38 protein-coding genes are annotated in these 45,099 nt (G+C 35.8%); 17 read left to right on the forward strand and 21 right to left on the reverse strand.

What is annotated here, in order from left to right:
- Positions 1 to 277 precede the first annotated feature (277 nt).
- The 7 genes from F6K40_RS10565 (at position 278) to F6K40_RS10595 (ending at position 4,364) form a co-directional block, all read left to right on the forward strand.
- On the forward strand, positions 278 to 1,666 hold the full coding sequence (locus F6K40_RS10565; protein WP_293135187.1) for an AAA family ATPase: 1,389 nt from the start codon (positions 278 to 280) through the stop codon (positions 1,664 to 1,666).
- A gap of 2 nt (positions 1,667 to 1,668) precedes the next feature.
- Positions 1,669 to 2,610, forward strand: a complete 942-nt coding sequence (locus F6K40_RS10570; protein ID WP_293135190.1) for a DUF4435 domain-containing protein — start codon at positions 1,669 to 1,671, stop codon at positions 2,608 to 2,610.
- A gap of 19 nt (positions 2,611 to 2,629) precedes the next feature.
- Positions 2,630 to 2,782 carry a hypothetical protein gene (locus F6K40_RS10575; RefSeq protein WP_293135193.1) on the forward strand — a complete coding sequence of 51 codons (153 nt, stop codon included), beginning with the start codon at positions 2,630 to 2,632 and terminating at the stop codon, positions 2,780 to 2,782.
- 207 nt (positions 2,783 to 2,989) lie between these two features.
- The gene (locus F6K40_RS10580; protein ID WP_365670975.1) at positions 2,990 to 3,469 is read left to right on the forward strand and encodes a Uma2 family endonuclease; all 480 of its coding nucleotides are present in this window, start codon (positions 2,990 to 2,992) and stop codon (positions 3,467 to 3,469) included.
- 135 nt (positions 3,470 to 3,604) lie between these two features.
- Entirely contained in the window at positions 3,605 to 3,844 is a 240-nt protein-coding gene (locus tag F6K40_RS10585) for a Uma2 family endonuclease (RefSeq protein WP_293135196.1), read from the forward strand.
- Between the two features lie 5 nt (positions 3,845 to 3,849).
- Positions 3,850 to 4,104 carry a hypothetical protein gene (locus F6K40_RS10590; protein ID WP_293135199.1) on the forward strand — a complete coding sequence of 85 codons (255 nt, stop codon included), beginning with the start codon at positions 3,850 to 3,852 and terminating at the stop codon, positions 4,102 to 4,104.
- A gap of 5 nt (positions 4,105 to 4,109) precedes the next feature.
- Complete coding sequence (locus F6K40_RS10595; protein ID WP_293135202.1) at positions 4,110 to 4,364, forward strand: hypothetical protein; 255 nt, start codon at positions 4,110 to 4,112, stop codon at positions 4,362 to 4,364.
- A gap of 108 nt (positions 4,365 to 4,472) precedes the next feature.
- Here F6K40_RS10595 and F6K40_RS10600 read toward each other — a convergent pair whose 3' ends face one another.
- Positions 4,473 to 5,243 carry a circadian clock KaiB family protein gene (locus tag F6K40_RS10600; RefSeq protein ID WP_293135205.1) on the reverse strand — a complete coding sequence of 257 codons (771 nt, stop codon included), beginning with the start codon at positions 5,241 to 5,243 and terminating at the stop codon, positions 4,473 to 4,475.
- A gap of 267 nt (positions 5,244 to 5,510) precedes the next feature.
- On the opposite strand from F6K40_RS10600, the gene F6K40_RS40765 reads away from it, so the two are divergent.
- On the forward strand, positions 5,511 to 5,684 hold the full coding sequence (locus tag F6K40_RS40765) for a zinc ribbon domain-containing protein (protein WP_365670980.1): 174 nt from the start codon (positions 5,511 to 5,513) through the stop codon (positions 5,682 to 5,684).
- A 281-nt stretch (positions 5,685 to 5,965) separates the two neighbouring features.
- Here F6K40_RS40765 and F6K40_RS10605 read toward each other — a convergent pair whose 3' ends face one another.
- Both F6K40_RS10605 and F6K40_RS10610 read right to left on the reverse strand, forming a co-directional pair.
- Entirely contained in the window at positions 5,966 to 7,261 is a 1,296-nt protein-coding gene (locus tag F6K40_RS10605; RefSeq protein ID WP_293135208.1) for a type IV pilus twitching motility protein PilT, read from the reverse strand.
- A gap of 753 nt (positions 7,262 to 8,014) precedes the next feature.
- Positions 8,015 to 8,632, reverse strand: a complete 618-nt coding sequence (locus tag F6K40_RS10610) for a hypothetical protein (protein WP_293135210.1) — start codon at positions 8,630 to 8,632, stop codon at positions 8,015 to 8,017.
- A 118-nt stretch (positions 8,633 to 8,750) separates the two neighbouring features.
- Here F6K40_RS10610 and F6K40_RS10615 point away from each other — a divergent pair, with 118 nt between their 5' ends.
- On the forward strand, positions 8,751 to 9,719 hold the full coding sequence (locus F6K40_RS10615) for a coiled-coil domain-containing protein (protein ID WP_293135213.1): 969 nt from the start codon (positions 8,751 to 8,753) through the stop codon (positions 9,717 to 9,719).
- 78 nt (positions 9,720 to 9,797) lie between these two features.
- On the opposite strand, the gene F6K40_RS10620 is transcribed toward F6K40_RS10615, so the two are convergent.
- Together F6K40_RS10620 and F6K40_RS10625 are read right to left on the reverse strand one after the other, a co-directional pair.
- A complete protein-coding gene (locus F6K40_RS10620) occupies positions 9,798 to 10,727 on the reverse strand; it encodes a hypothetical protein (RefSeq protein ID WP_293135216.1) in 930 nt (309 codons plus the stop codon).
- Between the two features lie 248 nt (positions 10,728 to 10,975).
- Positions 10,976 to 11,983: a hypothetical protein gene (locus F6K40_RS10625; RefSeq protein ID WP_293135219.1), complete on the reverse strand. Its 1,008-nt coding sequence runs from the start codon at positions 11,981 to 11,983 to the stop codon at positions 10,976 to 10,978.
- A gap of 315 nt (positions 11,984 to 12,298) precedes the next feature.
- Between F6K40_RS10625 and F6K40_RS10630 the strand changes: the two genes are divergently transcribed.
- On the forward strand, positions 12,299 to 13,684 hold the full coding sequence (locus F6K40_RS10630) for a hypothetical protein (RefSeq protein ID WP_293135222.1): 1,386 nt from the start codon (positions 12,299 to 12,301) through the stop codon (positions 13,682 to 13,684).
- Between the two features lie 252 nt (positions 13,685 to 13,936).
- Here the strand turns inward: F6K40_RS10630 and F6K40_RS10635 are convergent, their stop codons facing one another.
- The 6 genes from F6K40_RS10635 to F6K40_RS10660 form a co-directional block, all read right to left on the reverse strand.
- Entirely contained in the window at positions 13,937 to 14,908 is a 972-nt protein-coding gene (locus tag F6K40_RS10635; protein ID WP_293135225.1) for a hypothetical protein, read from the reverse strand.
- Between the two features lie 430 nt (positions 14,909 to 15,338).
- On the reverse strand, positions 15,339 to 16,139 hold the full coding sequence (locus F6K40_RS10640) for an ABC transporter permease (protein ID WP_293135228.1): 801 nt from the start codon (positions 16,137 to 16,139) through the stop codon (positions 15,339 to 15,341).
- A gap of 1,390 nt (positions 16,140 to 17,529) precedes the next feature.
- A complete protein-coding gene (locus F6K40_RS10645) occupies positions 17,530 to 17,802 on the reverse strand; it encodes an IS200/IS605 family accessory protein TnpB-related protein (protein ID WP_293135231.1) in 273 nt (90 codons plus the stop codon).
- A complete protein-coding gene (locus F6K40_RS10650) occupies positions 17,768 to 18,130 on the reverse strand; it encodes a transposase (RefSeq protein ID WP_293135234.1) in 363 nt (120 codons plus the stop codon). The genes F6K40_RS10645 and F6K40_RS10650 overlap by 35 nt, the downstream gene beginning before the upstream one ends.
- A 22-nt stretch (positions 18,131 to 18,152) precedes the next feature.
- Positions 18,153 to 18,575, reverse strand: coding sequence for a hypothetical protein (locus F6K40_RS10655; protein ID WP_293135237.1), 423 nt, complete (start codon positions 18,573 to 18,575; stop codon positions 18,153 to 18,155).
- Between the two features lie 401 nt (positions 18,576 to 18,976).
- Positions 18,977 to 20,038: an ABC transporter ATP-binding protein gene (locus F6K40_RS10660; RefSeq protein ID WP_293135240.1), complete on the reverse strand. Its 1,062-nt coding sequence runs from the start codon at positions 20,036 to 20,038 to the stop codon at positions 18,977 to 18,979.
- A 749-nt stretch (positions 20,039 to 20,787) separates the two neighbouring features.
- On the opposite strand from F6K40_RS10660, the gene F6K40_RS10665 reads away from it, so the two are divergent.
- The 3 genes from F6K40_RS10665 to F6K40_RS10675 all read left to right on the forward strand — a co-directional run bounded on the left by F6K40_RS10665 (position 20,788) and on the right by F6K40_RS10675 (position 23,007).
- On the forward strand, positions 20,788 to 21,828 hold the full coding sequence (locus tag F6K40_RS10665; RefSeq protein WP_293135243.1) for a M48 family metallopeptidase: 1,041 nt from the start codon (positions 20,788 to 20,790) through the stop codon (positions 21,826 to 21,828).
- A 171-nt stretch (positions 21,829 to 21,999) separates the two neighbouring features.
- Entirely contained in the window at positions 22,000 to 22,335 is a 336-nt protein-coding gene (gene psb28 / locus F6K40_RS10670; RefSeq protein WP_293135246.1) for a photosystem II reaction center protein Psb28, read from the forward strand.
- Between the two features lie 162 nt (positions 22,336 to 22,497).
- Positions 22,498 to 23,007 (forward strand): MogA/MoaB family molybdenum cofactor biosynthesis protein, encoded by a 510-nt coding sequence (locus tag F6K40_RS10675; protein WP_293135249.1) that lies wholly within the window; start codon positions 22,498 to 22,500, stop codon positions 23,005 to 23,007.
- Between the two features lie 160 nt (positions 23,008 to 23,167).
- Here the strand turns inward: F6K40_RS10675 and ctpB are convergent, their stop codons facing one another.
- From ctpB to F6K40_RS10690, 3 genes are all read right to left on the reverse strand, one after another.
- Positions 23,168 to 24,490, reverse strand: a complete 1,323-nt coding sequence (gene ctpB, locus F6K40_RS10680; RefSeq protein ID WP_293135252.1) for a carboxyl-terminal processing protease CtpB — start codon at positions 24,488 to 24,490, stop codon at positions 23,168 to 23,170.
- Between the two features lie 477 nt (positions 24,491 to 24,967).
- Complete coding sequence (locus F6K40_RS10685) at positions 24,968 to 25,213, reverse strand: hypothetical protein (protein ID WP_293135255.1); 246 nt, start codon at positions 25,211 to 25,213, stop codon at positions 24,968 to 24,970.
- A gap of 153 nt (positions 25,214 to 25,366) precedes the next feature.
- Positions 25,367 to 25,825 (reverse strand): MAE_28990/MAE_18760 family HEPN-like nuclease, encoded by a 459-nt coding sequence (locus F6K40_RS10690; protein ID WP_293135258.1) that lies wholly within the window; start codon positions 25,823 to 25,825, stop codon positions 25,367 to 25,369.
- A 1,938-nt stretch (positions 25,826 to 27,763) separates the two neighbouring features.
- On the opposite strand from F6K40_RS10690, the gene F6K40_RS10695 reads away from it, so the two are divergent.
- Both F6K40_RS10695 and F6K40_RS10700 read left to right on the forward strand, forming a co-directional pair.
- Complete coding sequence (locus F6K40_RS10695) at positions 27,764 to 28,774, forward strand: CobW family GTP-binding protein (protein ID WP_293135335.1); 1,011 nt, start codon at positions 27,764 to 27,766, stop codon at positions 28,772 to 28,774.
- Between the two features lie 8 nt (positions 28,775 to 28,782).
- Positions 28,783 to 29,271, forward strand: coding sequence for a helix-turn-helix domain-containing protein (locus F6K40_RS10700; protein WP_293135261.1), 489 nt, complete (start codon positions 28,783 to 28,785; stop codon positions 29,269 to 29,271).
- 5 nt (positions 29,272 to 29,276) lie between these two features.
- Here the strand turns inward: F6K40_RS10700 and F6K40_RS10705 are convergent, their stop codons facing one another.
- From F6K40_RS10705 to F6K40_RS10715, 3 genes are all read right to left on the reverse strand, one after another.
- Positions 29,277 to 29,399 (reverse strand): hypothetical protein, encoded by a 123-nt coding sequence (locus tag F6K40_RS10705; protein WP_293135264.1) that lies wholly within the window; start codon positions 29,397 to 29,399, stop codon positions 29,277 to 29,279.
- Positions 29,400 to 29,487: 88 nt separating this feature from the next.
- On the reverse strand, positions 29,488 to 30,555 hold the full coding sequence (locus F6K40_RS10710) for an MAE_28990/MAE_18760 family HEPN-like nuclease (protein WP_293135267.1): 1,068 nt from the start codon (positions 30,553 to 30,555) through the stop codon (positions 29,488 to 29,490).
- A 6-nt stretch (positions 30,556 to 30,561) separates the two neighbouring features.
- Positions 30,562 to 31,737, reverse strand: a complete 1,176-nt coding sequence (locus tag F6K40_RS10715; protein ID WP_293135270.1) for a DUF262 domain-containing protein — start codon at positions 31,735 to 31,737, stop codon at positions 30,562 to 30,564.
- 338 nt (positions 31,738 to 32,075) lie between these two features.
- Between F6K40_RS10715 and F6K40_RS10720 the strand changes: the two genes are divergently transcribed.
- The gene (locus tag F6K40_RS10720) at positions 32,076 to 32,240 is read left to right on the forward strand and encodes a hypothetical protein (RefSeq protein ID WP_293135272.1); all 165 of its coding nucleotides are present in this window, start codon (positions 32,076 to 32,078) and stop codon (positions 32,238 to 32,240) included.
- Here the strand turns inward: F6K40_RS10720 and F6K40_RS10725 are convergent.
- Complete coding sequence (locus tag F6K40_RS10725; RefSeq protein ID WP_293135275.1) at positions 32,226 to 37,841, reverse strand: alpha-2-macroglobulin family protein; 5,616 nt, start codon at positions 37,839 to 37,841, stop codon at positions 32,226 to 32,228. The genes F6K40_RS10720 and F6K40_RS10725 overlap by 15 nt on opposite strands.
- 1,568 nt (positions 37,842 to 39,409) lie before the next feature.
- Here F6K40_RS10725 and F6K40_RS10730 point away from each other — a divergent pair.
- A complete protein-coding gene (locus F6K40_RS10730; RefSeq protein WP_293135278.1) occupies positions 39,410 to 40,123 on the forward strand; it encodes a response regulator transcription factor in 714 nt (237 codons plus the stop codon).
- A 769-nt stretch (positions 40,124 to 40,892) separates the two neighbouring features.
- On the opposite strand, the gene F6K40_RS10735 is transcribed toward F6K40_RS10730, so the two are convergent.
- The 3 genes from F6K40_RS10735 to F6K40_RS10745 all read right to left on the reverse strand — a co-directional run.
- Entirely contained in the window at positions 40,893 to 41,234 is a 342-nt protein-coding gene (locus tag F6K40_RS10735; RefSeq protein ID WP_293135281.1) for an NfeD family protein, read from the reverse strand.
- Positions 41,235 to 41,894: 660 nt separating this feature from the next.
- Entirely contained in the window at positions 41,895 to 42,035 is a 141-nt protein-coding gene (locus tag F6K40_RS10740) for a hypothetical protein (RefSeq protein WP_293135284.1), read from the reverse strand.
- 26 nt (positions 42,036 to 42,061) lie between these two features.
- The coding region (locus tag F6K40_RS10745) for a CHAT domain-containing protein (RefSeq protein WP_293135287.1) at positions 42,062 to 45,099 on the reverse strand (3,038 nt) is incomplete at its 5' end.

Here is a 45,099-nt window from a genome sequence, read left to right on the forward strand (position 1 = left end):
GTACAGTTGCTAACTTAACTTATTTTTTTCTTTAAAAAAGGGAGTCGGGAGTCGGGAAAAATAATTGATTATTTATGTACAAGAGGAAAAACTAACTCCGAGATTACTTTTTACTTTTACCTTTTGAATTTTGACTTTAATGTAGCTTAGTATCAGCTTGTCTAATTTTGAAGGCTGAAACAATTGTTGCTTTTTAAGTTATGATCAAATTTCAAGCTATGCAGAATAATTCAACTTTCTGTCATAGTACCTATTTAATCAATTGAGGAAAATAGATATGTCAGTATCAATTTCAGAATTTATAATTGAGGAGCTATGGGGTTATCAGACATTGAGAATTCCTATTAAGGATAATCGGTTTGTTTTAGTAGGAGAGAATGGAACAGGAAAAAGTACAGTTGCTAACTTAATTTATTTTTTTCTAACTTGTCAATGGCAAAAAATTAATGATTTTGATTTTAAAGCAATTGCTTTAGTTATTAATCGTGAAAAACTTTCTATACCTAAAGAAAACCTCAATAATGATCTAGGGACTTGGAAACAATACACACAATATGAAAAAATCAAGAATATTATTATGGAATATCCTAATTTTTCAGAAGACGATATTCCAAAATATCTAAAAGATGAGAATAAGTTAAAAAGTTTGAGCAATAAATTAAGTTCTTCAATTTCTTGGCGTCGAGTTCGTGATACTTTAATAAGGATGGAAAAAGAAAAACTTTATTCATCAAACACTATTTTAGAAAAGGTAGATAGTACCATTAAGAAAATCGTGAAAGCACAAATTCTATATCTACCAACTTATAGACGAATTGAGCAAGAATTTAAAGAAATTTTTCCAGAATTATACGAAAGAAAATTATCTAAGAGAAAGACACAAAAAGATTATGTTGAATTAGTAGAATTTGGTATGGAAGATGTCGAACAAACTATAAACGAAAAAATGAATAATTTAAAAGATAGTATCCGTAATCGGTTGGAAAATCTAACTGGAACATATCTAAGTGATGTAATTAGCAAAGTCTATAAACAAGTTAACATCGAGGAATTAAAAGACCTAGATAACGAAACTGTTGAATCAATTTTTAGTAGAATTGATGAAAAAATTCTTTCAGAAAAAGAGAAGGAAGAATTACGCAATATGCTTGAAAAAGTCAACAATGAAGGAAAAATAGAAGAAGACCAAAAAGTAATTGCTCATTTTCTCCTAAAATTACTGAAATGGCATAAAGAACAACAGGAACAAGAACAGGAAATTCGCAATTTTGTCAACGTTTGCAATCAATATCTAGTTAATAAAGAAATAAGATATGACAATATTAAACTGAGGATTGATATTATTTCAAACCGCCAAAAAATTCACTCTGATAAAAATAACCAAGAATCAGATAAGCAAAAAATTGAACTTAAAATGCTTTCCTCTGGAGAAAAGCAAATTGTTTCACTTTTTTCTCATCTATATTTATCCGATAAATCAGATTATTTTGTAATAATAGATGAACCAGAACTTTCCTTGTCCGTACCTTGGCAAAAACGTTTTTTACCAGATATTTTGAATAGTGAACGTTGCAAAGGTTTAATTGCAGTCACACACTCTCCATTTATTTTTGATAATGAACTCGATTCATATACCCATTCACTAAGCGAATTTATTGATAATTAATTATGAATTTTGCCGATCAATTAAGAGACGCTCGTAACCCAGGAGATGTTTATCTACAATTCATTAAAAACGATGGAAAAGATGAAAAAACAATTCATTCATTTTTTGAAGGAGATGAGGATATTTCCTTTTATAGTCATTTCATAGAACAGATACTTCCCAAAAATTACTCATCTCTTAAATATGTATGTAAAGGTAAACAAAAGGTTTATGAGTTGTATAAAAAAGTTATCGCTCATATATCTAATAAAACTAATAAAAGTAGAACTTTATTTTTTGTAGATAAAGACCTATCTGATTTTCTCAATGAAGATTTACCTAAATACGAAAATCTTTATGTCACTGATTACTATTCTATTGAAAATTTTCTAGTGATAGAAACTATGATTAGAAAAATCTGTGAAGACTTTTATCATATTACCGACACAACACAGATTTCTGAAATAAAAAGCCGATTTCAGCAAGAATTGAAAACCTTTTATCGCTATCTTTTGCCGATTATGTCATGGATAATTTATCTAAAAAAACAAGGCTATCAAGTTAATCTTAATAACTTGCAAATGGATAAGTTATTCCAATTAAACGATGATTTACAAATATGTAAAAAACAGCAAAAAAATTATCTTAAAATTTTAGAAAAACACTGTGGTGTAGATACACCTCAAAAATGTTGGATTCAAATCAAGAAAACTGTCGAGTATCTCAAACAATATGATGCTAAATCTTATATTAGAGGTAAATATGAATTATGGTTTTTTGTGACTTTTATTAACAAAATCAACATTATTAAAGATGTACATAATCAACAACTTTTCAAAAGTAAAACTCAGATTAATGAAGGCAATGCAATAGCAATTCTAGCTCCTCGTATTCCTTTTCCTCCATCACTGAAACTTTTTTTAAAGAAAAATTTTAAACAACTCAACTATAAAAGTAATTCTTGAAAAAGCTATATCTAAAATCATGCTATCCTTAGAGCAAATTAAATTAGATGATAATAATTGGGATAACTTAATCAACTCGTCTTTGCTAATTATTGAATATTGGTATGCAAAATATGAACCACAACTTACAGATAATAATTTTAATAATTATCAGACTTACAGCAATACATGAGGATTGTGAGGTACACTTAAAGGTTAATCTATATCCTTGCAGTTCAGCCTTCAATACTGTAACAACCTGGAAGGTTGTGTTACCAAAATTACTAATAGGTTTCCAGCTTTTAACAAAAAAAATTTTGTACCTCACGCGCCTCCGAAACTGCTGTAATTGAAATACCAAAAGCAACAGAAATTACCTTTTCCATAACACTTTAAAACTATGCAAATTAAACAACAAAAAAACTACACCCCCACCGAATACCTAAACCTTGAAACTAACTCACAACAACGACACGAATACATTAACGGTGAAATTATTCCCATAACTGGTGGAACTCCAAATCATAATCAAATTGCCCTTAACTTCAGCGCAGCTTTAAATTTTTCCCTTAAACGTCAACCCTATAGAGTATTTATTTCTGACCAACGACTTTGGATTCCAAAAAAACGCATCTATACTTATCCTGATGTTATGGTAACTCCAGCAAATTTACAACTACAACAAGGAAGAAAAGATACTATTACTAACCCCCTCATAATTGCTGAAGTTTTGTCAAATTCTACTAGAAATTATGACAAAGATCAAAAATTTGCAGCTTATCGAACTATTTCCACATTTCAAGAATATCTACTCATAGACCAATACACAATCCAAGTCGAACAATATTACAAAAATGCTCAAAAACAATGGATTTTTTAAGAATCTAATCAACCCCAAGAAACTATCTCTCTCAACTCAATTGATTTTCAAATAACCCTGACAGACATTTACGATAAAATCGAATTTGAAACAATAGAAAACAGCGATAATTAGAAATATTGAAACTTATTTCTGTTGGGTTTCATTCCTCAACCCAACCTACTAGCTATTCCTACATTTCAAGAATATCTACTCATAGACCAATACACAATCCAAGTCGAACAATATTACAAAACTGCTCAAAAACAATGGATTTTTTCAGAATATAATCAACTCGAAGAAACTATTTCTCTCAACTCAATTGATTTTCAAATAACCCTGACAGACATTTACGATAAAGTCGAATTTGAAACAATAGAAAACAGCGATAATTAGAAATATTGAAACTTATTTCTGTTGGGTTTCGTGACTCAACCCAACCTACTAGCTATTCCTACATTTCAAGAAAACCTACTCTTAAACAATACACAATCCAAGTCGAACAATATTACAAAACTGCTCAAAAACAATGGATTTTTTCAGAATATAATCAACCCGAAGAAACTATTTCTCTCAACTCAATTGATTTTCAAATAACCCTGACAGACATTTACGAGCAAGTCGAATTTGAAACAATAGAAAACAACGATAATTAGAAATATTGAAACTTATTTCTGTTGGGTTTCGTGACTCAACCCAACCTACTAGCTATTCCTACATTTCAAGAAAACCTACTCTTAAACAATACACAATCCAAGTCGAACAATATTACAAAACTGCTCAAAAACAGTCGATTTTCTCAGAATATAATCAACCCAAAGAAACTATCACTCTCAACTCAATTTATTTTCAAATAACTCTGACAGACATTTACAATAAAGTCGAATTTGAAACAATAGAAAACAGCAATAATTAAAAATATTGAAACTTATTTCTGTTGGGTTTCGTGACTCAACCCAACCTACTAGCTAAAATTGTGGGTAAGTTTGAGTATTAGGGGATTTGATATGAAATGGCAAAAAATCTAAAACTTAAAATTTGAATTAGTAGTTTCTAACAACTTGAGAATTTTTTCCACATCATCAAATTCCCCAACAACTCTACGGATAGGTAGAGGCCAAACTCTAATCAAAGTAGGAGTAGCAGTAACTAAATCTACTTCAGCTTGTTCGGGATGTTGAAAGATATCTATTACTTTTAAAGTATAAGGAAGAGAAAGATATTCTTCTAATATTTGGTGGAGATTTTGAAGAGTCCGCTCAGTAGTCAAACTTTTACCTGATACAAATAAACGGAGAACATAACCTTCAACTTCTGGTTGTGAATCAACAGTTGAAGTTGAGACTTCCTGTGGAATAGAATCTAAATTAAAATCTTGCTGTTCAAGACGCATAACGAGGTTATGATTTTCCCAGAGTTGCGGAAACTGGTCATAATAAGTAGAGATTACCATTGGATTACAAAATTCCTCTGACCATGGAGCAGGTTGCCAAATCATCTCACCAGTATGAAAAATGGCATTAAGTAATGCCTGATATCTTAATACTGGCAGATAAGCTTCGGCAAAAACTTCGATTTCCTGACTACGAGGGTTTAACCATTTATCAATAGTTGCAGTGTATCCCGGTATTAAGAAATGGGGTGGTTCAGATAATCCCAATATTGCTTGTAGCTCTATACATAGGTGTAGATGCCATCGATTTTTTTTGCTTGGATCTATGCAATAAATTAAATCTCCCCCAGGTGTAAACAAGGCAATACCTTTAAATAACTGGGGGAATTCTGGGGGAGTCATTTCAGTTATCAGTTATCAGTTATCAGTTATCAGTTATCAGTTATCAGTACCTCTGCCTGTTTGCTCCGCATGAGCAGGAAAGTCAGAGGCTTGAAATATTGAATATTGAACCTGTTTTTTTCATCCCCTAGCAAATTTAGTCAGACTTTGCCAAACCAAATTAGGAGATAATGGTCAGTTTTTACCAAATGGTCAATCAGTTAAGTCAGGATTGAATAAGTCTTTCCAGGATGCAGCATTCGGCCAGGAAAGTTCAAGTATTAGAGTATGTTGCCTGGAAGTTGGGCAAGAGAATTATCACGCGTCAACCCAAAAGGCACGTCTCAGTATTGTTGGGAATGCTTGAATAAAGTCTCTAAAAGCTTATCAGAGCGCTGGCATTCTTGTAATAATTGTGGTCAGCAGCTCGATAGGGATTATAACTCAGCCCTTCTGATCTAAAAAATAGGCGTTGCATAAATGCGGGATGATTTTAATAGTTTTGTGGAATGGGCATCTTGCCCGTTCCTGATATTTTTGGACAGGCAGGATGCCCGTCCTACTTAATATTCATCCCTTAATTCAGCAACGCCAAAAAATAGGATTGTTATCAACACAGGGGGAAGACATCACCTCACACGAAACAGCGGTCAGGGTTTCCCACGCGCTCAGAATCCCGCGTTGTCCATCCCCCCTAACCCCCCTTTAAAAGGGGGGAATAGAAGGGCAACGTCGGGAGTATGTCAAATTCTGCCGCGTAACATTTGAGCCATTTCGTTTGGGGAAGGTGACTGATTAATTGCTATCTCTTCAGTGATTCTACCTTCTTGATAAAGCTCATACAAAGACCTATTCATAGTAGTCATGCCTTCATAAGTATCCTTAATCATAATTTGGTTAATATCTTCATACTGATCTTTGAGAATATATTCCTTAACTACATCAGTATTAATCAAAATGTCATGGAAAGCAGCTCGTTTACCATCAGTAGTTTTACACAACAACTGAGCAATAATCGCTACTAGAATTTCCGAAAGAGCCAATTTAATTGCTGGTTGTTCTTCAGCAGAAAACATATCCAGAATACGAGTGATAGTTTTAACAGCACTGTTAGTGTGCAAAGTTCCCATCACCAAGTGTCCTGTAGATGCTGCTTTAATAGCAATTCCTACGGTTTCCTTATCCCGAATTTCTCCCACTAGCATAAGATCGGGGTCTTGACGGAGGGCACCTTTGAGAGCATTAAAGAATTTCAGGGTATGTCTACCTACCTCCCGGTGCTTGATCAAAGATTTCCGACTTTCATGGACAAATTCTACAGGGTCTTCAATAGTGATGATGTGATAAGGAAAAGTATCATTCATAAAATCAATCATTGCTGCCATAGTAGTAGACTTACCAGAACCTGTAGGTCCTGTCACCAAAAGTAATCCTTTATGGTAATGGCAAACTTTCTTAAAAACTTCTGGCAACCTGAGTTGCTCCATCTTGAGAATTTTCGCACCAATCAGTCGTAATACCATCGCCGGACCTGCCAGAGAATCAAACAAGCTAATCCGTATTCGCACAAAACCTAGGTCCGCCGCACCGTCAAAGTCTAGATTTTCCTGAAATGCCCGAATTTCCTCATCTTTGAGAATTTCCCGCAACCAACTCATAAAAGTACCTAAGTCGGTCTCTGGATACTCAATTGCTACGAGGTCACCACGCTTACGAAATCTTGGTATTTCATTTACACCCAAGTGAATATCTGAAATTCCTTCTTTTTCAGCCCGTCGGACAATTTCTGTCAATGGTACTTGTCCCTCTGCAAGTTCTGGGCCGGAAGAAACTGCTGGTTGGCTTGGTGCAGTTTCTGTGGGAGGAATAGTTTGTGGAGAAACTGGAGCTGAGGGTGGTGGAGGACTAGAAGGTTTTGGAGGAGCTGTTGGTTGTCTTCTTGCTGAAGGAGAGGGTGGAGCAGGAGGGCGAGGTGGTAAACCACGGCCTCCTGGTGGTGGTGGTGGAGTTGGGGGACGAGATGGTGGTGTTTGTGTCATAGTTACTAATAAATTGAGTCTAAAGTTTCGCCCATAAGTGGGCGACTTTCTAACAATAAACGGTTGTATATATATAGCTATATAGCTAGTGCCGCTACGCGGAATTCAAAATTTAAAATTCAAAATTCATGCATTATTGGTTAGTAAGGCTTTTAGGATTTTGTAATTGGTCAGTTATTTCTGCCATCCTGCACTAGCTATCTATTATATTCGGATCGTACTACTCAATCATATATTCTTCTTTGCAAGTTTATAAAATTGAAGTTGCAGGGCACAATATACCAGTATAATTAGCTTCAGCCATTAAGATTGGTGGATTTGTCGGTATATAGACATCTTCATAAAAGAGGGAACACAGGGGAATAATTGATTTGATTTTTGATTTTTGGAGAAGTCTAATAGTATTATTAGAGTATATATATAGAGAAATTTATAGCTCAAAAACAACTTGTTTGTTTTAACAACTACAGCTAAGAAAGAATTGGCTATTGACAATTACTAATGATGAATCTCAGACTAGGAAATGTTTTTCCAACTGTTCCCTGCTATATAATTAAATCGGTTGAAATTATGAGAGTGGCTGATATATGCTTAAACTTAAAATTTAGCTTTGATAATTATACCTTGACCAAAAGATTATAGCAGTACCTACTTTTCAGTAGGACTTAACTATGTGGAAAAAATATCAATAATATTATTTCGTTTTTTTATAGTAAAAAAGACTTATCTAAATCAAGGTTTTATAATTAAATTCTAATGATCTACTCCTTCCAAAATACCCACTAAAACTGCACCTAAATCTTTTATATCGTCTGGAATTTTAAATAAATTAATATCCTGTGTAATTTGTTTTTCGGCTTTATTTAATTTACCAAAACGCCACACATCTCCCATTGTTACTGCACCATAAAAAATCTTGTTTTCTTCGACTTCCGCTAATGCAATTAACTCTACAGCTAGCTGAGTAAAACCTCTAGTTAAATCGTCATTTTTGGCTTGAATAACTAATAAATTATTCTGAGAACGTAATAAATAATCCAAATTACCTTTTAACCAGTCGTTGACTTTCAAAGGATATTCAATTCTTAACTGACAATGGCAATAAAGAACAATTTCCAATAAAATTGGAGAGACTAAAATTTCTCGTCTAGCAGTTTCATTACTTAAACTAACAAAAGGTAAAATATTCTTTAGTTTATTCTGTATTTCTGATAAACATTCTAATGTCTTTGTTGTCTTTGGCAAAGATAAACGAGATTTAACTAATGAATAATTTAACTCTGCTAGGATTTCATCAGCTTCATAAGGTAACTCAAAATAAGACTGAAAAGTATAAGATTGACCTTCCTGTAATATTTTTATTTTAGGCATTGCGAGACTCCATTAATTCAGTTATCAGTTATCAGTAATTCCTGGAATAGGGAAACTATTAACCTTTTTATTATGATATACTGTTGCGAGGATTGACTCATAGAAATAATTAAATAGTATGGAACAATGTCCGATATGTGATACTAAATTTACTACAGGAAACGTTAATTATTGTTCTACTTGTGGTTGGGATTTAACTCCATATCCGATAGGTTTTCAATTACCAGAAGATTTTGCTCAGAAGGAAAAGGATAAAATTTCTTGGGCTAGGACTTTATGGAAGAAAAAGGAATCTCAATTAGGGCAATATAAATCCAATCTATCTCAACTACAATTTCAAGTCTCTGATTCACTGTTCAAAATAGCAGAATTGGAGGCAGAAAAAAGAGGATTTTTGTCTCAAATAGAATGGCTAAATCAACAATATTCCAACTTACAAACTCAGAAAAAAGAATTAGAAGAGCAATTAGAAAATTCAGAGAATAATTGTTCGCTACTGCAAACTAAGATCGACAGATTGGAGGCAGAAAATAGAGGAATTTCATCCCGAATAGAAGGGTTAATTCAACAATATTCTCACTTAGAAACTCAGGAAGAAGAATTAGAAAAGGAATTAAAAAATTCAGAGAATAATCGTTCCCTACTGCAAACTAAAATAGAGGAATTGGAGTCAGAAAATAGAATACTTTTACTCCGAGTAGAAGGGTTAATTAAACAACATTCTGACTTACAAACTCAGGAAGAAGAATTAAAAAATTCAGAGAATAATCGTTCCCAACTGCAAACTAAAATAGAGGAATTGGAGTCAGAAAATAGAATACTTTTACTCCGAGTAGAAGGGTTAATTAAACAACATTCTGACTTAGAAACTAAGAAAAAAGAATTAGAAAAGCAGTTAAACTCGTCTTATGATGAATCTTTTCACTTGCAAACTGAAAAGGAGGGATTGGAGCAAGAAAAGAAAAATTTTGTGTCTCAAATAAAACAGTTAAATCAAGAGCTATCAAATGTGAAAAATGAGTTATCTAAGTTGCAACAACCTAAAGGTGGAAACTCCAGAGGAAAAAAAGATATGTGGGGAATCTAAAAAAACAATTATACATTAATCCCTTGTTGCCTTTTAACATTCTCGATGAGAAAACTTAATTTTGTACGACTACTAAAATTAATTCAAATCAATTTGAATCCTTTTTCCACTTAAATAAATATCTGTACTACTTAAATCTTGTTCTCTAGCTAATATATTTATCATTTCTATAGTTTTTTTGAATTGCATATCTGCTTGTTCAAAACTTTTGTTGAGCTTTTTAATCTCAGCTCTATTAATCCATTGATTAACTCGATTACTACTTTCCAAATCGTCAAGTCTATCCTCAATTTCTCTGAGTTTTTCCTGCTGTATTTGCACCTGTTCTGTCAGGATGGAATATAAAACAAAAGCTACAGGAACATCAAGATTTTTAGGTTCAATTTTTCCATTATCGCTGTTTTGAGCAAGCTCTTTACCTAGAGTAACTGGGCAGATCATTACTAACCAACCAGAGTTGGAAGCAAACAAAGGAGGAAATATTTTTTTGACATCTTCTATTAATTCTCTTTTGTCTCTATGATAACAATAGTCATACATAGTAACGATAATAACAATTGGAAAAGATTTGTTTTGATCTGGTCTTGTACTATTGAGATTCAAATCTTGAAGATAGTTACTCATAAGGTTAGCTTGACTATCAACTGCAATCTCTTGCAGATTAGCTTCAGTAACTGGGTCTCTTAAATATTTGCCTGATATGCAGAAGAAGAAGCCATTGGATTGAGCAGCATAATCTTTAAGTATTCTAACATTATCGTCACTAGATAGATCTAACATAGAACCGCCACGGTAGTCTAGCCATTCAAATTCCATCAATGGTTTGTATGCGTAGCAAAGTTCAAAGTTGTAAATTTTAGGTTGATCAGTAGTTGGAGGCCAACGATCATCACCAGAATTGTATACAATGGTTGACCATACAGCAGTTAGTCGAACGCCTTCGTCTGGATCGGTTGCCTTGAAACTGAATGTACTACCACCTTGAGTAGCTGTATACATTCCTACCATAAAGCAGGTTTTGCCTGAACGTGAATTTCCTAGCATTAGAATTTTAGTTTTCTCAGCCATCTTGCTCTTCTTTAGATTATTTTTAAACAAGGGAAAATTACTAGAATTTTCGTTATATTAAGACTTATAAAAAACAACTATATCCTCATATTAAGACTTATAAAAAACAACTATATCCTCTCAGTTGAATATCAAAAATGTTTTCTCTAATTTTTTTTTTAGTTTTTTAATCTGTAGTTGTAATCTTCTCAAATCTTAGTTCCCAGATAAAAAGCAATTAATAGACTTATAACTATAGCTCCAGTTAATTGACTAACTATGGCTCCAGTTAATTGGCTCGTCACTATAGTTCCAGCTAAGAAGAGTATCGAAAAAATAACAATTGAGATTAAAAATATCCTGATTAGATATCCCCAGGAAGGAGAGAATAATAACCTTTTTATATAACTATCATGGGAAGGATATTTCTTGTCAGGTTCTGTAATTTTCGATGGTTCATTTAGCTCTTTTGACTTCCGTTTAGGTGACTTTGCATCAAAAGCTGTGGCATTTAAAAATGGTCCGTCTAAAACATCTTTTTTTTCGGGAAAACCTAGACAAAGAGAGAGAGGTATATATTGATGCGGATAATCAAAGAACTTACAACAGTTTTCCCACAAATTATGTCTATGTTCTTGCTCATTAGGTAAAATCAAAACTTTATTTTCTCCTTCCAAGCAAGGGATAAAGTTTGGGGAAATAAATTTATTAGAGACATCAGTATTACCTCTCAATTCTGTCTCGTTAGGAAGTTTGAAGTTATACGGATATTCATCAATCTTTCTGTTGATTAATTGGTAACTTTTTAGATGCCATAATTTTTCTAAAGAAGTGAATAAATCCCTATACTTAAAAAAATCAAGATTTTCTAAGACAGGCAAAATCCTCAATGAATTAAAATCTTTGTTGATCTGAGCAACATAACCAACAAAAATATGGAGCGATCGCCTACCACCATCCTTGGCCATATATTCATATTTTCGCTCAGAACCAACCAACTCTTGAACCATACAAGTTACGCCGAAAACACAATGCTGATGATTCTTAAATAGAGACCAACGAGGATTCCCCAGTAACTTCTCTCGATTCACTGTAGTCCCATGAATATATTTCCGTGCCCAATTCTGTTCTTCTTCTCCAAAATCATCGGGGATGGCCAGAAAACGATAATCTGCTTCTTTGGTTCTACCGTAAACTATTACAGACCATAAGGCCATAAATTCATACCTCTAACTCTACAATTAGGGACTCTAATTCATATATTATCTACTGTTTCATGGAGTTTTCAAATAAATACCTCTCGGCCAACCCCTCTCCTACAAGTAGGAATTTTCCATTCATTAAATGTCTCTACTATCATAGGAATTGTTATAATTAATTGTCAAATCTGGAATATTACCCTTAAAATTATCTATTAGGCATTTCTAAATAAAGAATATAGGGTGTTAAATTCAACATTCTACAAAGGTATGAAAAAAGGTGGATAATTTCGAGAGATGTCTATTGCTTTAAGATAAAAAAGTAAACTAATTATGACAAATAGTCCTCGACGTCGCTCTAATCGTAAGAATAAACCTCAAGAAGAGCGAGATATACTCTTAATGGTTGTACTGACGTTTTTTAACGTTGGGAGCGGTGCCACAACTATCTTGGGAGCAATCCAAATATTACCAATATATTTAGCTTGGAGTGTTGGTGGTGCTGTTCAACTTATGTTGTTCCTCTTGCAAGCTGGATTAGCAGCAAATCGCGCTCCTTTACGCAAATGGTTGGCGATTATGGTATTAGCTAGTGCCAGTGTTTACACTAGCTTTTTTACTTATTATGGAGAATTAGCTCAAGAAACGAATGAAAAGCGGGCTATTGATATGGCAATCACAGCTCATAACAGATTAGTTTCAGAGGTGTACACGCCAATGGAAGACAATCTTCGAGATTTACAACAAGAAGCTGTAACTCTTAGAAAGATTGCTGACGCAGAAAGAGAAAGAGGCATTAACAGTGGAGCGGCTGGTTATGGAGAGCAAGCAAGGAAACTAGATAAGCAAGCTCTAAATAAAGAGATTGAAGCTGAAAATTTTGAGAATACAGTTAATGAGCTGCGTCCGTTGTTTGAATATAATCTCGACAACCTTAAACCACAGGAGATTCTGAAAAAGGATAGAAATGCCCTATCTTCTGCACCAGAAGAATTTCGTAATAATTATCCTGAATTAAAGCGTGGTGACTACATAGATGAAGACTTGGAATTTTCATTACTTGCCCCATATCTTAAAGTAAAAAGTCAGGAAGAAACTGCCCTCATAGCTTTGTTAATTGCAGTAGGAGTAGATGGGATGGCAATTATGTTGGGAACGGCAATTGTTACTAAATTGATACCACCGGAAGAACGTCGCTCTCCTGTTGCTATTGTTGGTAATTCTATCGCTAGTTCTATTAGAGAGGTTAAAACATCGTTTGCTCAAGTAAATAATGCTGGTAGAGAGTCTTTGCCATTGGAAGACAAAGATTTGCAGACTGCGGTAGAAAATATGACTTTGAATGTGAAAGGAAATGGTTCAAATTTTCTCAACCATTTTTACGATGCTATCTCTCCAGTAGAACCACATATTATTAATTATTCAGAGCTGACAAAAAAATACAAAGTAGATGAGAATATGCAAAATCCAATCCGAGCATTGATTGACAAATTAAGAGAGCCAAGAAGAGCATGGGTGGAAAGAAACTACGAAAATACTGAGTGGGTAGTACCACCGGAACATTATTTTCAACTTACAAGTTGGCTACAAACAGAAATTAAACGTCAAAGAAGTTTGGAAGCAGATAGGAAGAAAGAGATAGGTTATGGTTTTGGATTTTCTGAACTTGAAGAAACTCCGGTTCAATTTAAGATACCAATAAATCCTAATTCTAACTAAGTGTTATAGCAGGGAACAGGGAACAGTTGGAAAAAGATTACCTCCTGGAATAGAGAGACTATTTTGGGAGGGTAAAGTATAAATAGGGTAGCAAAATTGCAGCAAAACTTCTAATAGTGGACTGACACAAATGGTCAATTCATGGTAGGTAGACATTTTAATATTAACGATGGTCTTTTTTATTTTGAGTTTCTGAAGTTATAGTCATAGTGCTTTGAAACATTATTGCAGCCCTTCCCATTACCCTGTAGATTATTTGCCCGAAACATTCTGTACACACAAACCAACTAATAGACTCATAAATATTTGTATAGCTAAGGTATATTTTTTCCAGATAACTAAAAGTATCAAACCAACAAAAATTGAGATTAATAATATCATCCGAATTGGAAGACGTCTCCTGGAAATAGAATATGATGAATTATGTTTTGTCCTAGAAGCATTTCTATTGTCAGGTTCTGTAATTTTAGATGGTTCATTTAGCTCTTTTGACTTCCGTTTAGATAACTTGAGATATTGAGTTGCGTCAGAAGCTGTGGCATTTAAAAAAGGTCCTTCTAAAACATCTCTTTTTTCGGGAAGACCTAAACAAAGAGATAGGGGTATATATTTATATGGATAATCAAAGAACTTACAACAGTTTTCCCACAAATTATGTCTATTTTCTTGATTATCAGGCATAATCAAAGCTTGATTTTCTCCTTCCAAGCAGGGGATAAATTCATTAAAATTATCTCTCAATTCTGTCTCGTTAGGAAGTTTGAAGTTATACGGATATTCATCAATCTTTCTGTTGATTAATTGGTAACTTTTTAGATGCCATAATTTTTCTAAAGAAGTGAATAAATGCCTATACTTAAAAAATTCAAGGTTTTCTAAGACAGGCAAAATCCTCAATGAATTAAAATCTTCGTTGATCTGAGCAACATAACCAACAAAAATATGGAGCGATCGCCTACCACCATCCTTGGCCATATATTCATATTTTCGCTCGGAACCAATCAATTCTTGAAGCATACAAGTCACGCCGAAAACGCAATGCTGATGATTCTTAAATAGAGACCAACGAGGATTCCCCGGTAATCTCTCTCGATGCACTGTAGTCCCATGAATATATTTGCGTGCCCAATTCTGTTCTTCTTCTCCAAAATCATCGGGGATTGCCAGAAAACGATAATCTGCTTGTTTGGTTCTACCGTAAACTATTACAGACCATAAGGCCATAAATTCATACCTCTAACTCTACAATTAGGAACATTAATTCATATTTTATCTACTGTTTTATGGAGTCTTCATGGGAACTGATACAATTAATTTTCACGTCTGGAATATTACCCTTAAAATTATCTATTAGGCATTTCCGAAAAAGAATGTAGGGACGTTAAATTCAACATCCTACAAAGGTTTGAAAAAAGGTTGATAATTTTGAGAAACGTCTATTGTGAAGAGCCTCAATATTAAAGTTGTTTTAAGAGCGGATTTCATATTGCTCAAATAAAACAAGGATCAAGACATTTAATTATTAATATCTGTACTTCATATACTTGGAATATTCTGTGTACCATTTCCCGATAATCAGTGATAAAAAAAACCTTTTCCCTTATCAACATTTCTTTCCCTTCTTCCTTCTTACCTCTTCCTGTTTTCTTCCTAATTAAGACCGCTGAAACCGTAAAGCATCTATTGATTGAGCGGTTAAAAATACCCCCAAAACAACATAACTCAACAACATAATAATACTGCTAGTATCCACAAGTCCCTGAATAATATTTGTGTAATGTGTCAGCATTGATAAATGTTTCAATGCCTCTGCTAAAACACCACTAACATTATTAGCCACTACATCAATTACCCAGAGAAATAATACTAAAGCAAATGTCAGAATGGCAGATAAAATTGCACTATCTGTCAAAGAAGAAACAAACATTCCTAATGATAATACCGCTGCCGCAAGTAATATTAAACCCCCATGTCCTAACAAAAGTAACACTGGCGAAATAGGTGGTTCTGCTGCATTAATAGCGATCGCTTCCAATCCTAATAATGGCAAGACCATAGAAATATAAAATGTTAATACAGCTAATAATTTTCCTGTTGCTACAGACCAGTTTGTTATGGGTGAAGTTGCTAATAATTCTAAAGTGCCTCGTTTTCTTTCTTCCGCATATAAATTCATCGATAACATGGGCAATAAAAATAAAGAAAGAGAACCCATAATCCCCAGATAAGCTTTTACAAATTCGTAGGGTGCATCGACAGGAGGTTCCGTAATTCCTAGTTGGTCTCTAGTAGCAATTTGTTGAATAATTCCATCGGGTCCTAATAAAATAGCGACTAAAAAGTATCCTCCCAATAGCCAAAATATTCCTGTAATTGCATAAGCTAAAGGTGAGGCAAAATATCCTTGTAATTCTTTTCTGTAAATCGCGATAATATTACTTATTATTATTAGCATTAGTTGATTTCTTTCCTTATAACGAAATAACGAAGACTTCTCCCCCAACTCCTCTCCTTGTAGGAGAGGGGGGAAGAATTTGTTCATCTGGTATTTTTACACTTTCTCTGATAGTTCTTACTCCCCCTTCCCTCCTCCCCCCTTTCAAAGGGGGGCAAGGGGGGATAGGAAGGGGGTTGGGGGGTTAGGTTTCAACCACAATATTAGTCTAGTAGGTTGGGTTGAACGACAGTGAAACCCAACAAAAGCTTACTATTGTTGGGTTGAGGAACGAAACTCAACCTACGCCTATGCACCATTTTAGCTGTGTCACGCCACTACTGGACTGACACACCTTAAATGATGCATTAGAAAATGGGGTGATTACGAAAAAAGCTAATGATGAATAGTGAATTTTCTCTTTTATTGCGTATAGAGCAATAGTCTTTTCATTTTATGAAGCACCCAGCGTGAGGCGATGAATAGTGAATTTTCTCTTTTATTGCGTATATAGCAATAGTCATTTCATTTTATGAAGCACCCCACAGTGAGGCGATGAATCGGGAAATTTTTCTTTTATTGCGTATAGAGCAATAGTCGTTTCATTTTATGAAGCACCCCACAGTGAGGCGATGAATCGGGAAATTTTTCTTTTATTGCGTATAGAGCAATAGTCGTTTCATTTTGTTAAGCACCCAGCCGTGAGGTGATGAATCGGGAAATTTTTCTTTTATTGCGTATAGAGCAATAGTCGTTTCATTTTGTTAAGCACCCAGCCGTGAGGTGATGAATCGGGAAATTTTCTCTTTTATTGCGTATAGAGCAATAGTCGTTTCATTTTGTTAAGCACCCAGCCGTGAGGTGATGAATCGGGAATTTTCTCTTTTATTGCGTATAGAGCAATAGTCGTTTCATTTTGTTAAGCACCCAGGCGTGACGAGATGAATCGTCAAATTTTCTCTTTTATTGCGTATAGAGCAATAGTCACTACATTTTATGAAGCACCAAGTCGTGATTTGAATTTTTAATTTAGAGTGATCGCCGACTGCTGTAAATAGTTTAAAACTATATATGTGAAATAATATCTAATCCCTTTAGTTTGAAATTGAGAGATTCTAAAAGAGTTGATACTCTCCGCGCTGAAGACGCGGGGATTCTTAAGCAATCCAAAACTGGACTCTTAAAGGCATTATCAAAGTGCCTCTACTGACTCCTTTAAGAGTAAATCCTAAAGTTGTCGCTACTTTTCTTAAAATATTTGCCGCACCATTAATATCGGCATTAACTAATAAACCATTTTGAGTAAGATAAAGTCCTCGTTGTCTTGATGCAGTCGCTCATGGGGGAAACCCCCAAGACCGCGCTGCATCGCTTGATTCGCTTGCCTGATGCTCTCCAGCTCTCGGGTTTTTCACGCCCTAGTTGGCAGGAAATCATCATCTAAAAAGCTAGCTTGGGAAGTATAGGATTCCTCAGTTTCGATAAATTTTATACCATACAATTCGCATAACTGACTAATCCTTTCTTTAAGTTTTGCTGTAGGAATTTGTACAAATTTCTGGTTGTTTTTGCTGCCGATATCAATACTATCTTTTTGTCGTTTATTCCAACCAAAAACTATCCGACCAATGCCATACTCTAAGCAATGATTAATAACTAATCTCGCTACGCATGTTAACAGCATCGCGCATTTGTCTGTTGCGTTTTTCAGTTATGCCAGCTAATTTTTTTGACCAAAATCCTTGAGGTTGACTTTCTTTAATTGTGGCAACTTGTTTGTTGTACCATTGATTTTTTGACTTTATATGTTTGCCATCAATAATGAAGCTGGTTCCTACATTGCTAACACAACTTAACCAGTTATCAACTCCGTGGTCTATCCCTAAAACTTTGGCTTGATCTAGCTGAGGTCTATCGGCTTTTAACTCATAAACCCATTCAACATAAAAGCAACCGTTACGAGGTAGAATCCTAATTTCTCTTATTTCCTTAAACTCAAGATTACTGTCCAAGTCTAGGAAAAAACTATCAATCTTAAAAAGAGCTTTGACTTTCTTTCCTAAAGGTACTCTTACCTGGCCTTTGTTTAGTTTTAAAGCTTGCGCATGGATAAGTTATTACTCCCATTCCTCCCTTTTTGCGATATTTAGGCAACTGGGGTTGATCCGCTAATTCCCCCTTGTTGTACTTTTGAGAAAGTTTTTTATAGGACTTAAATGCTTCTGCTACTCCTCTAAGAGTTTGCTGTGCTGCTTGGGAGTACAAAAACTGATAATTTATATTGGACTTTAACTGCTTTTCTAAGTTGTACTTGCCTCTGATATATCCCAATTTAAAATACCATTGTCTGGCTAAATAAATTCCGCAATTAATCAGTTTATTTGCCGTCGTACATAAGTATTCTAAAAATGGGACATTTTCGGAATTTTTAATTAACTCTTGTTGACATCCATACATCTTTAATCACCTCCATTTTATTATTATCATACCATTTCTCAAAAATAATACTACAGTAGGGTTAAAGTTAAAGATAGCAGTCGCCTTCGTTACTGTTGCATAACTTTTTGAAAATGGTATAATAAATGCCAGAAAATTACAACTTTTTCTACTGGCGACTTCAGTCGCCGTTCGCTTTTCATCCATGATGAAAAAAAGACACGGCTTTCAAGCTCTCGTCCGTCTCTCGTAAAAACTCGAAGTAGGGTTTGGAGACCAAACCCCTACGAGGAATGAATTGTACCGATACTACCGGATTTAATATAATTTTGTGAAATTACTGAGCATATCCAAGTTTTGAGTCTATAAAATCTTAATGCATGAATTTTAACTTTTGAATTTTGAAAATTGAAGCGATCGCCTCAATTTTCCCAAGGGTCAGGTAATTGACTTTTATCCTTTTTCAGTTCAATATTTCCCTCAGATTTTTCTTCATCTACAACAGAATTTGTAGACACTTCAACAGTTGAATTTATAGCAATTTCACCTGTAGTTAAACCTAAGAAAACATCTTCTAAACTAGCACGAGTTCGACGTAGTTCACATAAACCTAAACCAGCAGTAACTATAGTATGAGAAATTTCTTTTCCTGGTTCTATTTCTGGTTCACATTTTATTTGTAATCTAAGGCGACTTTCATTATCTGATTTAATTTTTTCTAGAGATTGAATTCCCGGAACTTCAGCTAATAACTTTAATCCTGTTTCTATCTCCTGAGTTTCTCCCTCAATTTCCACTTCATATCCCCACCCACTTGCCAATTTATTACTCATTTCTTCAGGAGTACCCGTAGCTACAATTTCACCGTGATTAATAATCGCCACTCGATTACAAGTCATACTAACTTCCGGCAAAATATGAGTAGATAAAATAATTGTATGTTCTTCAGCCAAACTTTTAATTAAATTTCTGACTTCAATAATTTGTCTAGGGTCAAGACCAACAGTCGGTTCATCCAATATAATTACCTGGGGATCGTGTACCAAAGCTTGAGCAATACCAACCCTTTGTTTATATCCTTTTGATAACTTTTTAATCAAAACTTTTTGCTTATCTAATAACCCACATCTTGTCATTGCCAACTTAACTCTAGCAGAGCGATCGCCCGCAGGAACTCGTTTAATTCTAGTTACAAAAAATAAAAATCCTTCTACTGTCATTTCTGGATATAAAGGTGGTATTTCTGGCAAATAACCAATCAATTGTCGTACTGCCATCGAATCTTCATGAACATCATAACCAGCAATTTTAGCTGTGCCACTTGTAGCAGGCAAATATCCAGCCAAGATTCGCATTGTTGTAGTTTTACCAGCACCATTAGGACCCAAAAATCCCAGTATTTCTCCCTGTTTTACAGCAAAAGATACTTCCTTCAGTGCTGAGGTTGAACCGTAAATTTTGCTTAATTTTTCAACTTCAATCATTATGATTTTATACTCCTAAAAAAATTACTTTAAACTGGTCATAATAAGGAAGGCAGAGGGCAGAAGGCAAAAGGGAAAAAATAAAGTGAGAAGGTAAAAAAAATTTCATCAAGTAATTATCCAGATTCCATATTAAAATGGGATTGGGAGACCAAACCCTTACAGTTTTTTTTCACAAATCATTTAGGATTACCATAAGATAAATATAGTGAATAAGACATAATATAAATATAGGGAAAAAGCAGATCTAAAATTAAATTTTAGCAGTCATGTCTCTGACGTTGCTGATGTGTGGCTATGATTTTTGTGGCATTGTAGAAACCGGGTTTGTATTAAATATCAATGCCTTACCGAAATAATTAATAATTAAACAATTAAATAATTCAGGTTTAAAGCCTCTCGAATAAAGAGGAAAAAATTGATTTTTTCCTTTTAGTCAATCCTCTCCATAAAAGGGAGAGGTAATTATTCATTATCCATTAATGAAGATATCTGTCTCCAACAACCCCGGTTTCTGATAATACATTTCCTTAGATTTCATAGCTTGATTCACTAACACCCCCTGTCTCTTTCTACTTTTAACCTACCGCAGAAAAAAATTAGTTTAACCTTCGGTTGAAATATAACTATCCTAAAATAAGTTGTAATATTTTATTGTAAGGATTTGGTGTACAAACCCAAGCGCAAATAGGATTTGGAGACCAAACCCCTACAGTTTTTTTTCACGAATAATTTCTTATGGCTATATCATGTTAAAAATCAAAACTATATTAACTACATTAGCAGCAATTATACTTCTCCTACCTATCAATCAACTATCAGTTAGAGCTAACCTTACTTCCTCAGAAAATTCTACTCCAACAAAACAGATAACCAACACTGAACAACCAAAAAATATATATCAACAGGCCAAAGCAGAACTACCTGAAGACTTCTATGCACTATATAGAATTATGGAGCGCATTGCCAGGGCCAATAAACTTGATGAGAAACCTTGGCGGATCATAATTGTTCCAAAGTACAACATTAATGCTTTTGCCACTAACGTTAACCTTATTGCTACATACGATGGTATTTTAGACCAACTTGCAGGAGATGCTTCGGCAATAGCTTGTATTGTTGGCCATGAAATGGCACATCACACGGAAAGACATATAGCTTTAACTCCTGTGGAAAAAGCGGCCTTAATCAAAAAAATTGAACAAGAAGCTAAACAAAAAGCTTTGATAAAAAGGCAGAATGCTCAAGCACAGGCAACTGTTATGTCTATTGGAGGTAGTGTAGCAAGAATATTCGGCGGAAGAACAGGCAGAGTTGGTGGTGTTGTATTGGGTAATGCTAGTCGTCAACGCTCGAAGGCAGCTCAAGAAAAAATAGATGAAATTGTTGCCCAGAAAAAAGAAGAATTGGAACAAACCTTGGCTGAAGACAGTCGTCAAAGAGAATTTGAAGCTGACGAAGTAGGATATTTGTATTCAGCAAAGGCAGGTTTTGAAGCAGAAGGTTGTTTAAGGGCAATGAAAGTTTTAGGCCAAACACCAAGCGCTGAATTTGATACTACTCATCCTGCTGTACCTAAGCGTATTGAGGCTCTGAAAGATTTGATGGTCAAGTTTCCAGCTACATCTCTAGCAGAAGAAGGTAAAGCTCTTATTTCTGAAACTAAACCTTTGACTTATGATTTATCTAAGGATGGAGTATCTTTAAGAGTTAATTCTAGTCGTGGTGGTTCTTCTGTAGATGATGTAGAACGATTATTTGATCGCTATAGCAACAGCCAGGGCGATTAGGACATAGACTGATGATGAATCTTAGACTAGGAAACACTTTCCCAACTGTTCCCTGTTCCCTGTTCCCTGTTCCCTGCTATAAATATTCAAAATTTGGTAGTTCTAAAATAGTGATGAAGATTGTGTTTATAATGATAGTTTAACGATTGCTTAAGGATTAAAAAGATAGTTATGACTGTAATTCAATTTATTCAAGGTATTGATGAAGAGGGTACTGAAAAAGTACGTTTAACTCGTTCTCGTGATGGTAATCAGGGAACAGCTACATTTATTTTTGAAGATCCCAAAGCTTTAGGCCAAGATGTTACTCAAGAAATTACAGGGATGTATATGATTGATGAAGAAGGCCAAATGATTACTCGCGAAGTTAAGGCCAAATTTATTAATGGTGAGCCTAAATTCCTTGAGGGATTTTATGTTATGAAGTCTCTGCCAGAATGGGAGCGCTTTATGCGGTTTATGGAGCGTTATGCTGAAAAGTATAATTTAGGATTTGACAAAGCTTGATTTGTTCCCCAGGCCAGTAAGTAACTTTTGAGTCTGGGGTGAACTGCTAAAAGTCAAGTGTCCAAAAGACATCTCTGAAAAAGGTCTTGACACCTCGCTATATCATCCTCTGAAGCTGAGTAATTCGCTTTTTAAGTCATCATAATATTTCTTATATTCCTTATGGATAAACAAATTCCTCATCCTACTCCTCTAGATATTACTGTCCGTTGTGCTGTGATTACTGTGAGTGATACTCGCACAACAGAAACAGATAAAAGTGGTCAGTTACTCCAGGAAATTCTCAGAAGTGCTAGTCATTCTGTGACAGAATATCTGATTATCAAAGATGAAAAATCGGCAGTAGTAGCACAAATGGAATCTCTATATCAGCGAGAGGATATAGATGCTTTAATTTTTAACGGCGGAACAGGAATAGCTCCCAGAGATACTACTTATGATGCTATTGAAAATTTATTAGAAAAAACTTTACCTGGTTTTGGAGAATTATTTCGGTGGTTGAGTTATCAAGAAATTGGTTCCAGAGCGATCGCTTCTCGTGCTGTTGCTGGTGTTTATCAAGGTAAGTTAGTATTTTCACTTCCAGGTTCTAGCAATGCAGTCAAACTAGGGATGGAAAAGCTAATTTTACCAGAATTAATTCACTTAGTTTTGCAACTTCGTCAAAATTAGACCTCTGGCAAAAGTAAAAATTAAATCAATACTAGCTCTGAAATCAATAATTTCATCCCCTATTGCCTATTGCGTATTGCCTGACAACTGCCACGAAGTCTATTAAACTTGGATGAGCGATCGCTCTGAGCAACCTAAGATCAAATCAACACTCCTAGATTTAATTTTCTTGTTCCCGTATTTCTTCTTCCCGTAAAACTAACGGGCGAAACAAGACTTTATTTTTCAAAAGATTTACAGCTTGAGCATAATAGGGGTCTGAACCAGTAGCGATCGCTTCTGGTTTCCGATATAACCGTCGTTTTTGAGAGTCTGTCAAATTGATAACTACATCAGGAGTAACACCTTTTTTACTAATATCAGTTCCTTTCGGAGTATAGTAGTGAGCAATAGTTACTGCTAAACCGGAACCATCTGATAAGGAATGTACCGACTGTACCAAAGCTTTACCAAAAGTCTGGTCTCCCATTACTATAGCACGACCATTATCTTTGAGCGCTCCTGCTAAAATTTCACTAGCACTCGCTGAGTCACCATCTACCAAAACCACTGTCGGTTTATCAGTCAAAGCGGAACGGTTTGCCCGTACTTCTTGTGTGTCTCCATCTCTATCAACGGTGCTGACAATGGCACCTTTATCCATCCACATCCGAGCAATATCTATACTGATACGCAATAAACCACCAGGGTTGCCCCGCAAGTCTAAAACATAACCATCAGGATTTTGATTATCCAACTCTTCTATTGCTCTTTCCATCTGTTCTCCAGCATGAGCGCTAAATTCTTGTAAGCGGATATACCCAATACGCTGATTTCCTTCTCGCTTGAGTTCGTAACGAACTGTTTGTAATTCAATTCTTGCTCTTGTCAAAGTCACATCAAATTCTCCATCTCCGGGACGCAGAATTCCCAGTACCACTCTTGTACCCACATCACCTCGAATCATTTTTGCTGCTGCTGATACACTTAAACCAGAAGTAGATTTACCGTCAATTTCTGTAATTTGGTCTCCTGGTAATAGACCTCCCTTCATCGCTGGAGAATTTTCCACAACATCTACTACAGCGATCGCCTTGGTCAGTTCTTCCTGCTTCAGTTGCATTCCCACTCCCGACATTTCCCCTGATGTTTGAGTCGTTAGAGCTTTAAACTGTTTTGGGTCTAAGAAACGAGTATAAGGGTCATCAAGTTGGTCCAGAGCATTCCGTAATGCCTCGTAAGCTTGTTCCTGGGAGGTATAATTTTTTTCTAATAAATTTTTCCTAGTAGCTTCCCAATCTGTATGATTAAAACTACCATCTACATACTCGCGGTTAACAATTTGCCATGCTTCGTCCAAAACTACTTTGGGACTATTTTCTAAATTTGCTTCAACAGGCTTACTCAAGCTAGGGGCCACTAAAGACAAAGCTGCTGTTGTGGCGATCGCTCCACTATATAGAATATTTTGAATAAAAGAAAAGTGTTTTGAAGCTAAGTTCATGGATTTTTTTTGGTAGTTGGACATTTATTTAGTTGACTTTCTCACTTATTTATGATATATAGAGAAGTTTTACTTAAGGAACCCTGATCTACTAGGATATAGGTTAGATATATAGATCATTGTATCTATAGTCACTTAAAAATTCCGTATTAGCAAAATTTTACGACTTAGGATTAAATAATGAACTATGTAGAATTAAGCTATTAACTAATAATTATTCTAGCTAAAAAATTCATAATCTCAACGATATTTGTAAAAATACTTAACTTATTTTATCTCAGTGTAGTTTTTGAAGCAAATACTTCAAAAAAATCAGCAAAAAATCAGGAAATAATCAGCAAAAAGTCAGAGAAAAATGTTTTCCAAAATTTAGAGATAGTTTGAGAGTTCATCAAAAATTTAAAGGTCTAGTTTTACCAAAAAAAAGGGTATGCGCCTCCCCTTGGATAGGGAATAAAAAAGAGAACATTCCTTATGTCAAGCCTCTGGGTTTCCTAGGTCATGCGGAGCAAACAGCGAGAGGTGCTGATAACTGAAATGAGCTTGTTTAAACTCGGCGTTGGCCACAGCAGACTTTGCTTCCTCAGCAAGTTGAGCGAGTTGGTCTTGAGAATTAGCAAAATTTTCTTCCCATTTTTTCTCATCTTGCTTATTGTTAATGCTCAGATACTCTACTGGACTCTTAATCCGTGCATCCGTGCCATAATCCGTGTGAGCAGTCATAGTTTTTTCTGGTAATTATTTCTTATTAGTTTAGCGGAGAAACAAAAATGATACAAGAACAAATCTTTAGAGCATTTTTCATAAATTTTATTCTCCTGAATCTGCAACTATTATATAAATATATAAATTTTTAATCCTGTTTTAGCATCTATATCAAAAAAGAAAAGCTTGTGGTAGTAATTCATAATTTTTATTTTCACTTGTTGTTCCATAAAATAGACCTATAACCACCTGATTTATGGAAAATTCTTTAAATCTATCTTTTTTAAATTCCAGCAGTATACGTCCCACACCTTCTCGATGAGTATTTTGAATTTTCTGATCTAATTCTAAATAATTTTCGACTATGTTTTGAAGATATTTTAGCCAACTTGATATTAAATATTCTACAAAATTTTCATAGATCGCATACAACCGAAGTACTGCACAATGTTCGTATAATTCCCAATCCTTATCATTAGGAACTCGCTTTACTAACTCTTCTAATTCAATAATTTCTGGATCATATTTGAATTTTTGTGTGTCTACAATTCCTTTTTTTGCTATTTTTATCAATCTATAATTGCTCTGAATAATTGCACTGATACTATCAATATTTATAGCGCTACGCATTAAGGTTAGGACATTCCTAAATCTTGTTAGCGGAGCATTTCCCTATACGAAAAACTCTCTGAGAGTTTACTATTCCCTATTCCCGTTTCGCGTAGCGCTATGCATTGACAATTTCCAGGATATTTTCAAACATTCTGAATTACTCTCCAATCACTTGTAAAAGCATATTTTCAAAGAGTTCGATTCTTTTTTGAAATCAGCTTTACTATTTTTGCCCGCACCTGTTAAAAGACCTAATTTATCTTCCTAAAATAAATTTTTTGTTTCTTCTATAACTCTAAATTTTTGAGAAACTAAGTAATAGTTCAGCTTTTGCTAAATGTCTACTCAAACCAACCATTAAAGCATCAGAATAAGCTTTAAAGGTAGTATAATAGACCTCTCCGGAAAAGAGGGAACAGGGAACAGGGAACAGGGAAGAGGGAGATATAATTGATAATTTATGGATAGTAATTGATTTTATTTTTAATTTTCGGAGATGTCTAATAATATATAGCACTACGCATTATAGCAATTCCCAAGAAGCGTGAGGTACAAAATTCCTTGGTTTTAGGGAACAGGGAACACTTAACTGGGAACAGGGAATAGGGAATAGGGAATAGGAAACAGGGAATAGGAAATAGGAACAAATAAAGATAGGTGTACCTCACGATTGCTGAGAAACGCTATAAGGTATTTGACATTTCTAAATCCTGTTTGCGGAGCATTTCCCTATAAGAAAAAGCCTTTAAAAGTCTGCTGTTCTAAGTTTTGTGTTCCCTGTTCCCTTTTCAAGTAGCGCTATAGTATCCTAAAAATACTGCTACTTTCAAAAAGAGTCTAAATTCTATGCCTGTAGACCCAATAACTACTACTTTTGCTGGTACTTTTGCTAGGAAGTTGCTTTATGAAGCCACCCGAGCTATTGCAGAGGGATTAGCCACAGGTTTTGTTAGGACTTTAGGAAAAAATTCGAGTGCTATTGTCCAACAAAGTAAGGAACAAGCTGAATGGATACAAGCACAATCTGAATACCTCAAGCGACGAGAAGAGAGAGAAAAACTCGCCCTCGAATTTGAATACCAAGAATTGCAACTTCAGCAACAAGATTTGCAGGATCGGCGCGAACTTGCTGGCCTACAACGGGAGTTGATGGAGAAGTTGCAGGCCGAGGCAGTTGAGGTGCAACTCAGCAAAATCCAAACGATGTGGGATTTGCGAAAGGGGTTCTCGAAATTGAGTCGTAAAGATGCTAAGGATATTTTGTGCGAGGAGCAGCAACAATATCGGTTGTTGTTGCTGGCATCCCCACCGAAAATTAGCAAAAGTTGCCCAGATTCTTTTCACAATGAATTGGAAGGTGACATTCGGAACGATTTAAAGGAGTTTCTGCATCAATATTATCCTTTGAATCCAGAGACGAGGAACTTCTCTCCTTGCCCGGTGAAGTTTAACGGAGATTATTTAGAGGTCCCGATTTTCGATACTGAGGTGGAACTGTTACACAAGCTGTTAGCATCGGTGCCGACGGTGGTGCTTTATTCTGAAGTTAGGGAGTACAAGGTGAATTTCCATATCGGGTATTGGGGATTGTACAATGATCGGGTGTCGCTGCTGCCGATCCAAGCATGGGATTGGGAACAAGCGCAGTCAGAACTGGAGAAGGCTGGTTTTGATGAAAAGAAGAGCTTGCGGATTATTCGGCAGATTATTGTGATGGTTCACAAATTGTTAGCAGCGTTTGTGGCAGATTTGTATTATCTTTATATTGATGGGACGGCGAGTTACGAACCGCGTTTGTTTGAATTGGGGGGGGAGTTTGCGCGGGAATGGTTTCCCGAGGAGTTGGTGAGGGATTTTATTGAGATGTTGCGGGAGGTGCAGCAACGGCAGCGAGAGGTTTACGAAGCAGAGTTGGAGAGGCTAAGGTTAGAGAAGTTGGAGAGACTGAGGCTTGAGATGTTGGCAAAGTTTCCACTGATGGATGCTCCTAAAAAAGGTCTGCCTGTGAGTATTATTACTGGTTTTCTCGGTAGTGGCAAAACTACTTTGCTAAACCATATTATTTCCAAGCAAGAAGGTATTAAAACTGCTGTTTTAGTATCTGAGTTTGGTGAAATTATCATTGAGAATGAGTTCACAGAGCAAATAGAAGAAATAGAAATCAAAGTAGAATCAGATCCTGGCGGTACGGAAATGGTTGTTTATGAGGAATTAGTTAATGCTATTTACAAGGTTTTAGAAGGACCAGAAAAAATTGATTATACAATAGTAGAAACTGAGGGATTGTCATATCTTTTAGAACTAGCATTAACTTTTTTGGGAAAAGAACTTCGGGATTTAACTCGCCTTGATTCTATTATTACGGTGGTGGATTGTGCTAACTACAATATTGATTTATTTGATAGTCAAGCAGCATACAATCAAATTTTATATAGCGATTTTATTTTGCTGAATAAAGTTGATTTGGTACATGAAGCAGATGTGGATTTATTAGAAGTAAAAATTCGAGACGTAAAAAAAGATGCTCGGATTATTAGGACTAAGAATGCTCAAGTTTCTTTACCATTAATTCTAAGCGTGGGTTTATTTGAGTCGGATAAGTATTATCAACCTCCACAAGAACCTCAAAGTCAAAAAGAGGAGCATTACCACTATAACGATCGCTGTAGTTTTTACTACTTAGAACATGATGAGTTTACTTCTTTTTCTTTTCAAAGCGATCGCCCTTTTTCTGTACCGAAGTTTCAAGATTTCTTAGACAATCAGTTAAGCGAAAATATCTTTCGTGGAAAAGGCATTCTTTGGTTTGAAGAAAGCGAATTGTGCCAGATTTTTCACCTGAGTGGCAAGCGGTTTACTATTGATGATGATCAATGGAAAGGTAAGCGTAAAAATCAATTAGTTTTCATCGGTAAAAGTTTTGATTATGATCAATTACGTTCTAATTTAGAAAACTGTTTGGTTTAGTTATTAAAATGATAGAAAAGCCAATTTTCGAAGAAAATAGTGGTAATGTATTTGCCGATCTTGGTTGGGACGATGCAGAGGAACTTTTTACACGAGGAAAAATAGGTATTCAGGTAATACGTTTGTTGAAAAAACGCCATCTTAAACAGGATGAAATTAGTGAAATCCTGGGTATTTCTCAACGAGAAGTATCTCATTTGATGAATGGAGAATTTCAAAGGTTTAGTGAAGGGAAACTACTTAATTTTCTCAAAGGACTTGATCTAGAAATTACTTTACACTTTCGTTCTCGCAATGGAGAAATTCAAGATATTGAGACAGCGATCGCTCGAAAGATACTTGACAATTTGCGTAAGTTCCGATGGACTCTTAATCCGTGCATCCGTGCCATAATCCGTGTGAGCAGTTTGAGAGTTCATCAGAAGTTTAAAGGTTTAATTTTACCTTGTTTAAACTCGGCGTTGGCAACAGTTGACTTCGCTTCCTCAGCAAGTTGAGCGAGTTAGTCTTGAGAATTAGCAAAATTTTCTTCCCATTTTTTCTCATCTTGCTTATTGTTAATGCTCAGATACTGTACTGAACTATTAATCCGTGCATCCGTGGCATAATCCGTGTGAGCAGTCATAGTTTTTTTCTAGTGATTATTTCTTATTAGTTTAGCGGAGAAACAAAAATGATACAAGAACAAATCTTTAGAGGATTTTTCATAAATTTTATTCTCCTGAATCTGCAACTATTATATAAATTTTCAATCCTTTTTTAGCATCTATATCAAACTTTAAACCAACTTCAATTTCACTAAAAATTTCTATTCTTTTCAAAGAAATATGATTAATTTTTATACTTTCAATTGTAGCCAAGCGACAATATGAAGATGTTTCCCTAACTAAAAAAATACTTGTTCCTATAGAAAAGCTACCTTCATTAATTTTTGCTACTGCTGCCTTTGGTGTCTTATACCATTCTGTAACTTCACCAATTTTTTGGGCTTTACCTGTAGAAATTTGCTTTTGAATTATTTGATAAGTTACTAATTCTGCTAAAGCTTGACATAAAGCTTTAATAAAGTCACATAAATCTAGTAACTCTTGAGTCCCTAGAATCTGATCGACAACTCCATGAGCTGCTTCATTTCTATAGGAAATTAATTGATTAAGTTCTTCTTCAGCATTGTTTTGATTTCCTCTAATTTCCTCTATAAAATTTCTGACTTTTCTGTGTTTTACTACCCATTGCCAGGTATTACCTATTCCAGCATCAGCGAATAATTTTTCTAGTACATCTTTCCGTAAATTCTGGTCATGTAAAAGAAAAGCTTTTGGCAACAACTCATAATTTTTATTTTCATTTGTTGTTCCATAAAATAGACCTCTAATGACCTGATTTATGGAAAAGTCTTTAAATCTATCTTTTTTAAATTCCAGCAGTATACGCCCCACACCTTCTCTATGAGTATTTTGAATTTTCTCATCTAATTCTAAATAATTTTCGACTATGTTTTGAAGATATTTTAGCCAACTTGATATTAAATCTTCTACAAAATTTTCATAGATCGCATACAACCGAGTTACTACTGCACAATGTTCGTATAATTCCCAATCCTTATCATTAGGAATTCTTTTTAATAACTCTTCTAATTCAATAATTTCTGGATCATCTTTTAGTTTTTGTGTGTCTACAATTCCTGTTTTTGCTATTTTTCTTAATCTATCATTAGTTTGAATAATTGCACTAATACTCTCAATATTTACATTGATAATTTCCAGGAGATTTTCAAACATTCTGAATTACTCTCCAATCACTTGTAAAAGTATATTTTCCAAGAGTTCGATTCTTTTTTGAATATCAGCTTTACTATTCTTGCCTGCACCTGTTAAAATACCTAATTTATCTTCCTGAAATAAATTTTTTGTTTCTTCTATAACTCTATATTTTTGAGAAACTAATAGTTCAGCGTTTGCTAAATGTCTACTCAAACCAACCATTAAAGCATCATAATAAGGTTTATCAGAGCTTAACTTCCAAGTGTTGGATTTTGGGTCGAAAGGTTTAAATAATTTTTCTTCATAGAGTTGGTGAGCTAATTCAATAGTTTCTATAAAAATCCCTCTGAGCAATTCAATATCTTCGTCAGAAAATTGCTGACTTTTTATCATGTAAAGGTCTAGGAAACCTTCCATTCCATTCCGGAAATAATCCAGATTTCTCAGAGCAAAAAAACGCAGCACTAATTCAGCATCTTTCATTTTTTTATAAAGATGATTTTTCTCTAGTTCTGGAACTTCTTCTGTAGGTATTCCCCAAGCTTCAGCAAATATAGGGTGACGTGATAATTCCAGTAAAAGTTTATTCATTTTCCCATCATATAAACAGTTTCTTACTTCCTGTTTACTTAAATCTACTCCCTCAGTATTAATACGTTCAAAAGCAAGCTGTTTTAAAAACATTGCTTCTTCCGGGTGAGTTTTTGACTCTGTAACAACTGTAATAATTGATATGGAACGGCGGTCTATTCCTCTCTTAATTGTTGAATCAATTTCTTGATAAGTAAGCCCGTTTAATTCTGACCAAAATTCTAGTCCAGTTAACTTTAATTTATTTTCATAAAAATCTCTAATCGCTGTAATTCTCTGGTGACCATCTATAACTTCAGGGGTACTATAACTTTCTTCATAAAGAATAATTGGAGGTACAGGAATATTAATAAGAAACGACTCAATTAAACGGGATTGCTTTTGTTTATTCCAACGGCTTATTCTTTGATAAAATGGTCCTAAATCCATATATCCAGGTTTCATTAATGCTTGTGCAAAACTCGGAAGTTTTTCCCGGCTAATTTTAGTAAGTATTCTGTTTTCTCTAGAATGATATTTAGCAACAATATCAATTGTAGACTTCCCATTTTTGGTTTTTGGTGCAGCTTTTTCTTGCCACATTTTTTGTTCAATTGGTAATAGTGACATTTTTTTGTTTTCCTAACTCTAATTTATTATTGTAGAACTAATTTACTATTTATTATAGTAATTAAAAAACCGGTTTCTTCAAGAAACCAGGTTTTGAAAATGACAGACTACTTCACGACTAAAGTCGTCGTCGCCGATCGCCCAAATTCTTCGGGTGCATATTAAGACCTAACCCCCCTACCCCCTTCCCTGCTAGCGTTGGGGGAGATGTTTTCCGTGAAGAAATTGGTAGTCCTACTTGCGTAATGGTATATGGGAATGAGCAACTCTTAGTACGGGAGCAAGATGCTCCCACTACGAAGAAATCTTGGTGGTGGTGCTGAGGAATTGTAGAGAGAGTGTGGGAGGTGTGGGAGGTGTGGGAGGTGTGGGAGGTGTGGGAGGTGTGGGAAGAAATTACAAAACTTATGTATCTTCGCCATTCCTCAGCAGGACTACCGAAATCTTCTCCCCTCTCCTCGCAGGAGAGGGGTTGGGGGAGAGGTCAATTACTTCACAACTAACATCGTCGTCGCCGATCGCCCAAATTCTTCGGGTGCATATTGTAGTCGTGCTTCTGCTCCAGGCCATATAAATGTTCCGGGAGTCACAGACCTGACTAAATAGTGTAATGTATACACTCCAGGGGTTAAACGATCTGCATAAGCTTCGACTCGATCGCGATATATCTGTTGATATCCTATTTGCCAACTATCTGCTTTTGCCTCGACAGCAGAAGTGGCAGTTTGGAAACTGGTGTCAACTGCTTCTAAACCTGCTGGCAGTGGATCGTTAATAACTACATGATCTACGGGGCGATCTGTAATAATTTCGACTCGAATATCAAAGACTTGCCCTGCACTGACATCTAATGTTGATGGCGCTTCAGATAGATCCATTCGTTGCAAGACGGATGTTTCATGCAAGGTACGTACGGTATTTGCCGGACGAATTTCCCGCGCTACTCGCAAACCGTTGTACCTTCCTGGTTGGTTTCCTGGGAGGCGATAACTGTATTCAACTAAATAGTGCAGTTTGCCTTCTCCTGATTTTTCCAAGACTAAATCTGATTCACCTTTTGGCAAGCTATCTATTGCTACATTCACAGATAGATTCGGATTTTCATAACCTTGAAAACGGGCAGCATCTAATTGTTTGCCAGATAATTTGGCGGTGGCGACAAAGTTGGGGGGTGCGGGTTGGGTATTGCTATAAGTAACTAACGCCGTCAATGCTTCGGCATTATCATAAGTTGTGCGCCAGGTGCTGTCGCGTCGCAGGTTGAGCAAACTTTGTAATAGTCGATCTATTACTTCTGGTTTGGCGTCGCGGGTAATAAATAGTCGCAATGCTTGAGACTGACTTGCCGTAGTGGAATTCATCCATCCCCAGGTGGCGGGTAAATTTAATGTGGCGCTACGTCCTGTTTCATAGACGCTTTCCTGAATTTCGTTAAACATTTCCTCTGACTGTTTGCGCCATTTAGGAAAGGTGGAGAGGTAACGAGCTAATTTAATTTGGTCTACCTGGGGCAGTTTTTCCCGTTGTTGATAAATATCTGATAGAAAGCTATTGCGCGTGTCGCCTAATTCCGATAATGCCATCAAGGTATTTAACCGGACTTGATTTCGACAAAGTTGTTCACTGCAATAATCATATTTGCCTGGATCTGCTAATAAGTCGTTTAAGTAACTCCGCAGACGACTTAACATTGAGTCATCCACTAAATCTGGGAATGCTTTTTTCGCTTGAGCGATCGCCTCCGCAGCATAGGGAGTCAAATAAGGATTAGAATCTTTTCGCCCTGGATAATAAGCAAAACCACCGTCTGGCAGTTGCAACTTTTCTAATTTTTCTAATGCTAGTTTTGCCTGTTGCTCCGGGTTAAAGTCTACAAATGCTTGCTCGTATTTTTCAGCTAAAATTTCTAGGTTGGAGGCGATCGCTAACTGACTTGCCACAGGTTCGAGAAATGGTAGTTGCTCTTTTTCCAAGACTGTTTTTGCAGGAGCAGTAATTTCTGGTATCAGGGTACTCGCCAAAGAAATTTCCAGACCTCCCACATCTGGCATCACATTTTCCGTAATATTCAGAGGAATTTGTACTTGAGAGTCAGTTTTCCCAGACTCCACCACAGTTTCACTTGCTGCCAACGACTGCACTGGTAAAGTAACTTCCAATCCATCAGTGTTCGTATTATTCAAATCTGTCGTAAATAACATCTTTGCCTCACCCGGTTGTTTTGCCTCCATCGGGAAACGGTAAGCATTAGTACCGGAGTCTGCATTTGTTCTTAGAGTTTCTGTAGTTTGGGAATTTTTAGCAAACAAAATATTCTGAGTAACTTCCCCATTTATTTTTAGACTGCCTTTTTTGCCAGTGTTATTGGTAACTGCAATGCCACCCTCAAATTTATCGCCGATACGAGCAAACTGAGGCAAAACAGGATTTGACATTAAAGGTTGAGTCGTAATAAAAGTTGCCTCCCCATTACCAAAATGTAAATCTCCATCTGTGGCAACAGTCATTACGCGCCAAGTTGTCAGATCGTCTGGTATCTTAAAACTTACCGTTGCTTTACCTCGCTCGTCCGTCATTACAGATCCATTGTAATAAGCTAAAGACTGAAAATCTTTGCGGATGCGAGTACCAGCAGCACCAGAGGATAACCCACCGCCAAAACCCCAACCTTTTCTTAGGGATGTTGCCATTTCTGCCATTACTACTTCCTCGCGGTTATCGTTGAAACGAGTAGATATTGGTTGCTCCGCGTAGACAGTCTCCACTAAGTCTGGTGGTCGATGACCGCTGAGTTGCAAGACCGCTTCATTCACAACCATTACCGTAAACTGAGCTTTAGTTGGTTGCCCTTGACTATTTTTGGCAACCAAATCCACAGTTTCTATTACCCCCGGTTCCACTTCCGGACGTTGGGGTGTCACTTCCACATTTAAGTATTTGTCTGCCAAATCAATTTTGAATGGAGCAAAACCAACTTTCGTCAAATCTTCGACGCTTCCAGGTTCGACATTTTCCAGTGGTTGACCTTGACGCACTAATACCGCTTGCACCGCAGCATTAGGCAACATATTCTCTGTGACTTGAAATTGAATTTCCGGTGCGCCACCTGTAACTTTTGTAATTTTTTCGTAGAGGGGTTTGTCGCGCACGACGGCAAAATATAATTCTCCTTCTGGATAGGGCGACTGAATTAAAGCGGTGACAGTTTCTCCTACTTGATAGGTGTCTTTGTCGAGTTTGATTTCTAGACGGTTTTCATTGCGACCTCCCCAATAAACTTGCCCTGCTCCGGTTGCCCAAATTTGAATATCGGTGGCAGTAATGTCATTCTCAGCATTGGCAAAGTTGGCGCGGATGCGATAACTACCTGATTCTGGTGCGGTGAGGTTGACGGTTTTGGGTTTGTTGCCAGTCTTAACTTTTTCTGTGGCAACGGTTTTGTATTCAACCTGATATCTGGGGTTGCGACTACCAGCAACTACCTGGGTGATAGTGCTGTATTCCATTTTTTGTAATTCCAGCAGAATATTTTCTCCAGAAAGTGTTTTTCCTTCAGAATTAGTCACAATAATTTCTACCGGAAATTTTTGATTAGCTTCGGCAACAAATTTACTTTTTAAACCTATTAACTTCTCACTTGGTAGAGCAGTAAATGTTTGAGTATCAGCTACAGAAAGATTAGATATATCTGTCACTTCCACATCTACTTGATAAGTCATTGGGTAAGGTAAATCTTTCCCGACTGTAAATATTTGATTATCCGCACCTTTATTATCTAGCACTACATTTTTTTGCAGTACATTATGAGGAACAGTCGGCGCTTCTGCCGGCCAAAACCATTGACGACCAAAATCAAATTCTTGCCAATCTTTGGGAGTAAATTCTGTTTTTTGGCGAGTCAGATAATATTTAGCCTTTGCTCCTTGAACTGGCGAACCAAACAAATAATTACTTTCAGCTTCCGCGCCAATTTCTTCACCAAGAAAAGCAATTTGTTGATCAAGTTTCAGGTCTACTTTAAAATTAGGTGGTTTAAATTCAGCAACCCGAAATTGCCCGTAAATTTCTACGCCATTTTCTCCTTTAGCCTCCACATTGTAATAACCCAATGCTTGATTATTATCCAGAGGAATTTCTAGGGAGAAAGTACCAAATTTATTAGTCGTTTGAGTACCTAAATTTTTATTATTACCATCTGGATTATTTAGAGTAACTTGATAATCTATATTTTTAGCTTGTTTCAAGTCACCATTTTCCAAATAATAAGCAGCTCCAGTCAACCAAACCTTTTCCCCAGGTTGATAAAGTTCTCTATCTGAAAAAATAGTACCCCGCGATTCTGGTTTTCCACTATCCCAACCAGAATAAATGCCATAACCATAAGTACCACTATATTCTTTCGTACTGGCAAATGCCCAATCTCGATCTTCTTTGGCAATTACTAATAATTTTGGTGGTTGAAAAAAACGCTGACCGTTCATACATTTTTTTAAGTCTGTCTTACTCAAACTTAGCAGACCAAATTCATCAGTTTTTCCAGTCGCACAAGCAGTCGGTTTAGGTCGAGATTTTGCATTTAATTGAGATGGATAAATCTCCACATCTGCCACTGCCGGAGAACCATCATCCAGATGATTTACTTTAATAATTCCCGACTCTGGGAACCACTGAGAAAATACTCCCAAATTTGTTAGTTGTACTAATCCATAAAATGTTGGTTCCTGCCATTTTTGTTCACCATTTTGTTCATAAGAACTCGTCCGTGCTTGTACTCCATAAGCTAACATTCCGGTCTGACCACCGAGTTGTTCTCGTAGGGGAACTGCTACTTCAGTAATTTGATTTTTTTCCCCATAAATAGGATAACTTTTCCACCTTCTAGTTACGGGTAATAAGTTCTTCCTATTTCTTCTAGGATAAGCTGATTCTGTGTAAACTAAATCTGTTGGTTGTACAACTTTATAAGCCGCTTTATATTCTGATTCAGGCAAATTTACTGTAGAAATATTCAGTTGTAAATTTTGACTAGACGGAAAAATATTTAACCCACCAGGTACAGAAATATCAGCAGATAAATCTCCCGTTTGATAATCTAATACCACCGGCTCACTCAATACTTGCCCAAACTTATCTTTGACATTTGCGCCGATAGTAATTTTATAGTTTGTATCCGGTTCCAATAACCAAGGATTCAGACTAACAATATTATAGTTATCATAAGCTTGAATCAGATTTTTAGTCTCTTTTGAAGCAGGTTCAATTGTGATATTTTCAACTGCCGAACTAGGTACAACCCCATGATTAAATTCCAACATAGGATTACCGTTAACAAATCTATCACTTCCCTTAGAAAATTTGAGTTGAGAAAATTCAAAATCAGAGTAAGTTTCTACTTCACTAACAAAAGGAGTTTGACTAGACAAATTACCTTTCAATGGCTGAATACCAGAATCAAATTCCAACCGATATTTAGTACCTTTTTCCAGAGTTACTTCGGGAGTAATCAAATAATTCCATTGACGCCCAGAAGAGTCAAATTCTTCTCTGGAAAATTCTTCTTCATCAGCAGTTTCTAATCTTTCTAAACTAACTGTAAAAGGTAAACTTTCTGTCTTACCGTCTGGCAAAAATTTTAAATTTTCTGTAATTGAATCTAAATCCAATTCCACATTTGAAGTAAATTTGAGAGTCGGATTCAGATCGATCGCTTCTACTCTCCTGTTGTCTTTTTTGCTAGTTGGCAAATTCGTTAGTTTGACCGCTTCAGTATTAAAAGTCCAGGCTAAATCTGCATCTAATTGATGATTTTTCAAGTCAGACAAACCAGCTTTCAAAGTAACTTTTATTCTCGTAGATTTAGGAAAAGCTTCCGCTGGTTGAAACCCTACCATTTTCGGAGTCAAAAACCGGAATTCACCCGGTAATTCCGGGAAGATTTCAAACTGCTTTAACTTTTCCTGTTGTTGTGGAGAATCTAAAACTTCCAAAGGAATTAAAGCATCTTTAAACCGAATCCGAATTTGATTTAAAGTTGCTGCTTCTCCCGTCGGACTAATCTGTTCTATCCACTCCGGTAGTCGAGGAGTAATTATTAAATCTACCATAGGTAACTTTTCCTGCTTTGAGGTAGTGCTAAAAATACCGCAAGCTCCAATCACAAAGACCAGGAATAATCCAAAGAGAAAATGTTTCCAATATTTAAGAATCATATTTGTTTGATTTGAGAGTAGTTTTTATCAATGGATAATGGATAATGGATAATTGATAATTTAAAATTGATAATTAGAGATAGCTTTTATTAATCTATAATTGATATTTTCGTGATAGTTTTCATTATCCATTATCCATTAAAAAGATTTCCTTATATTCAATTCAGTTACGGTTTTAACCAGAGGTAATTATCCATTATAAATTAATGAACCACAATTATTAAGGGTTGAGCGACTGAATAGAATATACTGTTTAATCTATTTATGGTCAAATATTATATCTCTAATAGTGCAAATTGACAATTTCAACAATTCATAATCATTCCTTCAATTTTATCGACTGTTTATATAGCAATCCTAAATAGGTTGTAACAATTCAAAAACTAGAAATAAACTCCGAAACTCTTCCCTATTGCCTATTCCCTATTCCCTATTCCCGAAAAGCGGTAAGATTTTTATACACAAATACATTAGAGGATTGCTATAGTGTCAAATAAGTATTAAAAGATTAAGGATATGAGCCACAGTTTAATACTTTCCTGAATTTGCTCTACGAGAAACTAAGCGATCGCCTCCGCAAATAAAGAATTATAAAGAGTAAGTAGGGAGCAGGGAGTATTCATTAATGGATAACGGATAATGGATAATTACCTCTCCCTAAAAGGAAAAAATTTATTTTGTTCCCCTTTATTGGGGAGGCTAAGAAAGCTGAATTATTTAATTATTTAATTATTAATTATTCGGTCATAAAGAATTAACTATTTATAGCTAAGAAAGAATTGCTTCTTGACAATTACTTAAGAAACCGAGTTGGTCGGAGATTAATATCAGCAAGTGTAGGGTATTGGATACTTTCCCCAGTTTCTCTGCTTTTAAGTCGGGCTTGCTGATTAAATATAAAAGCATTTACAGAGCAAGGTTTTAGTCATTTTAATTCGTGAAAAAGTACCAGTTTTTCGGTTAAAATAGCTGCATAAAGTCAGCACTTTGGGGTAATCTCATTTCTCTGTAAAAATGCGCTTAATAATTATTACTAAAGCCTGAATTTTTCCAATAGTTGTTATCTTTTATTAAGCGCAACATCAGGTCGAAATTGTATAACTATGGCAGAAAAATCAAGGAAAAATTATTTCTCCTGCTTCCCACACTTCCCAGACTTCCCACACTTCCCAGACTTCCCACACTTCTCACCCTTCTCACCCTTCCCACATTTTCCAGTCATTTGAAGAAGAAAAATATAAGAACCTTTTGACGATTCACCGTTCAGTTTGCCATAATTGCCCTAGCAGTTAAACTTGTAAAGTAATATCATGTCCGGTTGAATAGTTATAAATAATTAGGGAGGAGTCAGGAGACTTGAGACTTGAGACTGGAGAAAAGAATGTACTAGGAGAAAGAAGTGTTTTGATCACGCTCTTATCCGGACATGGTATAACAATATAAATAAAGAGGATAGTTTTAATATGGTATCTATTAAAATTCTTGTGGTTGAGGATGACTCAGCAATTAGAAACTTAGTTCATCGCTATTTAAATCAACAAAACTATCGAGTAGAGTCCGTAGAAGATGGTGCAAAAGCTTTAGTTTTGTTCAAGGAATTTCAACCAGACTTAGTTATCTTGGATATTAATTTACCAGACACTACTGGTTTTCAACTTTGTCAGGAAATGCAAAGTTATAATGATGTATTTGTACTGATGCTGACGAGTTTAGCTGATGAAGCAGATAAAGTCAAAGGTTTTGGTTTAGGTGCTGATGATTATCTCACCAAACCATTTGGTTTAGTAGAACTTGGTGCTCGTATTAGAGCAATTTTGAAACGTCAAAAATCACCTTCTCAAAAAAAATTAGAGCAATTAATGTTCGGGGATTTAGTGTTAGATTCTACTACTAGAGAAGTTAAATTTAAGAATAAAATTATCCCTCTAACTCATATACAATTTAACCTTTTATTTTGTCTTGCTAGTAAACCTGGCTATGCTTGGAAACGCTCGGAAATATATTATAAAGTATGGGATAGTCAGTGGGTGGGAGACCCAAAGTGTTCTGATGTACATATTGGTCAGATTCGCAAAAAATTTAGAGAATCTGGCTGTGATTTTGAATATATAACAACTGTTTGGAAAGTTGGTTATAAATTTGAAACTCCTCCAGAAAATGATTCTCTAGAGGAGTAAGAAATGTTAATTTTAAAATGTAATAATTAGGGTTTGCTGAAAAAGTATACGCGAGTAAGGGTAGGAGTCAGGAGACAGGAGACAGGAGACAGGAGGAATGGATAATTTAGAGTTGCTAGTCGGATATTTTATCCCTTGGTTTTTCTGCCTCGCGTCAACCCTTTCATCCTAACTTTTTTAGCTTTTTAGAATAAAATCCCTGTACTTTTTCAATGCCTAAAAAGGCTTTAGTCTTTGTATGTAAATGCTTTGATATTTAATCAGCAGAGCAATAATTATCAAAATTTTGACTATAGGAATCATATTGAAAAATTAACAGTCAAATTATTGCCCGTTGCCTATTCTCTATTCCCTTACCGAAAAATTTGGGTTTAAAGCCTCCCCTTGGATAGCGGTCGAGGGATGCCGAGGTCTCCTCGGCATATCCAATCGACCAAGAGAGGGGATAATAAATAAAAATTTTCATAATTAGTCAATCCTATCCGTTTTCAAGGAGAGGTAATTATTCATTATTCATTATTCATTATTCATTGTTGAACTCATGCCTAGAAATAAAACCCACACAGATATTTCAGTGTGGGAAGATGAGGAATAAAAAAAGACATCTCCTGAAAATAAATTTGCTCTTTTTTTACTATAAACTAGAGTTGTAAAATTTACTCAACACATCATTTTCCCTACCTTTTCAGTCAAAATATCTTCCCTGTTCCCTACTTTTACAAAAAGTCTATATCTTTTTCGGAGATGTCTAATAGATATATAGTTAAAATTACAACAAAATTAAGAGTAGTAGTAAGAAATTACCGAGAACGAATAAAGGTGTTGCAGGAGGTAATTTTTTCTTGCCTTGAGAAGGATAAGCATCATCATTATTTGGAAAAGTATCTACAATCAGAGTAATATTATCATTACCTAACACATACACAACTTCTTCAGGATAAACTGTAATTTCTTGGAGACATTTAGCATTCCATACACTACCTCGATAGCGGATTCTACCAATTTCATTAGGTTGAATTATTTCATCAACAACTGCTTCCTTAGACATAGTTAATAGATATGGGTTATTTTCGCTAGAAGTTTTGAAAACGCCATTGATAGTATTTAACATTTATATACTCCTTATTTAGAATTTAGAATTTAGAAATTTGCTTGTGTATTGCTTTAGTATTCTTGGAAAGCTTTAGTATTCTTAGAATTAAGGGTATTAACCCCAAAAAAACTTAAATTTTTTGTAGATATTCCTTGTGGAATAGGCATCTTGCCTGTTATGGAATAGGCATCTTGCCTGTTATGGAATAGGCATCTTGCCTGTTATGGAATAGGCATCTTGCCTGTTATGGAATAGGCATCTTGCCTGTTAGGTTTACCAGCGGACATGATATAACTACGATAGAAACTTTAGTATTAATTTTGTCTACATTTGAATATTCGGTCTTCCCAGTTGTAAATCTGGAAGTTTTTCTCGAAATTATAGCGCTACTTGAATCGGGAATAGGGAATAGTAAACTGTCAAAGGGTTTCAATATGTATAAATGTCTTAACCTTAATGCGTAGCGCTATAAAAAATAGAATCCGGGTAATTAGTTATTGTATCTCTGAGGAGTCAGGAGTGGGGGAGTGGGGGAGTGGGGGAGTGGGGGAGTAGGGGAGTAGGGGAGTAGGAAGTTATGTATTTTTGACTATTTGGAGATATCTGTTTGGTATCAATGCCCAGGATGTTGATTTTTGAGTAGCGCAATTTTCTGTGGGAATTATGCCAGAAAAAGGTTTAAAAATACTCTAATACACCTCCAATAACCGATCCCCCCACACCTCCCACACCTCCCACACCTCCCACACCTCCCACACCTCCCACACTCCCCACACTCCCCACACTTCCCACACTCCCCACACTCCCCACACCTCCCACACTCCCCTACTCCCCACACCTTTTTCTTACCAAGGCGAACCGATCATTGTAAATGCTGCCCAATAATAAGGATGAGATAAATCCCTCTTACCTCCCCTGACTAACTCCGGTGGTAAAGGCAAATATTGATTACCATTTCGGAGTATATGACCATCTTGTAAATCCACATCTCCCTTTAACATTGCCAATTGAGCTTCTCGTAATGCTTCTGCTTTTATAGGTCTTTTTGACAAATTCCGATAAAACTCAGTCATTAAAGCTAATGTACCAGTATCACTAACATACCAAAGACTTGCCAAAGCAGACTTTACTCCTGCTTGGACTGCCAATCCCGCAAAACCTAACTCAGCATCTTCATCTCCCACAGCAGTAGTACAAGCACTCAAAACCAATAATTCCACCTGGGGACTATACAAACGTAACTGACGCAACTCATTTAAGTGTAGCTTAGTATCCCAAAATTGAATATAAGAATTGTCAGCACCTCCTGGATGAAATTCTCCATGAGTAGCTAAGTGAATAATTCTGAATTTTTCTTTGTTGCGTTGCTGCTTCAAATTTTCCAGAGTAAATTCTTGATTTAAAAAAGACTTACCACGCCAAAGATTATTGACAATGGTTTCAAGTTCTACAGGTACTGCAGGTAGAGGAGTTTGGTTAGCAGTCGCAGGAAATTCAGATGCTCCCATTGCTAAAACTTGAGAATCATTTAATCCCACATATCTTGTATCGGTTAAACTAAAACTAGGAATTAAACCCAAACTATATTTTTCTACTAGGAATTCTTTGTCATCACCATCATATAAAGCTGCTATGGGAAGAGTTCGCAAACCACTATCCATTGAAAAAATTGTCATGTTTATATCGTGATTTGCCAATTCTTGAGCTATTGGTTCAATCAACCATTGATATAATTTTTGAGCATTTGATAAATAATCGTCAGAATCTAATTGACTAGGGGTTCTAATTTGGTTAGTGAATTTTTTAGCAACCTCAATTACCTCCTCCCTGCTTTTGTTGATACTTTTAACGATTGGTTTACCATTGGGCAAAAACAATTGTAGTTCTAAATAATCGGGTTGTGCAGAAACATATATAATTGCTGGTTTTATACCTATTTTGGCAACACTGCTGAGAGTATTACGGATATTTGCTGCTGTGGCAGTTCTCTTGGAGATATCTTTCCCTAAATAACTAGCAAATTCCCTGTCTCTGGTTAGTTCTATCTGGGATACGGTATCTGTTAAGCTAATTTGATGGAAGTTATTTTTGGGAGAAATTTCTGAGGCAGTAGTTGTAATATTTTCTTCTACGATTATGGTTGGAGTTGCTTTCTGGGAAGAGTTACCTTGAGCAGGATTTTCTATGGCAACTGTTTGATTAGACGCTGATGCAGTTAGACTAGAGTTTCTGTCTTCTAAAATATTAGACGCTGGTGCAGTTAGACTAGAGTTTGTGTCTTCTAAAATATTAGACGCTGGTGCAGTTAGACTAGAGTTTGTGTCTTCTAAAATATTAGACACTGGTTCAATTAGACTAGAGTTCGTGTCTTCTAAAATATTAGACACTGGTGTAGTTAGACTAGAGTTTGTATTTTCTAAAATATTATTTGTCTCTGGATTTTCCAAAAGAAGTTGAGAATTATTAGTTTGTTCTAATTCTACTGTGGTTTGATTTTCATTTTCTACAACAACTAATGGGGGAGGAGCAGTTTGTTCTTGTGAATTTATTGATGATTCGATATTATCTACATTTTCTGTGACAGAGGTAATAGGTTCGGAATTGTCTAAAACTGGAGAACTTGGTTCCGGTTCTTGAGATGCTATCTGTACTTCCTGGTTTGTATTTAAGGATGGTTCATTATCTTCCTCAATAGGAATTTGAGTTGTTTCTACCTCAATATTGTCTGATGCTTCGATTAATTCTGGATTTTCCAATGGTTCGTTTAATTCTGGATTTTCCGATGCTTCGTCTAATTCTGGTTCAGTCACTTCTGCGGTTTGGTTGTCTTCGTTAGAATTGCTAGACTCTGTTGAGTCTGGTTGGGGTTGACTTTCCTGACTTTGTGATTCTGTTGTATCTTCGGTATTTTCAGTATTTTCAGTATTTTCGGTATCTTCGGTTGTGGTTTCACTAGAGTTGTCGTTCTGTGGTTGAGAATCTTCTATTTCTTTGAGAACGAAACTATTTGGTAGAGAGCGATCGCCCGAAATAGTAATTTTTCCATCTGTAATTGCTCCAACAGAACCGTTAGTCGTAGCATCTCCTACGGTAAATGTTTGTCCTGTACTAATAGCAATATTTCCTCCTGCTAATTCTCCAGCGGTAGAAATGCTGGCAAGATTCTGATTTTGGTTGAAAAAAGTACCTGTTATTCTGAGAGTATTGCCGGTACTTATTTCTACATTTCCTCCAAGATTTCCACCTTCTGCTTGTATAGATACAACTTCAATATCATTTTCCGCACTTAATTTCACTTCCCCTGCATTTCCTGATGTCGCGCTGGAATTTATTCTATCTGTGGTGAGGCGATCGCCTGACTCTAGATTTATCTTTCCTCCTGTTGTTGTTCCTTTTGCTTCTATCGCTCCAACTTCAATATTATTTTGCGCATTTAATTTTACTTCCCCTGCATTTCCTGATGTGGCGCTGGAATTTATGCTATCTGTGGTGAGGCGATCGCCTGACCCTAGATTTATATTTCCTCCTGCTGTTGTTCCTTTTGCTTCTATCGCTCCAACTTCTATATTATTTGTCGCACTCAATTTCACTTCCCCTGCATTTCCTGATGTGGCGCTGGAATTTATGCTACCTGTAATCAACAGATCACCTGCTTCTAGATTTACATTTCCTCCTGTTGTTCCTTTTGCTTCTATAGCTCCAACTTCTATATTATTTTGCGCATTTAATTTTACTTCCCCTGCATTTCCTGATGTGGCGCTGGAATTTATGCTATCTGTGGTGAGGCGATCGCCCGACTCTAGATTTATCTTTCCTCCTGCTGTTGTTCCTTCTGCTTCTATCGCTCCAACTTCAATCTGATTTACCGAACTTAATTTCACTT

Source organism: Okeania sp. SIO3I5 (assembly GCF_010672085.1).
In the GTDB taxonomy this organism is placed as follows: Bacteria; Cyanobacteriota; Cyanobacteriia; order Cyanobacteriales; family Microcoleaceae; genus Trichodesmium.

Coding starts and splice junctions, on each gene's coding strand:
- F6K40_RS10660 (WP_293135240.1), bottom strand. CDS start 20,038: ATGATTGAAGTTGAAAAATTAAGCAAAATTTACGGTTCAACCTCAGCA.
- F6K40_RS10620 (WP_293135216.1), bottom strand. CDS start 10,727: ATGGTAGGAATGTATACAGCTACTCAAGGTGGTAGTACATTCAGTTTC.
- F6K40_RS10570 (WP_293135190.1), top strand. CDS start 1,669: ATGAATTTTGCCGATCAATTAAGAGACGCTCGTAACCCAGGAGATGTT.
- F6K40_RS10655 (WP_293135237.1), bottom strand. CDS start 18,575: ATGTATGGATGTCAACAAGAGTTAATTAAAAATTCCGAAAATGTCCCA.
- F6K40_RS10605 (WP_293135208.1), bottom strand. CDS start 7,261: ATGACACAAACACCACCATCTCGTCCCCCAACTCCACCACCACCACCA.
- ctpB (WP_293135252.1), bottom strand. CDS start 24,490: ATGAACTTAGCTTCAAAACACTTTTCTTTTATTCAAAATATTCTATAT.
- F6K40_RS10565 (WP_293135187.1), top strand. CDS start 278: ATGTCAGTATCAATTTCAGAATTTATAATTGAGGAGCTATGGGGTTAT.
- F6K40_RS10625 (WP_293135219.1), bottom strand. CDS start 11,983: ATGGCCTTATGGTCTGTAATAGTTTACGGTAGAACCAAAGAAGCAGAT.
- F6K40_RS10700 (WP_293135261.1), top strand. CDS start 28,783: ATGATAGAAAAGCCAATTTTCGAAGAAAATAGTGGTAATGTATTTGCC.
- F6K40_RS10725 (WP_293135275.1), bottom strand. CDS start 37,841: ATGGTAGATTTAATAATTACTCCTCGACTACCGGAGTGGATAGAACAG.
- F6K40_RS10640 (WP_293135228.1), bottom strand. CDS start 16,139: ATGCTAATAATAATAAGTAATATTATCGCGATTTACAGAAAAGAATTA.
- F6K40_RS10710 (WP_293135267.1), bottom strand. CDS start 30,555: ATGTTTGAAAATCTCCTGGAAATTATCAATGTAAATATTGAGAGTATT.
- F6K40_RS10695 (WP_293135335.1), top strand. CDS start 27,764: ATGTTGGCAAAGTTTCCACTGATGGATGCTCCTAAAAAAGGTCTGCCT.
- F6K40_RS10615 (WP_293135213.1), top strand. CDS start 8,751: ATGGAACAATGTCCGATATGTGATACTAAATTTACTACAGGAAACGTT.
- F6K40_RS10635 (WP_293135225.1), bottom strand. CDS start 14,908: ATGGCCTTATGGTCTGTAATAGTTTACGGTAGAACCAAACAAGCAGAT.
- F6K40_RS10705 (WP_293135264.1), bottom strand. CDS start 29,399: ATGACTGCTCACACGGATTATGCCACGGATGCACGGATTAATAGTTCA.
- F6K40_RS10630 (WP_293135222.1), top strand. CDS start 12,299: ATGACAAATAGTCCTCGACGTCGCTCTAATCGTAAGAATAAACCTCAA.
- F6K40_RS10575 (WP_293135193.1), top strand. CDS start 2,630: ATGCTATCCTTAGAGCAAATTAAATTAGATGATAATAATTGGGATAAC.
- psb28 (WP_293135246.1), top strand. CDS start 22,000: ATGACTGTAATTCAATTTATTCAAGGTATTGATGAAGAGGGTACTGAA.
- F6K40_RS10730 (WP_293135278.1), top strand. CDS start 39,410: ATGGTATCTATTAAAATTCTTGTGGTTGAGGATGACTCAGCAATTAGA.
- F6K40_RS10675 (WP_293135249.1), top strand. CDS start 22,498: ATGGATAAACAAATTCCTCATCCTACTCCTCTAGATATTACTGTCCGT.
- F6K40_RS10685 (WP_293135255.1), bottom strand. CDS start 25,213: ATGACTGCTCACACGGATTATGGCACGGATGCACGGATTAAGAGTCCA.
- F6K40_RS10580 (WP_365670975.1), top strand. CDS start 2,990: ATGCAAATTAAACAACAAAAAAACTACACCCCCACCGAATACCTAAAC.
- F6K40_RS10690 (WP_293135258.1), bottom strand. CDS start 25,825: ATGCGTAGCGCTATAAATATTGATAGTATCAGTGCAATTATTCAGAGC.
- F6K40_RS10665 (WP_293135243.1), top strand. CDS start 20,788: ATGTTAAAAATCAAAACTATATTAACTACATTAGCAGCAATTATACTT.
- F6K40_RS10610 (WP_293135210.1), bottom strand. CDS start 8,632: ATGCCTAAAATAAAAATATTACAGGAAGGTCAATCTTATACTTTTCAG.
- F6K40_RS10600 (WP_293135205.1), bottom strand. CDS start 5,243: ATGACTCCCCCAGAATTCCCCCAGTTATTTAAAGGTATTGCCTTGTTT.
- F6K40_RS10715 (WP_293135270.1), bottom strand. CDS start 31,737: ATGTCACTATTACCAATTGAACAAAAAATGTGGCAAGAAAAAGCTGCA.
- F6K40_RS10735 (WP_293135281.1), bottom strand. CDS start 41,234: ATGTTAAATACTATCAATGGCGTTTTCAAAACTTCTAGCGAAAATAAC.
- F6K40_RS40765 (WP_365670980.1), top strand. CDS start 5,511: ATGTTGCCTGGAAGTTGGGCAAGAGAATTATCACGCGTCAACCCAAAA.
- F6K40_RS10645 (WP_293135231.1), bottom strand. CDS start 17,802: ATGCTGTTAACATGCGTAGCGAGATTAGTTATTAATCATTGCTTAGAG.